Here is a 57671-nt window from a genome sequence, read left to right on the forward strand (position 1 = left end):
AGGGCACCAAAGTAGGCGGTGTCCTTGTGGACGACCATGCTTTCTAACGTGATGCCATTCGCGCCGCGGAAGTTGGATACCCGGACGGTCCCGTCTTCCGTACCGTCCGTCCGCCAGATCTGTCGGTTATCGATGCCACTCTCGGCGGTGAAATAGGTGACATTATCGCCGGTGTGAAAGTCACGTGGCAGGCTACCCCGGGTGTTGTTGCCCAGTACCTCGATGTCCTTTAGTAAGTAGGTGCCCTCCAACGTGCCGTCACTCCGCCAGAGTTCCGTTTCCGCGATGCTGTTTCGAGCCGCGAAGAGCAGGGTGTCCTGCGCGAAACCGAAGGTCCGGTCCGGGTCTTCCAGCAAGCCAGATGCGGGGCCGGTGAATATGTCCGCCACGATGCGGGTGCCGCGGGTAGTGCCGTCCGTCCGGTAAAGTTCCGTTCCGAAGCGTGGGGTCGTGGCGGCGAAGAAGACCTGATCGCCGACTTTAGTAAATCCGTGAGGCTCGCTGCCGTCCTCTCCGGGGACGATATCCGAGAGTAAGCGGGTGCCGGCCGGCGTACCGTCGCTGATCCAAATCTCCGTGCCCGTAGCGTCGTTACTGGCCGGGAAAATGAGCCTGCCGTTGAGGACGACGCCACGCTCTTCGGCGAGCGAACTGGAGCGGCCGGGGTTGATGTCCAGCACCAATTCCGGTGGCAACTGGGCACCGAGGGGAAGGCCCACCAATAGGAGGCCCAAAAACAACTGAAATCTCATTTAACCGGGGGGAATTACTGTAAGACTGGAAGGCCCTAAGGTAAGGCGGCTACGCCTTACTAGCCAAGGTGCACCACCTAGCTAGTTTTTCCGGTGGTTCAGTTGAACTACGTCCTATATATACGACTGTAAACAACGGGTGATGGCAACATCGGCTCTTACTCCCCAATGCCACGTTTGGTGTAACAATTTGTTGGCCGTGTTTCTCTGTTAAAACGAATTGATGGCTATATTTGGTCCGAATTCACCCGAAATCTCCCCTGGTGAACTGAAATTGACCCCGGAGCACCACTTTTTACCACCGGACTCTGCATCTTGGAAAAATCGAAAGTGGTCTTTAAGGGAGAGGTGAGATGATCAAAGGCAATGAAAAATGACAACATATTAGGTATTCGAGCATGAAATAACACCTTCAGAATGGCACGCCGCTGCGCTGCCAGAAATCACGGAAGCATTCTGTGATAAAAATTTGTCTTTTTGTGGTAGAAAGTGGGAAAATGTGGCCCGGTGATGTATTTTTACATCATCGGGTGATTGATGTATTGCCCGCCACTTTTTATGACCACTCCGTACAATTTACTTGGTGAGTATTCAGTGACCCTTGACGCCAAGGGCCGCCTCCGCTTACCCAGTAGTTTGATCAAGGGATTGGGCGATCGGGACACCCTGAAAATGGTCGTCAACCGCGGCCTTACGAACTGTCTGACCATCTACCCGATGGACGTTTGGGACACCGTTCGCAAGCCCATCGATGAGCTCAATTCCTTCGACCGCCGTGCGGACAAACTGAAGCGCCTCTTTTACCGGGGGGCAACGGAGGTTGTGCCAGATTCTGCCGACCGGATCCTGCTGCCTAAGGGCCTGCAGACCATCCTGAAGAAGAACCTGGAGGAAGGTGCGAAGCTCAAGAACCTCGTGCTCATCGGGCTGAATAACAAAATTGAAATATGGGACGAATCCGAGTACGAACGGATGTTGGAGGATGAAGCTGATGAATACGGCTCGCTCTCCGAAGATCTGCTCGGATATTCTTCACGGGAACCACTAGCCTGACATGTCAGACTACCACGTCCCCGTACTGGCCCACGAATGCGTGGAAGCCTTGAATTTACGTCTCGGAGGAGTTTACGTTGATGTAACCTTCGGTGGGGGTGGCCACAGCCGCCTCATCCTCGAACACGCAAAGGACCTCGATCTGAAGCTGTTCGGATTTGACCAGGATGAGGAAGCCCGGGCCAATGCGCTCACCGATGACCGCTTCACCTTCGTAGCGGCCAACTTTCGCCACTTACGTAACCACTTACGCCTGTACGGCATCACCCAAATTGATGGGTTGCTTGCCGACCTGGGGGTTTCCAGCCACCAGTTCAACCAGGCCGACCGTGGGTTCAGTTACCGCTTTGACGCGGATCTGGACATGCGCATGAGCAAGACGGTTGACCGCTCGGCCGCCGACGTAGTGAATAACTACGACGCGGATGACCTGCAGCAGGTCTTTGGTGAATACGGCGAAGTCCGCAACGCCCGCACCCTGGCCCACGCCATCGTGGAAGCCCGGGAGCGCCAGCCGATCGTATCCATTCAGGACTTCCTGAACGTGTGCGATCCGCTAGTTCGTGGCACGCGGCCCCGCTACTTAGCACAAGTTTTTCAAGCATTACGGATAGAAGTCAACGACGAGATCGGCGCACTTACTGATTTATTGGCACAAGCCACCGATTTACTGATACCTGACACAGGCCGACTCGTCGTGATTTCTTACCACTCGCTGGAAGACCGCATCACCAAAAACTTCCTCAAAACCGGTAACGCTAAAGGCGAAATGGTGAAAGACTTTTACGGGAAAATTGACCGACCGTACAAGATCCTCACCAAAAAGCCCCAGTTGCCAAGCGCGGAAGAAATTCAGCGCAACTCCCGCGCCCGTAGCGCTAAACTGCGGGTAGGTCTTAGAGTGGGGGAGTAGCAAGTTGCGAGTAACACACTCGGTACTCGCTACTTGCAACTCGAAACTCGATACTTTTCAAGGTGTGAATTAAACCGAAATGGCAGTTAGAAGAAAAAAACGCGGGAAAAAACTCGAGCTGTCAGCGCTCATTCTGGAGAACCTGGGCTTCCTCGCTTTCCTGGGCTTACTCGCCATCATCTACATCGGTAACGCACACTACGCCGAGTACAACGTCCGTAAGATCCAAACGCTAGAGGCGGACATCAAAGAACAAAACTGGCTGCACCTGACGCTGCAATCCGAGAACATGTATAACGGCCTGCGCTCGGAAGTCGTCGAAACCGTCCGGGAGGACGGCCTGCGGATGCACCGTGGTAAACCGAAAAAACTGGTCGTGAGTAAATAGACCAAGTAACCACGCGCCTCTCCTTTACAACACTCATTTTATACACCCACCTCCGGGCTTCACACACTCGGCACTTTCGCTCCCTTTAGTCATGGCAGTCAATTTTAAAGACGAAGTCCTCGTACGCGTCTACGTCATTTGCGCGATCATCGTTGTACCGGTGGCCCTGCTCTTGTCATTCCGCACGCTGGAGATCGCCGTGTTTAAGCAGGAGAAGTACCAGAAGCTAGGGGAGGCTTACGTACGGGACGTTACCGTGCAGGCCGAGCGGGGTAATATCTACAGCCAGGACGGCAACCTGCTGGCTACTTCCGTCCCCTACTTCAGCCTCCGGTTTGACCCTTTCATGGCCTCGCCCGAGGACTACTACGACAACATCGATAGCCTGGCTTACCTGCTCAGCCTGCACGTGGACAACAGCCATACGGCTGGTGCCTGGCGGGATAGCCTGTTCAATATGCGCGATAGCGTCAACCGCAGCGCTAATCACTACTACCGGTTGGCGGAGAGCGTTAGCTACCGGAAACTGCAGGACATTAAAACCTTCCCCCTCTTCAATAAGGGGAGAATGGGCGGTGGCCTCATCGTTGAGAAAAAGGAATCCCGCAAGCGCCCCTTCGGCTGGTTGGCCCGCCGGACGGTTGGCCGCATCGGCGGTGAAAAAGTAGGCTTGGAGGAAGCCTTCGACAAAGAGCTTTCCGGTAAGAAGGGTAAGGCGAGAATGTTCCGCATCCCCAACGGCGGCGGCTGGTTACCACTGGAGGACCTCACCGTCGTGGAGCCCACCGCGGGCGCTGACGTCCACAGTACCATCAATGTCAACATCCAGGACATTGCCGAGAACGCCCTTTACACCGCCGCGCGTCGCCACCTTCCCGATTGGGGAACCGCGATCGTGATGGACGTCGAAACCGGTGCTATCCGGGCCATGGCCAACCTCGGCCGGGGGGATAAAACGAGCAATAAGTACTACGAGAACTACAATTACGCCATCGCCAAGGCTACTGAGCCCGGGTCCACCTTCAAGTTGGCTACCATGATGGCCTTGCTAGAGGACGATAAGGTGATGCTTGACGACGAGATCGACATCGAAAATGGCGTCAAGACTTTCTACGACAAGAAGGTGACCGACTCCAACAAGAAGAGCCGCAACTGGAACAACATTTCCATTCGCCAGGCCTTCGAGCAGTCTTCCAACGTGGCCATGGCCAAGCTGGCCGACAGTCTTTACCAGGGTAATGAGTTCAGCGCTCGGTTGGCAGACTTCAAACTGACGGAAAAGACGGGACTGGAAATCACCGGTGAGGCGGAGCCCTTCATCGCCGATACGAGCTCAGAATACTGGTCCGGCATCTCCCGCGCCTGGTTGGCTTTTGGGTACGAGAGCCGCATCACGCCGCTGCAGATGCTCAATCTTTTCAACACCGTGGCCAACGACGGGCGTATGATGAAGCCTTACCTCGTGGATGAGATTCGCAGGGAGGGGAAGAGCGTCCAGCGATTCAAGCCTACCGTCATCCAGAAGCAAATCGCTTCCCAGACGACCATTGAGCAACTACGCTCTCTGTTAGAGGGGGTTGTCGACAACGGCACTGCGGCGAAGTTGAAATCCGACCAGTACCGCTTCGCCGGGAAGACGGGTACGAGCCAGCAGAACTACGGCCGCCGGGGGCGCAAGCAGTACCAGGCCAGCTTCGCCGGTTACTTCCCCGCCGAGAACCCGAAGTACAGCGTCATCGTCGTCATTTTCAATCCCAGCCAGGGTGCCTACTACGGTGGCGAAGTAGCCGGGCCGGTCTTCCGCGAGATCGCCGACAACATCTACAACAGTATGATCGAGGTGCACGAGCCCCTCAACCAGGGGCCCCGTCCGGTACTCTACGCCGAGCAAATGCCCGACGGTGATCTTGGCCATACGGATGAACTTGCTACACTCCTCAATTTCGTCAACGTCGATACGGATTCCACGACGGAGACCGAAATGGCTGTAGTTCGGTCCGCCGATGAGCGGGTCTCCCTTGCGGCCGCTGACCCTGCGGCGCAGGCCTTCCCCAACGTGCGGGGCATGCGCTTGCGCGATGCCGTCTACGTCCTCGAAAACGCTGGTTACGTCGTCCATCCCCGGGGCGTCGGGCGCGTCACGAGCCAGCAGTGGCAGCGGGATGCCGCCGGCCGGAAGGGCAAGGACGTCACCTTAATACTCAACTGATTATCAATGCTTTGCCGGTAGTTCTTCGCCGGCGGGCTCACTCAAGACTTTATCCCTTAAACTATTTTTTGCAACCGATTTATCCATGCTGCTCACTCAACTCGTTCATCGCTTACAAGACCTCTCGGCCGTCATCGCCGGCGAGCCGGGTGTAAGTGACCGGGAAGTGAGCAGCGTGGTTTTTGACTCCCGCCAAGTGCAGCCGGGCAGCCTCTTCGTCGCCGTCAAGGGTACGCAGGTGGACGGCCACGACTACATCGGCAAGGCCATCGATCGGGGTGCCATCGCCATTGTGGGCGCTGACGCAGGTGCCATGCAAAAGGGACTTAAAGAACAGAAAGAAACCAAGGACGGTACCTCCAACGAAGTGACCTTCATCACCGTGGAGGACTCCGCCAAAGCGCTCGCGCTCGCCGCCGCCGAATTCTACGGCAACCCCAGCCAGGACCTCACCCTGATTGGAGTGACCGGCACCAACGGCAAGACGACCGTCACCACCTTACTCCACGACCTCTTCACGGATCTGGGTTACAAAGCCGGACTCCTTTCCACCGTTGAGGTACGGATTGGGACGGAGGTCAAGACCGCCACCCACACTACGCCGGACGCCGTGGCCATCAACGCCAACCTCGCCGAGATGCTGGACGCGGGGTGTACTTACGTTTTCATGGAGGTCTCCAGCCACGCCGTTGACCAGCAGCGGACGGTCGGCCTTGCGTTTGACGGAGGGGCGTTCACCAACCTCAGCCACGACCATCTTGATTACCACGAGACCTTCCGGGCCTACCTGGAAGCCAAAAAAGCCTTCTTCGACGGGCTCCCCAAAACCGCTTTCGCCCTCAGTAATGCGGACGATAAGAACGGACCGGTGATGCTCCAGAATACCCGGGCGACCAAACGCTTCTACAGCCTCCGTAAGGTGGTGGATTACCGGGCGCGTCTGCTCACGGATTCTCCGCAGGGGTTGCAACTCGAGTTGGACGGTACTGAAATATTCACCCGTCTACTTGGTCGGTACAACGCTTACAACCTCACTGCCGTATTCGGTATCGCCATGGAGTTGGGGATGAACCGGGAGGAAACCCTCGTCTCCCTTAGCAACCTCACCGCCCCCAATGGCCGGATGGAGAACGTCGTTGATCCCACCGGTCAGGTGACGGCCATCGTTGACTACGCCCATACGCCGGATGCGTTGCAGAATATCCTTGAAACCCTTGCCGCCGTCCGCCAGCCCGGCGCCCAACTCATTTGTGTGGTGGGGGCCGGTGGTGATCGGGATAAGTCCAAACGCCCGGAGATGGCGCGCATCGCGGCCCAACTATCCGATCGGGTGATCCTCACTTCGGATAACCCACGAACGGAATCGGCGGAATCGATCCTGGACGATATGTCCGCTGGACTCATCAGCCCGGCATCCCGCGCCAGCGCCCTGAGAATCACGGACCGCCGGAGTGCCATTCAGACCGCCGTGCAGTTCGCGCGGGCCGGAGACATTGTACTCGTAGCTGGAAAAGGACACGAAACTTACCAGGATATCCAGGGTGTAAAACACCCTTTCGACGATAAGGTAGAACTGACGAACGCTTTAAACCTCCGCCTCCATGCTAGTTAATTTTTGGGAATGGTTGGGGACCGTACTGGGTGATTTCCCGGGGGACAAAGTCTTTCGTTTTCTCTCCGTGCGCGCCGGGGTGGCGATCATCATTTCCCTGGTGATCAGCATGATCTTTGGTGGCAACATCATCCGTATGCTGCGCCGCAAGCAAATGGGCGAAGAAGTGCGGGACCTGGGCCTCGCGGGCCAAAAAGAAAAGGCCGGTACGCCGACGATGGGCGGCATCATCATCCTGTTGGCCATCCTGGTCCCCTGCCTGCTGATGGGTGACCTGAGTAATATTTACCTCGTGGTCATGCTCGTTTCCACGGTGTGGCTGGGCGCCATTGGCTTTGTGGATGATTACCTCAAGCAAAAGCACAAAAATAAAGATGGGCTGGCCGGCAAATTCAAGGTGCTCGGTCAGGTAGGGCTGGGTGTTTTCATCGCCGTCGTTATGCTTTTTAATGACCAGATCGTGGTGCGGATGGACGTTAACGCCGCCGCCGAAATTGGGCTGACCGTAGCCGATCGGGTAGGGGCGGTGGCCTCTTCCACTTTGGATAACGGCGATATCATCAACCGGGCCAATTACCGGACGACGCTGACGAACGTTCCATTTTTTAAGGATGGCGCCTTTGCCTACGGAGACGTAATGAGCTGGGTCAACATCAGCGAAGAACTGGTTTATCTCCTCTTCATCCCCTTCATCATCTTCGTAGTGACTGCCGTATCAAACGCCGCTAATCTCACCGACGGGCTGGACGGTTTGGCGACGGGTGTTTCCGCGATCATCGCCGGGGTCCTGCTCATTTTTGCCTATATCAGTTCCAATGCAATCGCGACGAATTACCTCGGTATTCTCCACCTGCCGGGAACGGAGGAACTGGTGATTTACGCCGGCTGTCTATTTGGTGCTTGCCTCGGTTTCCTCTGGTACAACAGCCACCCGGCGACGGTATTTATGGGGGATACCGGATCACTGGCCCTGGGTGGCGTGATTGCGGCGCTCGCTATTCTGCTACGCAAGGAATTATTGCTGCCTTTGCTCTGCGGCGTTTTTGTGATGGAAAACCTGTCCGTCATCATCCAGGTGAGCTACTTCAAATACACGAAAAAACGCTACGGGGAAGGCCGGCGGATCTTCAAAATGAGCCCCCTGCACCATCACTACCAGAAGTTGGGGATGCCGGAAACGAAGATTGTTAACCGTGCCTGGATCATCGGATTGTTACTGGCCGTTGCTACCATCCTCACGCTAAAACTTCGGTAATACGCCACCTCACTTTTGCAGACTTCACTACTCAACTACGCTAGCCACCTTCAATAAAATGACTTCAACTAAATCCATCATCATCCTCGGCGCCGGAGAATCCGGAGCAAGTGCCGCCCGGTTGGCCAAAGCGCAAGGGTTTGAGGTGTTCGTCTCCGACTACGGCCGGGGCGTGGATCGGTTTGTGGCCGAATTGGAAGAAGCGGGTATTGCCTACGAATTGGGAGGACATTCCGAAGAACGCATCCTGGCAGCGGATGAGGTGATCAAGAGTCCCGGTATTCCGGATACTGCGCCTATCATCGTTGCGTTGCGTAAGCAGGGGACGCCCGTCATTAGCGAAATTGAATTCGCCAGCCGGTATGCCCCCCGCGGCTGTAAGATTGTGGGGATTACGGGTTCCAACGGTAAAACAACGACGACGCTCCTGACTCACCACCTCCTCGCTTTTGCCGGCGTGAAGACGCTAGCCGGTGGAAATTTGGGAGACAGCTTCGCCCGGCTTTTGCTGGACTTCCCCCCGCAGGATGTCTACGTCCTTGAGCTGAGTAGCTTCCAACTGGACGGCATCGTTGCTTTCCGTCCGGACATTGCCGCCGTGCTTAACATCACCCCGGACCACCTCGACCGTTACGAATACGAATTAGAGAAATACGCGAATGCAAAATTGCGCATCGCCCAATCCCAACGGATGGACGATCGGCTATTCGTGCTCGCCGAACCGACCGTGTTAGGTGCTGCCGTACAGCGCGCCAACCCAAGTAGCCAACTGGCTACAATTGGCGCCGGCGATATTACCGAAAAAACAATCAAGGTTGAAGGTTACGGCTTTGACTTGAACGCCGGTCAGCTGCGTGGAAAGCACAATGCGCTCAATGCGTTATTCGCAGTGCGAATTGCTCTAGCGCTCGGCGTCAACGAACAGGAAATTCAACTGGCGCTGAACAGCTTCACCCCGGCCCCCCACCGGATGGAAGTGGTCGCCACTCAGGATGGCCGCACCTGGATCAACGACTCCAAGGCCACCAACGTGGACGCTACTTACTTCGCCCTCGACGCAATGGACGGCCCCACGGTGTGGATTGCCGGTGGTACCGACAAGGGAAATGACTACGATGTACTCACTCCATTAGTGGAAGGAAAGGTACACACCCTTATCTGTATGGGTAAGGATAATACCAAGTTGCTAGAAGTATTTACGGGGGCGATTCCCAATATTCTGGAATGCCACTCCGCCCAGGCGGCGACCGTGTTTGCCGGGCACCGTGCGAATAAAGGGGACCGCGTTTTACTCAGCCCCTGTTGCGCCAGTTTCGACCTATTTAAAAATTATATCGACCGTGGAGATCAGTTCCGGGCGGCCGTCCAAAAATTATACGCATGAATATCTCCGCACGTATTGCTACGGAACTGCGGGGTGACCGCGTGATCTGGGCCCTGGTTGCTCTGTTCAGCATCATTTCCATGGTTGCCGTTTACAGCTCAGTGGCGGACCTTGCCTACGAGGATCGGGCTGGTTCTACGCTTTATTACCTCATCAAACACGGGGTAATTCTGGGTGTTGGCCTAGTTATTATTTACATATGCCACTTGATGGCGTACACGAAGTACAGCCGCTGGGCACCGGGCTTACTAGTGGCAGCGGGGGCATTGCTTTTAATGACCATGTTTTTTGGTTTGGAAATCAATAGCGCCAAGCGTTGGTTGCGCATCCCGCTGGTAGGGCTCACCTTTCAAACCTCGGATTTTGCCAAGCTGGCGTTGATCATTTTTGTTGCCCGATCCATTGGTTCCAAGCAGGATGTGATCAAGGATTTCAAAGAAGCATTCGTACCCATCATTGTACCCGTGGTTGGTATCTGTGCCCTGATTGCCGTTAACGATTTAAGCTCAGCGGCCATGCTTTTCTTCATCTGTTTGCTGATGATGATCGTTGGCCGCGTGGCCCTTCAGTACATTGTGATGCTGGTGTTGACGGGTATTTGCGTATTCAGTTTAATGGTGATGGTGGGTAGTAAATTCCCCACACTCATTCCCCGGGCCGCGACCTGGGAAAGCCGCATAGAACATTTTCTGGACGGTCGCGAGCCTGATCCGCAAGCCATGGAGCAGGTGGATTACGCCACGGTGGCGATGTCAAACGGTGGCCTGTTTGGTGAAGGACCGGGTAACAGTCTGCAGCGGAACTACGTCTTCAGCGCCCACGCGGATTTCATTTACGCCATCATCGTTGAAGAATACGGCGCGCTGGGAGGCATCTTGGTCATCGGCCTTTACGTGATGCTTTTCTTCAGGGTCGTTCGGCTGGTCACCAAAAGTTCCAAAGCCTTCGGGGCGATGGTCGCATTTGGCATTGGGACGGCATTGCTGTTGCAAGCCTTTTTTAATATCGCCGTAAATCTTGATTTGCTCCCGGTCACGGGTCTTCCGTTGCCGATGATTTCTATGGGCGGTACCTCTACTCTTTTCACCTGTATTGCGCTCGGAATTATTCTTTCCGTTTCCAAGTACATCGAATCCGCTACCGCCGATGCTACCTAAGGAAATCAAAAAACCATTGCGGGTGATCGTCAGCGGCGGTGGAACGGGAGGACACATCTTTCCGGCCATTGCCATTGCGGACGAATTGAAAAGACTTGTCCCCCGAGCAGAATTTCTCTTCGTTGGTGCGGAGGGTAAAATGGAAATGGAGAAGGTGCCGAAGGCGGGCTACAAAATTGTGGGCTTACCCATCCGTGGCTTACAACGCCATAACAAATTAGCCAACCTGTCTTTTCCGTTCCGCTTGATTTCTTCTCTGATCAAAAGTAGAAGCACCATTAAAAACTTCAAGCCCGATATCGTAATTGGAACCGGTGGCTACGCCGGTGGGCCAGTGCTATACGCCGCTGCCAAAATGGGTGTGCCCACTTTGATCCAGGAGCCCAATGCATTCGCCGGCCTGGCCAATAAATGGTTGGGTAAGCACGTCGATAAAATCTGCGTCGCTTTCCCCAAAATGGAGAAATACTTTCCCAAAGAAAAGCTGGTAGAAACGGGCAATCCTGTCCGGGAATCCATGCTCGAAAAAGCTGCTGACCTAGCCGCGAAAAAACCGGCTGCCACCAGTCAATTTTCCGTCTTACTGATGGGTGGTTCCGGTGGTGCAAAATCCATGAACGAAGCTTTGCGTGATAATACCGAAGCCATTCGGGCGCGGCCGCAGGTGCAATGGAAATGGCAATGTGGCAAGCATTACTACGAGGATTTTTCCTCCTGCGAAACAGCCCGGCTGGATAACGTAAGTATCTCCGCCTTTATCGATAAAATGGATGACGCTTACGCCACCGCCGACTTGGTGATTGGCCGCGCGGGTTCTACCACCATCGCTGAAATTCAATATCTCGGAAAACCAACCATCCTGGTTCCGAGCCCCTGGGTGGCCGAAGACCACCAAACCATGAACGCCAAAGCATTGACTGAAAATGATGCAGCCGTTCTCGTTGCCGATAAAGATCTGCAGTTAGATCTTATCCCGACCGTTTTTGAATTAGCCGACAATCCTGCGCGTCGGGAGCAACTTTCCAGTAAAGCACGGGAAATGGCGCAGCTTGGTGCCGTCACCCGGATCGCTGAAGAGGCGCTGGCGCTGATCAACTTAAAAACCGCAGAGTCATGATTGCGCTACAGGACATTACTGAAGTTTACTTCATTGGTATCGGTGGTATCGGTATGAGCGCGGTAGCCAGGTACTTTAATGAAAACGACGTGCGCGTTACCGGTTACGACAAAACGGCAACCACCCTTACTTCAGCGTTAGAGGAGGAGGGAATGGCTATCCATTTCGGTGAGGCCAACGTGGGTTTGGTTCCCCAACCGCACCCAGGTTTACTGGTTGTATTTACTCCCGCCATACCCAACGATTTTGCGGAGTTGGAACTGGTACGGAACGGGGATTACATTTTATTAAAGCGCTCGGAGATTCTGGGCATCATCAGCCGGGGAATGGAATGCGTTGCCATTGCCGGTACCCACGGCAAGACTACAACTACCACGATCACTACTCATCTCATGAGTGAGGCGGGGCTTGAACCCAACGCCTTCTTGGGTGGAATCAGCAGAAATTTCAATACCAATTTCATTGGTGGAGATAGCGACTACGTGGTAGTGGAAGCAGATGAGTACGACCGCAGCTTCTTGCAGCTGGACCCATCCGTGGCCGTCATCCTTTCGGCGGACCCCGACCACCTCGATATTTACGGTGACCACGCCACGATGATGGAAGATGGGTTCCGCGCTTTCGCCCGCCGCGTACGGTCGGGTGGCCAATTACTGGTGCGCCACGAAATCGCCGACCAATTTGCCGATATTGACCAGGTTTTGTTCAGCACCTTTGGTATTGGGACGGGTGATTTTTCCGCTCAGAATATTCACGTAAAAAATGGCGCCTTCCACTTCGATCTTCACGAACCGGATGGCCACATCGTACCTGAATTACGGACGGAACTTCCCGGCCGGCACAACGTCGAAAATGCGGTGGCAGCTTGTGCAGTGACCCGACTTTGTGGAGGGGCCGAAGCAGATATCCGCCGGGGGCTCAAAAGCTTCCGGGGAATTGGCCGCCGCTTTGACAAAGTATATGACGACGGTGAATTAATCATCATTGATGATTACGCTCATCACCCTACGGAATTAAATGCCGCAATCGACGCGGCCCGAGAATTATTTCCTGGCAAAAAAATCAGTGGTGTATTTCAACCACATCTATTTTCCCGTACCCAGGATTTTGCTCCCGGTTTTGCGGAGTCTTTAGATCAATTGGATGAGGCCATCCTAATTCCAATCTACCCCGCCCGGGAGCTTCCCATGCCTGGTGTAACGAGCCGCCTCATTTTTGATCGAATGAAAAGCGATAACAAGCGACTGCTGACCGATCGCAAAATGGTCACCTGGGCGAAGGAACTTCGCAGCGGCGTCCTGCTGTTGCTCGGTGCGGGCGATATCCAGGTACTGATTGGCGAGATCACCGAATACCATAAAAATCGAAACAAAAATGGCTAAGCAGAAGCAAAAGCTCCCCCTGCCTTACCGGTTGGTGATGGGCATAAAAAGTTATGGGTGGATATTCATCACCCTGGCCATTGCCGTCATTGCGATGTCGGCCATCGGAACCCGCGAAGCCTCCCACGTACAAACGGTGGCCCCCGTCGTGATGCCATTACCCGATGGTAGTGCGCTCGTCACGCCCGAACAATTATTGGAAAAATTGTCCGCCAGTTTCACCAAACCGTTGAGCGCTCTTTCACTAGCGGACATTGACATCAAGCGGGTAGAAGATGTATTGGAAAACCAGGCTTTCGTCGCCGATGCGGATGCTTTCGTGGATGATGATTTGCAGTTAAATATCATCGTCACCCAACAAGTACCCCTCCTACGGGTCATTGCGGAAAACGGACAGAATTACTACCTGGATGAGAATGGTTTGCGGATGCCACTAAGTGAAAACTACACCGCCCGCGTCCCGGTCGTTACGGGCAACATCGTTTTGTGGTCGGACGACTTTATGGAGGATTCTGATAACCAACTTTACCAATTGGTACAATTTGCCCGCCACATTCGGGCCGATGAATTCCTCAACGCACTCGTCGAACAGGTTTACGTAAACACCGCCGGAGAATGGGTGCTGGCCCCCAAAGTAGGCGACCAAATTATTCACCTCGGCCGCTACCACGAAATGACTACCGTTGAGCGTCTCGAACGCCTGAAAACTTTCTACCGGGAGGGCGTGCCCTACGAAGGATGGCGCAAGTACAAAAGCTTCGATCTACGTTACAACGATCAGGTGGTAGCCCGGAAAAACTAAGCAAGAAAGTGGCGAATTTGAGCTGCTCGTAAGCCCCTCCAATCCACCACAAAAAAATATCACTTTAAATGAAAATTTTGCGTCTAATTAGCCTCTGAAAGTAAATTGTTATGAGTACATTTACAACTAAGCGATGAAGCACTCATTGCATTGGATTTCAGGAGGCAAAATGGCCCCAAATTTTTGATTTTCGACCGCTGAGACGACCCTCTCCAAGTCGAATTATTTTATATTCAGCTAAATAGGTTTAGAATGTCTGATACCACTCAACAACAAATTATTGCTGCGCTAGATATTGGCACCACCAAGGTCTGCGCACTCGTCGGAAAACGCGACGAGCACGGCCAACTGGAAATCCTGGGGACGGGAAAAGTACAGTCCGAAGGCGTCATGCGCGGCGTCGTCAACAACATCGAAAAAACGATTACCGCAATCAAAGATGCGTGTGATTTAGCCCGTCGGTCAAGTGGGGTAGACTTTGATGTCGTCCACGTCGGTATTGCCGGCCAACACATCAAAAGTTTGCAGCACCGCGGTATGCTCGTGCGGGATAACGCCCGGGAGGAGATCAGCCAGCGCGACATTGACCGGCTCATCAGCGACATGCATAAGTTGGTATTGCCCCCCGGTGATAAGATTCTTCACGTGATTCCGCAGGAATACACCGTTGATATGGAGCAAGGCATCGTGGACCCGATCGGTATGTCCGGTAGCCGCCTCGAAGCGAACTTTCACATCATTACGGGCCAGACAATGGCTAGTAATAACATCAACCGTTGCGTGGAGCGCGCTGATCTTGAAATGGCGAGCGTTACCCTCGAACCCATTGCCAGCGCCGCATCCGTACTGTACAAAGACGAAAAGCAAGCGGGCGTTGCCCTCGTAGATATTGGCGGAGGCACCACCGACATCACCATTTACAAGGATGGTATCATTCGCCACACGGCGGTCATTCCATTCGGTGGCAACGTCTTTACCAGTGACATCAAGCAGGGCTGCACCGTCATGTACGATCAGGCAGAAAAACTGAAGATCGTTTACGGCCGTGCCGTCCCCAACGAGGTGCAGGAGAATCGTCTCATCGTAATTCCCGGATTGCGTGGTCGTGATCCCAAAGAAATCAGCGAAAGAAACTTATCCCGCATCATTATGGCGCGGGGAGAAGAGATTTTGGATCACGTACAGTGGGAGATCCGCCGGGCTGGGTTCAATCAGCACGACTTGATCGGAGGCATCGTTTTGACGGGCGGTGGATCCTTACTTAAGGACCTCGATAAGCTTACTGAGATCCAAACCGGAATGTCCGCCCGCCTCGGCACTCCCGTAGAGCACCTGACGCACGGATACCAGGAAAAACTGACCAGCCCTGTTTACGCTACCGGCCTCGGTCTTTTACTCCAGGGATTCAGCGATATTGATGCTGGCCGCATCGAACCAGTCCTATCCCGCCGCAAGGAAAAGGAGGCTGCCGCTAAAGCCGCTGCCGAAGCCGCTGCTCTCCGTGTCCAGGAGGACAACAACATGAAGGAACGCCAGGCAGCTCAGGCAAAATTGTTGGAACTCCAACGCCAGCGCGAAGCCGAAGCTGCTACCAATTCCGGACAGAGTGGCTGGTTGAACAATATGTTCAAAAAGACCAAGGAATGGTTCGAAGCGGAGCCGGACGCCGATCTTTAATCGTCCGCTAATGTCCGGCAGCTGTACGTTTCCTACGTATTCACCTACCGGACATTGCACCCGCGGCAGCGCAAAAACAACTTAATTTATACCATATAAAAATTTGGGTGAGAGAATTGACCATTTCACCCAAGCCCGCAGTAATACTCTCTAGCCAGTTTCAAAAAAGGTGTGAAAACGGTGAGGACCGAGCCCGCGGGCACAAAACCTGAATTATGACTATCGATTTCCCTCAGGGCGAAGCGCCCATCATCAAAGTAATCGGTGTAGGTGGCGGTGGCTCTAACGCCGTGAACCACATGTACGAACAAGGTATCATTGGCGTCGATTTCGCCATCTGTAATACCGACCACCAGGCCCTCGAACAGAGCCCGGTGCCCACCCTCATGCACCTCGGCCCAAACCTGACCGAAGGACGCGGAGCCGGCTCCAAGCCCAACGTTGGCAAGGCCGCCTGCGAAGAGAGCATTGAAGAGGTAAAGAAATACCTGAATAACAATTGCCGGATGCTCTTCGTCACCGCCGGAATGGGTGGTGGTACCGGTACCGGCGCGGCGCCCATCATCGCCAAGACCGCCCGTGAAATGGGCATCCTGACGGTGGGTATCGTAACCCTCCCCTTCACCTTTGAAGGCCGCCGCCGCGCGACCAACGGAATGGAAGGACTGAAAGAATTGAAGGATAACGTCGACACGCTGATTGTCGTCAGCAACGACAAACTACGCCAAATCCACGGCAACCTGAGTCTGAAGGATGCCTTCTCAAAGGCGGATAACATCCTGACGACCGCCGCGAAAGGTATCGCCGAGATCATCACCGTTCCCGGTTACGTAAACGTTGACTTCGAAGACGTCAACACGGTAATGCGCGACAGTGGAGTAGCCATCATGGGCACTGCAATGGCGGAAGGCGACGACCGCGCCCGCCAAGCAGTGGACCAAGCCCTACACAGCCCACTGCTCGAGGATAACGACATCCGTGGTGCTGAGCACATCCTGTTGAACATTACCTCCGGTAAGCGGGAAGTGACGATGGATGAGATCTTTGAGATCACTGAATTCGTCCAGGAAGAAGCTGGCTACGGAACGGACCTTATCTGGGGTAACTGTTTCGACGAAAGCCTCGGTGATAGCTTGAGCGTGACCGTAATTGCTACCGGTTTTGGTGGTCGCAAGACCCTCAGCTCCGCCAGCGGAACTGAGCGCAAAGTGGTGCACCTGGACGATGCTGCAACCGAAGAGCCAGCACAAACTCGGGTAACGTTAGAGGACATCACTAATGAAGCTGACCCCGTCGGCTACACCCGTGATACTAAGACGACTACTTTCGAATTTGAGAACCTGGACGAAGCAAAGGCACGTCTGCGCCCCCGCTCCCGTAACGAAGAACGTAGCTTCACCAGCAGCTTTCTGCGCGACGAGGAAGAAGCGCGCCGTGAAGCCCAACGACGGGAAATGGAAGCTCGCGACGAGGAACGCCGCGCTGCGCTCCGCAACCGGACGGAACTACCCAAGCTGAGCAACCCCAACGTAGTCGTTGAAATGGAAAAGCAGCCTGCTTACCTCCGCCGTAACGTACAGTTGGACGACGTGACCGTTTCTGACGCCACCGAAATGAGCCGCTGGAGCATTGGCGAAGACGAAACCATGCCGCTACGTGGTGGCAACCGGTACTTCCAGGACAACGTGGACTAACGCCACTCCGGTATTAACCTACCGCAAACGTAGTTCGTGAACCAAGGTGTTTGTACGCCATTTGGTTGCCGGGCTATCGTTCAAGACTTATCATCATACGAGAGTTCTGTAAGATTTTTTCACACCTTTTTAGCTTTGATGCGGGCATCGGGGGGTCAATCCCGGTGCTCGCTTTTTCTATGGCCGGCGCGCGGACACCAGTTTCAGAATACGGTGGCCCTACATAATTTCTGGTCGCGTTTCGTAGTTTTGCACGCGTTATACCACTGCTGTCTTTCCAAATAGTCAACTACTTCAAACGAGTCTAATCACGCTGGCGGATTCCTGCCAGCTAAAATCATCGTATGCGGTTTGTTTTCTGTGTGTTGGCTGTATTTTTCTCCATTGGCCTTCAGGCTCAGGGGTTTAGCATTACGACGGAGGTTACGGATGCCACTTGTAGCGCCAACGGCCGGGTGGACATCACCGTGACCGGTGGGAGTGGTTCCTTTCAGTACGATCTGACGGGTGATTGCGGACCTGATTTTCAATCCTTGGACGAGGCCTTCTTTACTTCACTTCCCCCGTGTACCTACCTGCTAAGTGTAACTGATAGAGTATCCAGCATGACTGCGACCGCTACGGTTGTGGTAGGCAGTGCGAATGAGTTGCTTTCGGTAGCCACGGAATTCTCGGGCTGTGATGCGGTCGTATCGATCGAAGGTGGTTTGCCGCCCTACAACGTTTCCTACACTAATGATGGTGCTAACGAAGTTGATACCATGCTTTCCGCGTCACTTACAATTGGTGAGATTGGCGATGCGCGCATCGATGGTACCGTAATTGACGATTGCGGTAACTCCCGCCGGTTTACTCTAGACGGCAGAACTACGGCTGTCAGCCGGATCGGCATTGACCAAGAGGCGGATAGCATCCGCGTGACCTTTCAGGGTGGGGTAGGGCCGTTCACTTACGTCCTCACGAGTACCCTGGGCAGCTTTACAAGCGCCACTGGAAGGTTTCCCTACGAGGAGGTAGGTTGTTCGGCATCCGTTTCAATTCGGGGCGCCTGCCCTAATGCCGAAAGAGTTGAAGACATTACGCTGGAAAGCCGCGTTGGATTGAACTGCGTCAACTACGAGGAGGGCACCGCTACGGTATTTGTGGACCCACCCGGTGTACAGCCCTATACCTTTACCGTGGAGGCGGCGGGGCAGACAATTACCTCTAACTCTACCAGAATAAGCGGCATACCGGCGGGAGCAACCTCACTGATGGTAACGGCCACCGACGGTTGTGGAGAGGAGATACCGGGCGCCGTAAATACTACACCGCTACGCATCATCACACCGGAAGCGTTGGACGCCTGTAACGCGAATGAGCTTTCTATCCTTGCAGGAAGGACTTGCGCGGGGGATAATAAATACCCCATCGAGATCACCTGTGAGAGTTGCCCGGGTAGCCCCTCGCTCAGCCAGACTGAAGACGGGCAGATCCTCACTTTTATGGCGGGTACGGATGTCGGTAACTACGTGATCAGTTTTGAGGATGGTTGCGGCGATCGGCAACGTTGTACCGATTCCATTTTGCTGGAAGTCGTCCCTGCCTGCGACTCCCTCATCGCGAATGTTATCCAACTTTTTACCTGTGAGAACGGCTCCATCAGCCGTTCGCCCATCCAGGATCCATCCTTTGTTTATCAACTCAGGGACGCCACCGGTAGTATCGTTGAGGCAAGTAATACGACGGGGCGGTTCACAAATTTGAGTGACGGTGATTACACCGTGGAAGTAACCGGAGCCTGTTTAACCACAAGCAGTGACGTAACATTAGGAGTAGACCTTCCAATTGATCCAACCATCATTTTGGACCCTACGTACGCAGCTCAAACCAATGGAAGCTGCGGCGTACGCTACGGAGTAGAAGTGGAGCAATCAGAGGGGCCGTACGAACTGGTAAGCCTTGATGATCCATCGCTTCAGTTTTACTTGAATGACTTCGACCAGAGTGCCTGCCCCAACTTCAACGTTCCGCTGTTACTGCCTCCGGGAGATTACCGGCTGGTTTCTCTGAGTCGCTGTGGGGAAAAGCTGTTTACGCTGCCGGACCTCGTGGAAGATCGGATCAACAACATTGACGTCGTCTCTACTTGCCCCGGCGCTACGGAAATAGACGTCGACGCGCTGCTGCGAACGAGCCGGGAATGGCGCGAATACTTTGCCGATTTAGGCTTTCGCAGTCTGATCCGGGGCAACGAGGGGGATTACCTATTCGTCAATGGCCGCCGGTATTTTGGGGGAAGTATTACCAACCTGGCCCCCGGCGAGTACGAAGTGGTGGTTGGGCTAGGGTTCGGCCAAATTGAATGTGGCATCGATACGGCTACGGTGACGATTCCCGCCTACGAGCCCGTCAGCCTGGCCGTCAGTGGCAACTACATCTGCGAGGACGGAGGTGCATCACCTCTGCAAATACAGCCCCAAAATGGTAATGGGCCCTACTCTCTGCGGCGGATAGATTGTGCAAATACTTCCTCGATCATCAGTACTCAGTCATTAGTGGCGGGAGACATTGCCATGGTAGATACCGAAGGCGTAGGCACCTACTGCTTCGTGGTGGAAGACAACTGCGGCATTACCTCCGACTTCCAGGTAGAAGTGCGCAACCTAGCCGATCAGGTGCGGTTCGCGTATGATTGTTCCCCCGCGGTCATTTTACTTGCGGATACACTGGACGGCGTATTTACGTGGCTCGACGCGGAAGGGGCGCCCGTCGGGGTAGGCAACCAAGTTAGCGTTCCGCCAGCGACCGAAGACCGCACCTTCACCCTCGAAGTCCTCACCGATATCTGTACGCTAACCGCCGAAGTAGAAGTGCCAGGCCGGGCCATCCTCCCAGAATTAGCGATTGATGCTAGTGATGACGTCGTACAGTGTGGAGACGATCCGGTAACCGTCACCGCATCGGTGGATGCCAACTCTACGCTACAATGGGAGGGGCAAGCGATCAACGAAGACCAACTCTCGGTGACCGAGCCAGGTAGCTACCGCATTACCGCCACCAACGACTTGGCCTGTGCAGTGACTGACAGCGTCCTGGTGGTCCGGGTAGTAAAACCCAACCCAAGTATTGGCTTTAGCGAACTGGTTTGTCCCGGCACGCCGGCAAGGTTCGGCATCGAAACAACTCCCGGTGAAATGGCTAGCTGGATGCCAACGAATGAGTTGACGGATTCCATCACCGTAACGGAGGAGAATAATTACGTGGTGACCGTTGAGAACGAAGCGGGTTGCATCGGTCAGGATTCTATCCTTTTTGTCCCACCGCTACCCATCGAGTTTAGTGCTACCCCGGACTCCGTAAGCTGCTTCGGCCAGGAAGACGGTGCCCTTATCGTTGACGGGAATGGCGGAACCGGCACGCTCACCTACACGCTCGTAGGTGAAGGCCGCAATCTCGAAGCCCCCGCTCTCGACTTATCCGCCGGAACCTATACGCTGATGGTTCGCGACGAAAATGGCTGTGGACGGGATACTACCATCACAATCGGTACGCCAGATAGTACCGCCTTAGACGTTGGACCAGACGTTTACGCGGTCTTTGGTGACGAGGTATTCCTCAACCTGTTCAACAATCTGGATTCCGTAATCGCCATTTCGCTCTCGCCCCTAATCCTTGACGCGGAACTCACCGACGAAACCATTCGCTTTCGCGGAACGGAGAGCGTCGATTTGCTCGTTACCCTACTCGATACCCGGGGCTGCCCCGCATCGGACTCCGTCCGCATCATCGTGGATCGTCAGCTCAAGTTGTACGCTCCTACGGCCTTCTCCCCGAACGGGGATGGTGTCAACGACCGGTTCACTTTGCAAGGAACGTCCGACGTAGCTACGATCTCCAGCTTGCGCGTCTTTGACCGTTGGGGCTCGCAGGTGTTTTCAGCTACGGATGTGGCGCCTAACGACCTTGGGGCGGGATGGGATGGCAATGGTCCTGACCGCCGACCCCTCAATCCCGCCACATTTGTCTGGCAGGCGGAGGTTGTTTTCTTTGATGGATCCGAGCGGGTATTCAGCGGAGCGGTTAGCTTGTTGCGGTAGCCTTGGCCACCTTCTTTTTGCGGGGTTTACGTGGCCCCTTGCGGCTTCCGTGTTTGGCGAATACCTTTTCGGTGATCTCGCGTCCGCCGGGCTGAAATTTGAGGTCACCAATGATTTTGCGGTAAGCCTTTACACGTTCGGTGCGGTCGACCACTGCCGGCGGGTACTCCCCTAAGCCAACCGTTAGGTCGCGTTTGGCAATTTCTTTGGCCGTGTAATCACGGAGTTCGGGGATCCACCGGTGCACAAATTCGGCGTCGGGGTCGTGGTCGGTAAATTGCTTTTCGGGGCTGTACGTGCGGAGGGTATTAATCCCTACCATGCCAGCCTGCATTTGCAGTTGGGCGAGGTGGATACCGGGTTCGTAATCCGTGTAGAGCTGGGCCATTGGTTTGTCGATCCTCCGGAAGTCCAGGTGGAGCATGTGGGCGGCGGTGCTCGTCAGCATGGCGCGCATTCGGAAATTGATGTAGCCCGTCACGGCCATGCAGCGGATGCAGGCATCGACCATCACGAAACCGGTGCGGCCGGTGATCCAGGCTTGGAAAAGTTCGTCGCTGTTCTCTAGTTGGAGGTCCCAGAAATTGGGGTTGAGTGGCCGGTGCTCCATCTCCACCTCCGTTTCCAGGCGCTGGCTGAAGTGGTCGCGCCAGTGCAGGCGGCTGAGGAAGGAGCGGAGGTTTTTGCGCCACGTCCCCGCATTCTCCAAGTCGCTGTCCTTTAGGGATTCGTAGTAAGTCTGCGTCCGTTGGTAGACGGTCCGCCCGGAGATCGTTCCCCAGGCCAGATGGACACTCAGTCGGCTACAGCGGTAGAAGGCGGTATTGGGGCTGGACATCCCCTTAGAGTAGTCCAGCGCTCGCTCCCGGTGAAAACTTCGGAGGGTGGTCTCCGCGCTCTGTTCCGATACCGGTTGCACGTACTGACGTTGCACCTGCGACAGCGCAAAATTGAAGTGCTCGGGTACGAGTGGCCCGTCGTGCGCATCCCCAAACAGTTCAACTTTGGGCATCCATTTATCAACTGGTAAGGTCTGAGTTAATTTTTGCGTCTTGACGGGCGCCGGAAGGGCAAGTAATAATTTGTACTCATCCAGAATTTTCACGTTTTGAAGATCTGGAATTGGGAGCAGTTCACCACGGTAGAATTGCTCCCAGTCCTTATGCCGCTTATCCCGATCTACGGGGCCGCGTAAGACGCCCGTTTGCTGGTGTTCCTCCCAAGTGACGCCCCTTTCTTGGCACCATTTACTGACGGCCTTATCGCGATCATAGGTCCGATTATTGCCCGTTTCGAAGTGGCTGACGAGGGCCGTAAACGGCTTGGCTGCGTAGAGTAGATCGAGCGTTTCAATAACTTCCCGATGGCTAAAACCCAACTGCGCTTCACCATTTTGGCGCTCACGCAGGTGCCGGGTTAAGCCGTTAAACGCGTCGCACTGGGCGTGGACGTGGAAGACACTCGTTTCGGCCGCCACCAACGCGGAGGGTTCAAGAATGAAGAGGGGAGTGACCGTGTCGTAGCCAGAAATGGCCGCGGTAAGTGCAGGATTATCCGCCAGGCGGAAGTCGCGTTTGAGCCAGTAAATTGCGTGAGTTGCCATGCTATTGAAAGCGCGGCCAGCCGCCGGGTGTTCTGTTTTGGCGTGACAGGGCGGCGTCAACAGGACGTTGCCGTCACTTTAATGCCAGAGCTATTCGATCTAACTTTTTTCCGCCATCAAGGCACCGTAGGTTACCTCCAAGTTGACACCCCGTAACCGCTCCCCAAACTTCCATTCCCGAGCGCCGGGGATGGTTTCCGTTTTGGCCTTTAGGTCTTCGAGTGAGGTACCTTTTTTGATCTCTTTGCGTACGTAGTTCCGTAATTTCTTCAGGTAGTTTTCGAAGGCCTTGATGTCGGAAGCCGTTCCGAAAACGGGGTAGCCATCCGCTGCGTGGCCGAAGATGTAGATGGTGTTGCGATCGTAATGCGTACGGATCTTTTTCATGACCACCGGCCAGTTCAGAATATCGCCGCCGGCGCCCGGATCGATGTAGGGGAAGCGGCGGTTAAACAGCAGGTCGCCCAGGTGAGCCACGTTGGCATTCTCAAAGTGGACGACCGCATCCCCCCCAGTGTGGGCTGCCCCGAAGTGGCGCAAGGAAACGGTCTCCTTACCGTCGGGCAGGTTGGTGGACCAGCTTTCGCCGAAGGTCGTTTTGGGAAGCGGCAGCTCGGCTTTTTCGTCCTTTTTAGCGAGGTTCTCGATTAGATTCTGTTTGGCGCGTTCGTGGGCCACGTACTGGGTGGCGAGGGGTGCGATCACGCCGTTTCCGCCGGTATGGTCACCGTGGTGATGGGTATTGGCGAGGAGCGAAAACTGCGTGAGCCGCCCCTGCTCGCGGAGGGTTTCGAGGAGGGCCGTAGCCTGATCCGGGAACTGGGTGTCCACCACCACGCCGCCTTCGGGTTGGCCGCCCGGTAGGTAGAGGCCGATGGTGCCCCCACGATTGGTGTAGTAGCCAACGTTCCCGCGGATAAGTTGGTAATCACCCGCCAGTTCCGGACGAAAGGTATTGGCGAACAACTCCAGGCCGGAGGTGGCCAGGGCGGCGGTAGCGAGGCTGGTTTTTAGAAAATTTCGACGGTGCATGGGGTGGGTTATTGGTAGGGTAAAGTTACGCCTCGCCACTCTGCTGTCCTCGTTCAAAAGCGATGACGTCGGCCAGCGACTGTTCGTGGAACTTAACACTGAGGCCGTCGGGGAGGCGTAACCGAAGGTCGGGATTGATGGATTTATTGAGCCCTTTCCGGTCGATGTACGTAGCAGGAAACCCAAGGTGATCGGTCAGACGCCATTCGAAATCAGCGAGGGGAGTATCGATTACAAACTCCACGTGCTCGTACCCGGAAGGGTAGGCGCTACCTGGTTTGGGGGCGGGCAATTCCAGGACCTCGATTGAGCGCCCGCGAAAGGTAATGGGATCCGAAAGCCGAAAGACGGCAATCGGTCGGCCGCCGATTTGACTCTCCGTCAGCAACTCATTCTCTAATAGCAATGCGTCGCGTAACGCAACGTATTCCTCCCAATCACCGACGCGATAACAGAGGTGGTCGAGCTCGAATCCGTCGAATTGTCCGGGTACTTTTTCGAGGGCAGCGAACAGTTGGGTGAGGAAATTTTGCGGGTCGGGGAGGGACATATTGGGCGGGGCGTTCATCTTTACGGCAAATCTACACCGTATGTCCCAACGCAAATCCATCGCCATCTTTTGTGGTTCCTCTTCCGGAAGTGACCCCGCCTACGTCGCCGCCGCTCACGAGATGGGGCGGGCCATCGCCGAGCGGGGCTACCGGTTGGTGTACGGCGCCGGCTCCGTCGGCCTTATGGGCGAAGTCGCCGACGAAGTGCTACGGCAGGGTGGGGAAGTGCTGGGTGTGATCCCCCAATTCCTCGTCGATATGGAAGTCGGCCACGATGGTCTGACGGAACTCATCGTCACCGAAACCATGCACGAACGCAAACTCGCCATGGCCGAGGCCGCCGACGGTTTCATCGCCATGCCCGGCGGGGTAGGGACGCTCGAAGAGATCATCGAGGTACTCACCTGGACGCAGCTGGGCGTCCACGATAAACAGTGCGGCCTGTACGACGTGAAGGGCTACTACGACCACCTTGTCCGCTTCCTCGAACACGCCGTAGACCAGCGTTTTCTCAAGGCCAGTCAGGCCGCCTTACTCCACCGGGGCGCTGACGCAGGTGCGTTGCTGGAGACGGTTTTAGAGAGTGGTGGGGTTGTTTATGAGGGGAAGTGGGTTGGGTAGCAATAAATATTATTTTTATTTAGAGGATATGTATTGAATAGCGTAATTTGACAAAGCCAGCCGATTGCTTAACACGATGCTCCATAAGATGCATAAGCCAGCGGAAAACTCAACTATCACCTACCTAAAACCCTCACTAATGATGAACAGATTACAGTCTTTTGTTTCCGCTTTTTGCCTCTCTCTCCTTTTACCTTTTGGCGCAATTGGCCAAAGTTGTGGGGCTACGCCACTTACTACCAGCTTTGAAACATCTTTCGTTCGCGCTCTATATTCAACTGGTGGTGATATGTGGTACACCGGATTGGAGGAAGCTTATTTTGTAACTGACCCTTCCAGTCGTCGAAACTTCGCGATCATGTTCGCTGGCGGCCTTTGGTTGGGGGCGAAAGACCCCGGTGGCAACCTAAAAGTTTCTGCCCAGACGTACGGTAGAAATAGTTTTGATTTTGACTACCGACCTGGACCATTGAACGTAGACGGAACTGAATTTGAAAACTGTGAGGATTGGGTTTTGCCATTCAAAATTACCCGAGAGGAGATATTGGAATATCAGAATCGGCTTAATTTGCCCGAGCCTCTTGCTCCAGAAATGATCGTAGATAATATTCTAGGTTGGCCGGGCCAGGGTAATCCATACTTCTTTGGTATTCACGGCCATAATCTACCGGATACTCCCAATGGATTAGCACCCTTCCACGATGAGGATCTTGACGGAATTTATGACCCAACGCGGGGTGATTATCCTCTATTCTGTGGGGATCTGGCCAGCTGGTCCGTCTTTCATGATGCGGTACCCAATCAAGATAGTAACTCACCCGCTAGTTTAGAAATGGAGATTCATCAGCTGGTGTACGCCACTAATTTTTCTGGAAGCCCTCTTAATACTACCACATTTCATGAGTACACCTTCATTAATCGTGGCCAGGAAGACTTAATTGATCTACACGTTGGGCAGTGGATGGATTTCGACTTAGGCTGCCCGAGCAATGATCGTTTTAATTCAGTGCCTGAGAATAATCTGTTTTACTATTACAATGATTCTGCAATCGAAACGCAGCAATGTTTTCAGATAGGTTCTACAACTACTGGCACAACCAGACCAGTGACGATTGTGCAAATCCTAGATGGTCTAAAAGCTTATAATTCGGATTCTTCGGAAGTTGTGAACCGAGGTATGTCCAGTATTTCAGGGTACGGTAATGAAGGTTTCTCTACAACGCCAGTAGGTGCTGGACCTGCGCGTAATCCTACCCAGTATTACAACTTACTCACCGGAAAGTGGTCCGGAGGTGAACCGATCACGAGGGGAGGGCTAGGTTTTCAAACGGAAGGGGATACGACTCGGTTTGCCTACGATGGAGGGCTGGACGCCAATGGCGTTCCGTGGCGCAATTGTAATCAACCAGATGGGAATATTACTATTGATCCTCGCGTAGTGATGAGTAGCGGTCCGGTAATCATGTCCCCGGGTACTTCAAACTCTCTCACGATTGCCGTGACTACAACGTTCAGAAATAACTATGATGGAGAGTGCCCAGACGAAGGACCTATCGTTCGATTAGCAGGAGTGGTGAAAAGAGTTTTTGATGAATTTTGCGCAAGTTCTATCTCTACGAGCGCCGACCCCCAACCCGCCACAGTCCTCCAACTATCCGTATACCCAAACCCTACCCACGGGCGAATTAATTTCGATCTACCGGTGGGCAGCTCCATCCAGTCCCTGCAATTATTCAATGCTGCCGGGCAACGCGTCGCAACGATGCAAGGGAACGGGCCAACGTTGAGTTACGATACTAAGGCGAATGGCTTGCCGGCGGGGCTGTATCATTACCTGGTAAGGACTGGAGATGGGCGGTCTGGTAGTGGACGGGTGGTTGTTCGGTAGGGGGGTAGTTAGGATCTAGGCGAGAGCCGCATTGACTGCTTTGAATTGGTCTCCTTGCTTTATGGATGCCAAAACTCATCCTTTCCAGTTCCCTTATTGGAGAGGGCTTGAGTTAGTCTAAGGGCTCCGGAAGTAACGCTTCTTCTACCCGCCCTAAGCTGCAAATAAGCAAAAAGGACACCAGGGGTTTATAAACATAGGCTGTCCGTAGCATTACTCTCCGGATTTCTGGGGTACTGCCGCTAATCTGGCAAGATAAACCTTCCCCTAACCGTGCGCTCAAAAGTGTTGGGCCTTTGACCTAGGGGTATCGAACAGAAAGCTATTTCAGTGCCGCCCTCTACTCTGCTTACGTAGACGTCCTGAAATTCTCGTGTATTGAAGAAATTGGTCCCTACCACGGTAACGGTAACAAATTTACCACGTGGGTCGTCACGCAGGAGAAAGTCATCGTCGGTGGTCTGGAAAATCCCATTGGTTGGCTTTCGGGGGAATTCGAATGTCATATAATTTCTATCACAGTTGGCAGTAATGACATACAGTTCGCCATTCCTATCGAGAGCCCCAGTTACTGAAGGAGCGTTTCCGTTGCAATCAAAGGGGCTAAAATTGCTTCTTATAGAGTTATTAGCCAACGTACAGGGCAGCTCGAAGACAGGGGAGATGAGGTTAAAGGCAATTTCTTCGCTGGTGCCATAAAGCTCATCCGTAGCTACGATGATTCGTAGGAAATTGTCTCCGTCATCAGGGCCAGTGAAAAGTACACGGTTTTCTCCCGTCGCGGGGAGAATAATTTGTCGGAAGGTGGAGTAAGACTGAGTGGGTTTGCGATACTCAACGGTTATAATTTGCACCTCTTCCGACGTGCCAGGATCATACGTGAGTAAGACGCCGTCATCCGTATTTTCAACGGAAGTAATGGTTGGGACGGGTGGAGCGTAGCCATCCGAAAAGTAGCCGCAACTGGAAATAAGAAGAAGGGCAAAAAGAACGGATAGGGTAGTGTAAAAGGATTTCATGGGGAAAGGGGCTTAAAATAGGTAAGTGAAACCGAGGCCAGTGTTCCAGAAGGCAAAAGTGGATAGTCCGTATGTATACCCATAGGTGCGTACCACGTTGGCGTAAAAGGTGTATTTCCCGTCTGACAAATATTCTAAACCACCGCCTATACCGGCTGAAGCACCCATATCACCGCCCGTTAAACTTTCATCTGCCCCAGCGCTAAGGACATTTTCTGCGAAGTAGCCAATCTTACCTTGTAACTCCACGATCCCATAGGGTCTGAAAACGCTTTTACGCCATGGCCGAACCAAAGCTTGGCCACCCATGACCACGTAACCAGCAAATTCGTTGATCTCCCGCGTACCAACAAATATGTCATTGTCATTAGTATTGGTTAGAGGATCCCTGCCAACGTAGTACCCAATATTGACCGTGTCTTCTTGCGGAATGAAGTATTCAACGCCCACAAAACCGCGGCGTTGGAAAAGTTGATCCGTATCTCCGAAGGATCGCGTCAGGCGGAGGCTCGGGCTGGCATTGAAGCGGTACCCTAAGTTGCCCGTGGGTTTATTGATGCCGAGTTCTAACCCCCACTCATTCTGACCTTCGGCGGATGAGGACAGGCCAATGAGAAGCCCGAAGGCTAGAAAAAAATTAACAAAGTACCGCATGGTATAGCGAATTATATGTTGGGTGTTATTGAAGCTCGATTCGGTGAATAGCCGCCTTGTTCTTCCCAATAAAATTGTACGTGTAAATCCGTGATTTGTCCTCACTAAGTGTAGCGGTCAATGGGTAAATCATGTTGCGCTGCCCGCCTTTTTCACCATAAACGAGGTGTTCGCGCGGTGTACCGTCCGGTGTGATGGTAACTAAGCGGCCGCAGGTGACGCTCATAGGATGAGCTTTATAAGGTTCTTTAGAAAATCGGTTGCGGTTTTTTGGGGTGTCAACAAAGGAAAGGTAAAGAGCTCCATCGACGGCTGACACCTTAACCGTGTTCAAGCCTAACGACCAGGGCGCGTAGGTTGCGTGCATTGGGATCGTTTGAATATAGTTTACTTCGCCATCGGGTAATACGTGGGCTGCGGTAATATTTTTAGCGGTGTAAATATTATAAATTCTATTGCCGGACGTTACTTCTTGCGAATATCTCTGCAGGCCGAGGATAAACATGCTGCCATCGGGTTCGTGGATGAGATGATTTGGTCTAAGCCAATCCGTAAGGTCTTCTAAATCATCAGCGTTACCATCCCCTCCATTAGATTTTTTTAATCCGTAGCCGCTTTCGGATAATGCAAAGGGAATAATTATCTCCTTCGTTTTTTCAGTTGTTGCCAGGTCAAAGTCCATGACGTAATAACCAAGCGAAGTATTGGGTCCGTAGGCTCCATATATTGTCAGGGTGTTTTTTTCATCATTTACACTCCATATGCCACTTCGTTTATCCCCCCGGTCTAATTTATATGGAGTTCGACTCGGAGTAGAGCCATCCTTATAGATTTGGTAAATCACCTCGATGCCTTTCGGATTTTTGTTGCGTGCTGTCTTTTCTGCTTCTTCCTTCAGGTACATTACGATGGTGCCATCGTTTTTGAGTATTTCTACGCCAAGCCTTAGTTCGCCACTGGGGCTTACGGGGAGGTCTGGTTCAAGAGTGGTGGTTACCTTGAGATCGTTGTCAAAATGCTCAATGATGACTTTTCCGTTTTCATTTTTTTTCTCTGGATCATAGATGGTCTGAACGGCGAGTAATGATTCATTATCCGATGTCAATACTTTCCAAGTACCATTTGCTTTACCCTTTAATCCGGGTAATTTTGACATCAGTTTCAGCTTGCCTTTTGGTTTAAGGCTAACCGTATCGTATTCTTGGCCAAAGAGGTATGCAGTTTTGTCTTTCTTGTTGAAGAAGTAGCTGAATATGTAGAGACCGCCATTGAAAATTTTCGTATTGTGATAGGACATCGGTTTGCCCTCGTACTCAAACGTTATTGGAACAGAGGTGCCATCTCCAGTTTTATCATCGTATTTTATGAGCGTGTAACCTTTACCAACTTTTTTATTGTTTAGATTAACGGTGACGATAAACCGCGCATCTCCAAGTTCTAAAGTATTAGTTCTCGGATAACTAATTCCTTGCACTTCAAATGGCGCACTTCGCTTTGAGGTTAGCCTTTCAGCCTGCCCAAAAGATGAAGAGACTGTTGTCAACAGGATTAGCATGGTTAAAAAGAAGCGCATAAACGATAGGAGTTTAATGAAGTTATGGTTGTTTGGCAAAGGTTAAAATTTAAGATCCTTGCGCACTAAAATTCGTACCCGGCGCGGACCAACACCAGGCCTGCGACATTAAAGGGCTCATCGTCTTGAGTGAGCCTTGCGTATTCGATCTTAAATTCATCGCTGTGGATTACAAAGGCGGACGCAATTTCCCCCTCCAAAAAAGCACGGCCCCCTAGCGGTAGCCGGTAACCGTAGCTTAAGGAGAACGTGGATACGTTTAAGCCATCCCGACCAAATGCATCAAAGCTTTGGTTGATGTAACTGATAGTGTTAAAAGTGCCTCGGTTCCCCTGCTTGTGGTACCATCGGGCATCAATTTGGAAGGTAAATCCGCCGTCAGTCTCCCATGGGTAAAGGTCCTCATCCTCGAAGCCAAATACAAGCTGGTCCAATATATTCGGTTGATAATCTCCAATCCTCGGTCCAACCAATAGGGCTATCGAGCCGAGCCCGCCTACGTAGTATTCAAAGCCCACCAAAGCTTCACCGGTGTAGATACTGGTAAGGTCCACTTTAGCGGCACCAAACGCATTGGCTACGGTGCCATCGTCAAAAACATCGTCAAAGTCGTCCTGAGCGGAAAGGGTAGGGTTGGCGCTAAGCAATAGAGCAAGCAGGGCAAAAAGCCCGGCGTAACGTAGTTTCATTTTGGGGTAGGGGTTTATTTCGCGGTAAATGTAACACTTCTTTCACGGGGTGGCAGTTGATGTGGTACCACGTAAAGAAGAGTGGTGCATTTCGCATTTTGCTGGTCTAAGATTCAATAACCAGCTGAAAATAGCTTGTTGAAATTTAGTCGCCCAGAGTACTTGACAAATAATCCAAGTCACAATTGCCTCTATCCTCGATATCTTGAGATCACCCGTTATATCAAAACACCCATTAATTAAATGCACCCCCAAAAACTCCTCCTCCTCCCCCTAACCGCACTCTGTCTCTACCTCGCACCCGCGGCAGCGCAAAATTGTGAGCCTGGAACGACGAGTAACGATTCCCTGAAAAATAACCATCTGGAAATTACCGTAGGGCAAGCCGGGGAACTCTTCCCAACCGGCGAAAACGGTGGCTTTATCGTAAACCCTACGGCGGAAAACACCGTGCCCTACAACGTCATGAGCCGGGCGGGGCTCTGGATCGGGGCGCGGGACGCCGCTGGAGCATTACAAGTCTCGTCGGTAACCTACGGGCCATTCAACGATAACCGGAATTTCCAGCCAGGACCGGTGTACGATGACCCCACCCAGACCGCCGCAAATTGTGGCTTTTGGAATCGCCACTTTAAAGTGTCCCAGGATGAAATCACGGCCGTGCGCCGGTCCTTTTTGGCCGGGACGCTGCGACGCGAGGACGTCCCCACGAACATCCTCGGCTGGCCCGCTACCGAAAATCCGTACTTCGAAGAAACCTGGGGCGCCTCCCTGCCCGACGCAACGACCGGAATGGCGCCCTTCTATGATGAAGATCTGGACGGCATCTACGACCCCCTCGCCGGCGACTACCCGGATTTCTGCGGTGGCCAGGCCCTCTACAGCGTCTTCAACGACATGACGCTGCGCACGGGAAATGATACTCCACCGCTGGGAATTGAGGTCCACCAACTCGTACGGATCACTGAGGGGCGGGACGATATTTTCGCGCAAACCGTACTGGTCGATTACTTGATTGTCAACAAGTCCCTGGAAACTAAACTTGACCTCCACGCCGGGCTCTGGATCGATCCCGACCTCGGCTGTTTTAATAACGACCTGGCCAGCACCCTGCCCGCCGAAAACCTCCTCTACGTCTACAACGATTCCCCCGACGAAGGCACCAGCTGCCCCAGCGGCCTCACCCCCACGGGCGTAGATGCCCCGGCGCTGGTGGTAAAAATGCTTAGCGGATTCATCACGCCCGTTTTTGATGACGACGGTTTCCTCATTGGCGAAGAAGACCTTCAACTAACCTCACTCGCGGGCTACATCAGCGCCGCTTTCGGCAGCCCGCCGCCGGGAATGCTCCTCCTCAACACGCCGGAACGACAGTACAATGTCCTGCGCGGCAGCTGGCCCGACGGCTCATCCATCGGCCGCAGTGGCAACGGGTTCGATAACCAGGGCGCCCCCACCAGCTACCTGTACGACGGTGGCGACACCCCCGCGGGAACCCCCTGGAAAGGCTGCGCCCCCAACGATTTTTTCCTCGACCACCGTTACCTCGCAGCTTCAGGGCCCACATTCGTGGAGCCCGGCGGCGTAAAAACCCTCTCCTTCGCCCTGGCGGTAACGAAAGGGGTAGAATACGCGAATGATTGCCCCGTGGAGGATCAAATCTTGGAGGTCTCCTCCGCCCTCGAAGGAATCGGAGAAGCCTTCCGTACCTGCGAACTCCCCGTCAGCACCAACACCGACGTCGTTTTGGCCAATACCAAACTCCGCGTCTTCCCCAACCCAACCCGCAACCGCCTCAACTTCGAACTCCCCCAAGACGAGAAAATAAAACGCCTCACCCTCTACACCGCCACCGGCCAACGACTAGTGACAAATGCACCCAGCGAAAACTTCCTAAGTATCGACCTCTCCACCCACCAACTCCCCGCCGGCCTCCTCATCTACCACCTCCAAACGGAAGGCGGCGAAGTAAAAACCGGCAAGGTGGTACTGCTATGAGGCGGTATTTGACACAAACGATCACGGTAGTGATCATCATGATAGCCCGGGATCAGTATTGACCGTAGGTCAAGACAGATCCCGGGCTAAGATCCCACGTCTTCCGGGCCAAGATCCCACGTCTAAAATCCAAAATCCAACCTCTAAAATCCCTCAATTCTCCACCCCATAAACCACCGGCGAGTCCGTCTCATAAAAGAAGAAGCTCCAAATATCTGCTTGCTCTTCAATCGTTTTCGAGATCGGCTTTCCGGCACCGTGGCCAGCATCTACGGCAACGCGAATTAGTACGGGATTGTCACCCGCGTGCGAAGCCTGCAACTTGGCGGCGTACTTAAAGGAGTGGGCGGGAACCACCCGGTCGTCGTGGTCCGCCGTCGTAACCATCGTGGAGGGGTACTTCGTGCCGGGCTCCAGGTTGTGAAGCGGAGAATAGCCCTTGAGGTATTCAAACATCTCGGGGTCGTCGGATTCGCTGCTGCCGTATTCGGGGATCCAGCCCTTGCCCACCGTGAATTTGTGGTACCGCAGCATGTCCATTACGCCCACCGCGGGGAAGGCGACGGCGAACAGATCGGGCCGTTGGGTCATGGCCGCACCCACCAGTAAGCCACCGTTGGAGCCACCGGCGATGCCTAATTTCTCCTTCCGTGTATAGTTTTCGGCGATCAGGTATTCACCGGCCGCGATGAAGTCGTCAAACACGTTCTGCTTGTTCTTCAGCATGCCACCCTGGTGCCAGGCTTCGCCGTATTCGCCGCCGCCGCGAAGGTTGGCCATCGCGTAAACCGCGCCGTTCTCAAGCATCGGGATGCGGAAGGTACTGAAGGATGGCGTCAGGCTGATGTTGAAACCACCGTAACCGTAGAGGTAAGTGGGGTTGTTGCCGTCCAGCTCCAGCCCTTTTTTGTGGACGATGAACATCGTCACCGGCGTGCCGTCCTTCGATTTGTAGGTGACCTGTTTCTCCACGAAATCCGCCGGATCGTAAGCTAGGGCGGGCTCGAAAAAGGGGCGGCTCTCGCCCGTCTCTACGTCGTATTCGAAAATGGTGTAGGGGTAGGTGAAACTGGTGAAGCCGTAGTACAACTTCTTCTCGTCTTTCTCCCCGCTGAAGCCGCCGGCGCTACCGAGGCCAGGTAGATCAATGGCTTTGCGGTTGCCACCGTCGAAGTCCATTTGGTAGTAGCGGTCCGTAGCTTTTTCGAGGTAGTTGGCGAAAAGTTGCCCGCCGCCGGTGCTCACGCTGGCGAGGAGGTTTTCGGTTTCGGGTAGGACGTCCGTCCACTTACTCGGGTCGTTCTCGTCGAGGTTCAGTTTAATCAGGCGGTAGTTTGGCGCGTCGATGTCGGTCCGTACCCAAAAGTCTTTACCCTCAGTGTGCACCACGCTGCTCTTGTTCGAGGTGCCGCCGAACAGCAGGGTTGGTTTGCCGGTCGGGACGTTCTTCCCATCCAGTTCAAAATAGTAAACCGAGTAGCCGTCCGTACCCGGGCTGGAGTAGAGAAGGAAGTAATCTTCCTCTTCCGTCGTGCCACCGGAATTGTAGTACGTGGGGTTCTCTCAGTCTTCGTAAACCAGTTTATCCGCGCTCTGCGGCGTGCCCAGTTTGTGGTAGTAGACGGAGTGGTTCAGGTTGTTGCCCTTCAGCGCTTCGCCTTCCTTCGGGGCGGGGTAGCGGCTGTAGAAAAAGCCGTCGCCGTACCACCCGGCGCTGGTGAATTTCACCCACTCCAGCTTGTCTTCCAGGTCGGTGTTCGTGGCCATTTCGCGCACGTAGATCGTCCCCCAGTCGGAGCCGGCTTCGCTGCGGCGGTACGCCATGTACTTGTTGTCCTTACTCGCGCCCAGGAGTCCAATGGCGGTCGTCCCCTCGTCGTTCAGCGTATTGGGGTCGATGAACACTTTTTCCTCCCCGGCCTCGCCTTCTTTGTAGTAGTAGACGGATTGGTTTTGCAGGCCGTCGTTCTTCGAGAAGATGTAATAGTCGCCCACTTTATTCGGCGCGCCGATCCGCGGGTAGTTGATCAGTTCTTCCATCCGCTCGGCGAAATCCTTGCGGAAGGGGATGTTCTCGAGGTAGCCAAACGTCGATTCGTTCTGGCTGGTCACCCAGGCTTTGGTGTCCTCGGCATTATCGTCTTCTAGCCAGCGGTATTCGTCGGTCACTTCCGTGCCGTGGTAGGTATCCACGTGGTCCACGGTCTTCGTTTCGGGGTAGGTGACGGCGATTTTGGGGTAGTTGGCGTCTTTGGTCATCAGGTCGTTTTGGGCGCTGTCGCAGGTGCAAAGGAAGAGGGCGAGCAGGGCGAAGGGAATAACGTGTTTCATCGTGGCGAGTTTTACGGGAAGGGGAGTTCGTGACGTAAGGTAGGAAGTAATCCGGAGGAAAGAACGCGTGAAGTAGCCGAGCGTTGGGTCCGCGGATTGGCCTAGTGTAGCTTGATAACTAGCTTTGCAAAATGTTGAAAATTACGTTCGCCATTTTGCTGGCCACCGTCTTACTAACCTGCGGGCAAACCGTTGAGGAATCCCAAAACCAGGAAGCCGAAGTCGAAGCCTATTCGACCGATACCCTCGAGCACATCCTGGAGATCGGTGGCTACGACGTCGCCCACCTGGAACTGTACGACGACGGCCTCTTCGATTTACCCCTCCAAAAAATGGGCCCCTCCCACGTAGCCTGGCTGGCCGCCCTGCGGTGCGATACCTTCCTGTTGCGGAAAACCCTCGAAGACGGAGCCAACCCGAACCTCCACATGGAAGGTTACTGGACCGTCGAAGAAGCCGCCATGTGCGACAACGGCGTCGACCTCATCCGCATCCTCGAAGCCCACGACGTTACGATCTACCGGGACCTCTCCGAAACCGAAGACGTCGAAAACGAACCCCTCGTTAACATCGCCCTCGTATCCGGCAACCTGGAAGTTGCGGATTACCTCCTCCGCAACGGCAGCACCCTCGACGAACGCGACCAACGCTACGGCCTCGGTTGTTCCGCCGCCCAGACCGCCAGGGATAGCGCAACGCTGGCCTTTCTCATCGAGCGCGGAGTCGACTACACGGAGCTCTGCAATTTCGACCGAAGTTTGCTCCACAACGCGGTGCAACACGGGGCCCACAATTTTGTGGACTACCTGCTCAAGAACAAGCTGATCGATCCTGACATTAGGGATGAGGACGGCGACACCGCTTACGACTACGCCGTCTACCAGGAAGACCAGGAAATGATGGACTTGCTGGAGACATATCTGCTGACGAACTAGCACTTTTGCCAGACTGGGTCAGCCGCTCATTCAACTCATCTACCTACGCGACGATAATTGTATGAAGCCTTACTTGCACTGTTGCCTTTACCTCGGTTTACTCCTGCTCCTTACCACCTGTACGGAAGAACAACCGCCCGCTCCGCTGGACCGGGTTGGACTGGACGATACCACTTCAGCCGAACCTTACGCTGCTTTGGAAGTCACTACCAACGGAGTGGAGGGGATCCTGATCAAGGTAGGGCGCGCTACAAAGGGTAGACCGGGGTACCAAATCGAGAATTTCGTTGAGTCCCGGTCGCGCGGTGCAGACTTCGCCACCGACCGAACCATCACTTCAGCTGAGCTGGATTTGATTGCCGCTCACCTCGATACCGTGCTTACTCAGCTAACTTCCCACGGCGAAATACCTCTCAGGACGTTTCTTGTCGTCAGCGCCGAATACGAACAGGCGGGTTTAGGAGAAACACTGCGAAGGGACCTGCAGACTCGCTACCCCAAACTCACCGTACAAACCCTGACCCCCGCGTTGGAAACCAAGGCCAACTACCTGTCCATGCTTGGCCGTACGGATGTACCCATCAACGATTTCGCTCTGGTGGACATTGGGTCCAACCACTCTATCTTCTCTACCTACGGCTATCCGGCTGATACCGAGGTGTCCGTGACCAGCTTGCCCTACGGAACGCGGTCCACTTACCGCATCGTCGACCCCTTGGGCGACCTGACTATCAACCGAGCAAGCCAGCGCACCCGCATCGAACGGCTGGTGCGAGATAGTGTGGACATCAAGGTGAAATCCATCCTCCGGCAGCCTGCCTTTACCCAACGGGAAAAGGTAATGCTGATGGGTGGTTTTGTCTACAAGATCATTCGGGTACTGGATATCCCCCTTACTGGACGGCCCATTGACTTTAGCCGTGGCAGCGACGCAGAGCTACCCGCTAAGTTTCGTGCCCTGCTCGAAGTCTCCGCACCCGAACTGAAAAGAGGACCCAACTACAGCCGGGAAGAAATGTTTGCCGCACTCGTCCTGCTGGAATCGATTATGGATGAGTACAACGACGGGCAATCCACCTACTTCTTCGAGCGCAAGACCTGGCTCCCGGGGCTCATCCTCCACAATGTGCTGGAGGGAACGGGTAGCCAGGAGCCGGTGGCCCAGGAAAACCCCGCCGCTACGGATTTGAACTAGTACTGGGGCAACGATATTGAAGTGGTGAATCAAAGCCAACTTACCATCAAGCGTACCCTCCCCGCTCTCCTCGCCATTGTTGTCGGTCTATTCACGATCGCGGGTATTGCCTACTTCTTCAACAATATCGTTGGTGATCGCTACGCCAGCACCGGTGACCGCGCGCCAGACGCCACTCAGGAGTACCTGATCGACGCCGACACGGCCAACGAGATTGATGACCTCTTCGCCATCGTAGGTGCCATTGCGCAGGACGATCGGGGTGAGACGGGCCCGGTACTCGCCGGCATTACCGCCGCCCAGTTCCACACTTCCCCGCTGGCGAGTGCAACCTCGGCCGACGAAAGCCAGGCCCTCAACGAGCGCATTGTTCGCCTAATGGGCAGGCCGGCCCTTCGAACGCTGGTGGGCAGCAACCGCCCCCTGGCCGATGCCAAAACACCTAATCGCTCCCCGGCGGCCACTTTCATTTTGGAGCGGGCCTCCCTGGCTTCCAAGCAAAACAAACTGCAGATCTTTGTCCTAGGCCCCTGCACCAACGTGGCGAGTGCACTGTTGCTCAATCCCAAAATCGCCGAAGTCATCCACGTCCGTTACCTCGGCTTTTGGTACAATGCTGAAACAGGAGTTTACGATAAGAAAGAATTCAACACGGGAAATGACTCCATCGCACTGAACCTCCTCCTTAATAACCCCAAACTGGAGTTCACGGTAATGACGGCCACCACCAGCGAAGCCCTGCAAATGAGCCGTGCCGATCTGAACGAACGCCTTCCCCAGGGACACCCCGTCACGAAAATGCTCCAACGGCGGTGGGATACCTTCGACCGCTGGTGGACGGACGAGGACGCCAACAAACAACACTGGACCATGTGGGACGTCGCCAGCCTCGAAGCCTGGTTCGAACCTGACCTAGCAACCTTATCTGAATTACCAGCCCCGGCTGATAATCTCGATCGAAACATCAAGGTGTACACCGCCATCGACTCCGCCGCCATGCTGGACCGCTACTTCAGCGTCGTCTCCGATTATCTCGAGACGGTAGAGTAGGGGACTGCCCACAACCGCCACGTGCTACCTTTGCGGAAAATTAACGACCCATGGCACAGCCGAAAGTAAAGAAGCGCTCCACCATCACCCTCGAAGTAGGATTGGACGAAACGAAGACCCCGATTGAACTCCGCTGGAAGGCCAGCGACAACCCCGGCCCCAGTGAGCGGTGTAAGGGGATGCTCGTCTCCCTCTTCAATGAGCAGAACAAGGAAACGATGAAGATCGACCTATGGACCAAAGAGATGCAGGTCGTGGAGATGGACCGCTTTATGTACCAGACCCTGCGCGGTTTGGCGGATACTTACTTTAAGGCCACGGGCAACAAGGAGCTGGCCAATCAGATGCAGCAGTTCACCTATTTCTTTGGCCAGGCAACCGGTGCTATCCCGAAGGAACCGACTAAATAATTTGTCATTTCTCCGGCCTGCAATCGTGCGCATGGATTAAATTTTTCGGCCAAACGATTGCATTTCTTGCGGCAATTCGGATTTATCCTGTTAGTGCCTACCTTGTCCATCATCATTGAAAAGAGAAGGAGAATCGGTCTCCTGCATCACACGTTGCCCCACCAAGCAGCTTAAATAGTCGATACATATTATGCCCACTTATTTTGACAACATCCCCACCATCAAGTTTGAGGGTGCTAAAAGCGATAACCCCCTAGCCTTCAAGTACTACGATAAGACCAAAGTCGTCGCGGGAAAGACGATGGCCGAGCACTTCAAATTCGCCATGGCCTGGTGGCACACCCTCCGTAATACCGGTGGCGACCCCTTCGGCCCCGGCACCGCCAACTACCCGTGGTTGGGTGACGCGGACCCCGTCCAGGAAGCCAAGAACGCCGCGGATGCCGGCTTCGAGATCATGGAAAAACTGGGCCTCGACTACTTCTGCTTCCACGACGTGGACCTGCTTGACGAAGCCGGTGCTGATCTGGAAACCTACGGCAAACGCCTCGATGAAGTCACCGACTACATCAAGGAAAAGATGGAGGCTACCGGCAAGAAAGTCCTCTGGGGGACGGCCAACCTCTTCAGCAACCCCCGCTACATGAACGGCGCGAGCACCAACCCCGACTTCAACGTCGTGGCCTACGCCGGCGCCCAACTCAAAAACGCCATCGATGCCACGTTGAAGCTCGACGGTGAGAACTACGTTTTCTGGGGTGGCCGCGAAGGCTACATGAGCCTGCTAAACACGGACATGGGCCGGGAAGTCGATCACCTTGCTCAGTTCCTGACGATGGCCCGCGACTACGCCCGGAGCAAAGGATTCGAAGGAACCTTCTTCATCGAGCCCAAGCCATTTGAGCCCAGCAAGCACCAGTACGATTTCGATTCCGCTACCGTGGCCGGATTCCTCCGGAAGTACAACCTGATGGACGACTTCAAACTCAACATTGAGGTCAACCACGCTACGCTTGCGCAGCACACCTTCCAGCACGAATTGGCCGTCGCGGTCGCCGATGGCCTCTTGGGCAGCATCGACGCTAACCGTGGTGACTACCAAAATGGGTGGGACACCGACCAGTTCCCCACCAACGTCCCGGAACTCACCGAAGCGATGCTCGTCATCCTTGAAGGTGGTGGCCTCCAGGGTGGTGGCGTCAACTTCGACGCAAAGACGCGCCGTAACTCTACCGATCTGGAAGACATCTTCCACGCCCACATCGGTGGAATGGACGCCTTTGCCCGCGCCCTCATCGCCGCGGACGAGATCCTGACCGAAAGCAAGTACAAAGCCATGCGCAGCGAGCGCTACGGTTCCTTCGACGGTGGTAACGGCGCCAAATTCGAAAAGGGGGAGATGAGCCTCGAAGAACTTGCCTCCCTCGGCCAGGCCCAGGGTGAGCCCGCTATGACGAGCGGTAAGCAGGAACTCTACGAGAACATCCTTACGCAATTCAGCTAAGCGCAACTTCGTTCCGCTATACCTGAAACGAGGTGGTTAGGGAAAATTAGCGCGATGTTTTTTTCGTGTCTACCTAGGCAGAAAATTTAAGCATAGCCATAGCTACGGTTCAATTTTCTAACGACGGTAGACGCGGAAAGGACAAGCGATAAATTCCCAAACCACTTTGATTCAGGTATAAATAAAAAGCAGCCCCCGTCTACATCGAGGCGGGGGCTGCTTTCGTTATGGGGAATTGCCAGTAGGGATGGGCCATCCCCTTTTGTGTGATGGGCTGCGAATACCCTAAGGCAGTGCTCAGTACCGCCAGCAGAGAATCCTACGAACCTTCCCTCCCTGGCCGATAGGGATGATCTTGACGGTTTTGACCTTAGCCTTCCCCAACTGCTGCTTCGCGGCGTGGAGGTAGCCCTTCTTACTGACGAGGGTGGTGAACCAACCCACTTGCTTGCGAAACTGCCCGCTTTCAATGATCATCCGCCGGAGGAAGGCGGGTTCGCCGCCGGGCGTCCACAACTCGTTGGGGTTGCCGCCGAAGTTGTAGCCGGTGGCTTCGTCTTCGCCCAGTTTTTCCCACTTGGTTTTGGCGGCGGAGGTGGCGCCCTGCTCGTCGGCAAAGAAGGGCGGGTTGCAGAGGGTGGCGGCGAAATAGTCATCCGCTCTCACTACATCCCGAAAGATTTGCTGCCGTTGCGGCTGCTTGCGGAGCTCGATCTTCCGCTGGAGCTTGGGGTTGAATTTTACGATGGCCCCGGCTACTTTGAGGGACTGGTCTTCAATGTCCGTACCGACAAAATTCCAGTTATACTCCTTGACGCCGAGGATGGGGTAGATGAGTGAGGCGCCCGTTCCGACGTCCAATATTGTCGGTTGTGACGAGTGGGGTCCTTGCTTTTTAGCCGGTCCCTTTTGCTTGTCCTTACTTGGCACCTGCGGCAGCGCCCCCTCAGTGAGTAAGTCGTTGATGGCGTGGATGTAATCGAGGCGGCCGGGGACGCCGGGGCAGAGGCTGCCGGGTGGGAGATCCCAAAACTTAAGGCCGTAGTCGCGCAAAAGCAGGGCCCGGTTGAGGTGGCGTACGGCATCCGGGTGGGCGAAATCAAGGCTGACGTGGCCAGCGGGAGTGGTGACGAAGAAGTTTTTCAATTCCGGCACGATGCGGGCGAGGGCGGGGAAGTCGTGTTTGCCCTGGTAGCGGTTTTTGGGGTGCATGGGTGCAAAGGTCGTGACTATGTAGCCAAAGCAAACATCGCCGGGGTGCACGGGTTACCGCAGGTATGGAAGAAACCATTTTCGGATCGAGCGAAAGCATTGTTTATCAGGCGGCGGATTGGATCAAACTCGTGGTGGAGGTGCTGGGCGTGGCCATTATCGCGTGGGGCGTCGTGTTTAGTTTGCTCTGCTACGGTAGGCAGCTTTTTGGCTCCGCGGATGGTGATTATATCCCGCTCCGCTTATCCCTGGCGCGGTACCTCGTGGTGGCGCTGGAGTTCCAGTTGGCGGCGGATATTTTGGGAACCGCAATAGCTCCGGATTGGAATGCGATCGGCAAACTGGCCGCCATTGCCGTTATCCGGACGGTCCTCAATCACTTCCTGATGCTCGAAATGGAAAAGGAAATTGAGATGCAGGAAAAGGGAGTGAAGGATAAACTCAACGACCGTGATAGCGACGTAGATGCGGTGGTCTCAGTGGAGTGAGGTTTGTTTATTCTTCTTCCAATAGTTGCTGATTGATTCGTTTTTTCGTCTTGGCCCCGAGTGTGCGTAAGCGTTCCGCCCGGCCAATTAGAGTGCTGCCGTACTTCCCACCCGTGCTCAGTTTCTTGAGGGCACCCTGGTAAGTGACTTGTGCGCGATCAAGCTGCTTGCCCACCTTTTGCAGTTCTTCGGTGAAGGAGACGAAGCCATCGTACAACAAGCCGCTTTGCTTGGCAATTTCGAGCACGTTCTTCTTCTGGCTGTCCTGCTTCCAAATGAAGTTGACGGTACGGAGCGTAGCCAGCAGGGTAGCGGGGGTGACGATGATGACGTTGCGCTCGAGCGCTTCCAAAAAGATGCCTTGATCAGTTTGCAGCGCCAGTCCGTAGGCGGGTTCGATGGGGACGAACAACAGCAAGTAATCCGGCGAATTGATCTGATAAAGGCTCGTGTAATTCTTACTCGCCAGATCGAGCACGTGCTGGCGTAGGCTGCGTAGGTGGGAGAGGGCGTGAATACGCCGGTCTTCCGGAGAGCCGTGTTCGGCGGCGCAGTACCGGTCGTAAGCGGTCAGACTCACCTTGGAATCGATGACGAGGTGCTTCGCCTCCGGTAAATTAATGATGAAGTCGGGGCGTTTAATCTGCTCGTTATCATCACGGTAACTGGTCTGAGCGTCAAAGTGAATACCAGCCTGGAGGCCACTGGCTTCCAGTAGGGTTTGCAGTTGCCATTCCCCCCAGTCCCCCTGGGTTTTACTGTTGCCGCGCAGCGCTCCGGCCAAGTTGTTGGCTTCGGAACTGATCTGCGCGTTGAGGTCCCGCAGGTGTTTGATCTCCTGCCGTAGCGTGACGCGGTCCTTAGTTTCTTCGAGGAAACGCCGTTCCACCTGGTGCTCAAAACCCTGAATCCGCTCCCGCAGGGGGCTGAGGATATTCTTGAGTTGATCTGCATTCTGGTTGGCGAAGCGGACGGATTTTTCTTGCAGCAAACGCTCCGCCGTCCGTTCAAATTCCGCCAGCCCTTCCCGCTGGATGCGTTGCATTTCGGCTTTCCCTTGGTCCAGTCGCTCACTAAGTTGTTGGAGTTCGGACTTGGCTACGGCGAGGTCCGCCGTCAGGGTACGCTCGATGTTTTGGTGCTCGCGGATGGTGTCCCGGTACTGATCCACTTCACTACTCACTTGCTCGTGGATTTCCCGGCGAACGAAGGATTGCGCCACCTCATCGGCCGGAATCATCCGCCCTGCGGCCCGCGATTGACCATACAGGTAGCCGAGCAGTGCCCCAACGATCAGGCAAAGGATGATAAGTAACAATAGGGTAGTGCTGGTGAGCAAAAGCGCTGAGTTAAGTAGACGACAAATATAACTTTATTGTTGGATTGTGCGGGAATTTGAAACGAAAGGTTTTGGAGGGGCTGGATTAACCCTGTTGAAAGCTTGCTGATCAAGGAGCTTTGTCGCGTCCATATCGTTATCTGTTACCGTAGTCTTAAGAAAAACTATCGCGTACATCTACCTTATTATCTTAGCGTTCTGAGATCGTTAGGTCAGTTTTACCCCACCGAATGAAAAATCTTGTTGCTGCGTTTTTATTAACCGTGCTGCTTTTGCAGGCACAACCCGTCCACGCCGGTACCTGGGTGGAAAACGTCGTTGACTGGTTCACTGAACTGTTTTCCGTCGGTGATCCCTCCGCTCAAACGGACGCAGTAGCCAACGTGGATTCCCTCCGCGCCACGCCCCTCGGTGTTTTGCTGAATGAGGTCACCCGCCACGATACGCTGGCCATCGAAAAGAACTGGCCGTACCCTACGGTTGACGCCGCAGCCGACCTGGATCGCCACGTCAGTACCCTCCGCAACACGATACTGCTGACTGACCCCGCGGACAAACTTCCCCTTCGGAATGCCGCCGTCCGCGTCGTCTACCCCGAAGAGCAGCGACCCGGCTTCTTCCTGGATATGCTTACCCGTTTCGTGGACGTACAGGAGGTCGTCTATTCCTCCCTGCTCCCCGAGACCCTTCCCGTCAGCGATCCGTTGCCGACCGTCCTGGTGGTGACGGAGCCTAGTGGCCGGAAGCGAGCCAAGTGGTACCAATCACTGGCTACCACGGCTGCGCAGGACATTACCCTACTCCACTTCGGCGACCTGAAAAAGATTGCTGGAGTGCCAGCGGCCTGGTCGGTGATCACCACACCTTTCCAAACGAAGGAGAGTGAAGCCATCCTCGCCCAGGCCCTGGTCGGCGCTGAAACGCTGGACGCCCGCGTTACGGAAAACACCTTACTTTATCCCGTAGGAACGGGCTACCGATTGAGTGCCGACCGCCCCGGTTTTAGCCTGCCGGAGCAACTCGGTATCGACCGCGCGGCATTGGAGAACGTCGATTACCAAATCAACCGCGGCATCCGTTACCGGGCGATGCCAGGCGCGCAGTTGCTGGTTATGAAAAACGGTCGGGTCGTCTACGAAAAAGCGTACGGCCACCATACCTACCGCAAACAGGCCGTGACGAACGGTGACCTTTACGATCTCGCCTCCATCACGAAGGCCGCCGCGACGAGCCTCGCCGTCATGAGCCTCTACGATGAAGAGTTGATCGAACTGAATAAGAAGGTCCGTGATTACCTGCCGGAATACAAAAAGAGTCTGGTCGGTCGCTACACCATCGAGCAATTGCTCACCCACCAGACGGGCTTGCAGTCCAACCTGCCCGTCAACGAATTCATGACGCGCGACCTGGTGGCTGACGACCGGTCGTTCGCCAACAATCTCCCCCTCGGTCCCGACCGTTGGCTGGATAGCCGCTTACCTAACTGGGTGGCCGAAACCGTCGGCGGCAAACTGGACCGCACGGCCAAACCAGCCTACGTCTACAGCGACGTCAACTACTACCTCCTGCAGCGCGTCGTGGAAGCCATCACCCGTACGCCGCTGGACATTTACGTCACGGAGCGGTTTTACGAGCCGATGGGTCTGGGCCGCCTGGCCTATAATCCCCACGCTTCTTTCCCGGCGGAACGGCTCGTCCCCACCATCACCGAACCCTGGATGCGCGGTGGTCTGCTGCGCGGTTTCGTGCACGACGAAGGCGCTGCCCTGCTCGGCGGCGTATCCGGCCACGCTGGTCTCTTCGGCAATGCCCACGATCTGGGTCAGCTGTTCCAGCTCCTGAATAATGGCGGTACCTACGCCGGTAAGGAGCTGCTCAGTGCGGAGACCGTCGCCACCTTCACCGATCACAACCGCTTCAACTACCGGGCGCTGGGTTTCGACCGCCTCGCCGGCCGTTTCTCCAACGCCCATGGGATTGGAGCCGGAACGAATACCGTCGGCCACCTCGGCTACACCGGCACCTCCGTTTGGGCGGACCCGGAAAATGACCTCGTTTTCGTTCTGCTCACCAACCGCGTCAACCCGGACCCGAAGAATGAGAAGTTCCTCAAAATGGATATCCGCAGCAAGGTGACGTCGCGGGTTTACCGGGCATTGGGGACTTGGGAGTTGGATAGTTGATTATTCAGCTTTCGGAATTTCTATCGCTATCACCACTTCATTTTTGCTGCGAATCTGTTTTCACCCAGTTGCCTGAGCTTACCTTCGTAAGCCAAACTGGTACCCCATGAAAACCTCCGTCGCCAACAAATACGACATCACCTTCGGCCCCCTCACCGCCGAACACTTTGACTGGCTGCACGCGCGGAACTACGCCGGTTGGGTTGTCCTTGTCGACACCAATACGCGGGAGCATTGCCTGCCGCTGATCGAAGAATACCTTGATCACGATAATCTAGTCTTCATCGAATGCGAGCCGGGGGAAACCAACAAAAACCTCGACACCTGCCAGGACATCTGGACCAATATGTTCGAAGGTGGGGTAGGGCGCCGTTGGTGCGCCATCTGCCTCGGCGGCGGGGTGCTGGAAGACATGAGCGGCTTCGCGGCCAGCACCTTTAAACGGGGCATCGACTTTCTGCAAATCCCAACCACCTTGCTTTCCCAGGTCGACTCTTCCGTCGGCGGAAAGCTGGGGGTGGATTTCTACGAGCTCAAGAACAGTATCGGTCTCTTCGCAGACCCGATCGCGGTGTGGATCGACCCCACTTTCCTCAAAACCCTCCCGCCACGGGAGGTGCGTTCCGGTTACGCCGAGATCATCAAGCACGCGCTCATCGCCGACGCGGAGCAGTGGTCGCAACTTCAGCAAATCACCGACCTCAGCTTGGTGGATTGGACCCAAATCATCCCCCAATCCGTCAACATCAAGCGGGAGATCGTGCTCGAGGATCCGTTCGAGCGCGGGCGCCGCAAGGCCCTCAACTTCGGCCACACGATCGGCCACGCCATCGAGTCCTTCTTCCTCGAGACCGACCAACGCCTCTTCCACGGGGAGGCCATCGCCGCCGGCATGATCATGGAAGCCAAGCTGGCCACCAGTTTTAGCCGGCTTTCCGCCACGGATTATGGCGCCATCGAAACCTATTTCCTCCGCATTTACGGGCACCAATCCATCCCCGAATCCGCTTTCCCGGAACTGCTCGGCCTCATGCGCCAGGACAAGAAAAACGAGGACGCGCGCATCAACTTCACCCTCCTCGAGGCGCCGGGCAAGGCCGTCATCAACAAGACCGTGCCGGAGGCCGACATCCTCGCAGTCCTGCGCTACTACAATAGTCTGGGGTAGCAATTCAGTACGATCAGATGGCGCTGCCGCAGGTGCCAAGAAAAGAGTGGGGGAGCCCGCTAACTAATAGACTAAGCCTGGATAAAAGTCCAGTTAATAAAGTCATGTATCAATAACAACACTAATAGGTTTACACTGCTATCATGAAATGCCTATCACGTCTCCCCTCTCTTTTGGAGAGGGGCTGGGGGAGAGGAATACTCGACCTCACATATAGTAGTGTACTAAAAGGTGGTTAAGGAAAGTCAAAATTCAATGGCCCGATCATCCAGATGGGAAGTACGGTGTTAGTTGGAAGGTTCGTCGCTTACTGCGCCGGGCCGTAACTTCGCCCCTGGTAAAACCTTAACTTATGAGAGCTGCCCTGTACTTGCTTTTTACCCTGGCCGCCGTTTGGTCCTCCGCCGTGTCCGCCCAGGATTCCCACCGGATCACCGTCACCATTGACGGCTACGAAGAGGAGATCATCTCGTTGGCCAACAACGTCCTCGATAAGCAGTACATCGTCGATACGGCCTACCGCAACGACGCCGGGAACTACGTTTTCGAAAGCGACACCGCCGCCCTCCCCGGTGGCATCTACCTCGTCGTGATGGCGCCGGATAACAACTACTTCCAGGTACTGATCAATAACGACGACCAGGAGTTTTCCCTCAAGACCAGTATCGATGACCTCAGCGACGTCAAAGTGAAGGGGAGCAAGGACAACGAACTCTTCTTCAGCTACCTCGAGTACCTCGATGGGCAGCAGGAAAAGGGGGCAACCGCTCAGCAGGTCCTGGCTGATTCCTCCGCCACCGAAGCCCAGAAAAAGGTGGCCAGCGATGCGCTCACCGCCCTCGACGAAGAAGTGAAAGCCTACCAGGAAGCGCTGATCGAGAAAAACCCGACCACCTTCACGGCCAAGATCGTGAAGACTAATCTCTCCTTTCCTCCACCGGACTTCCCTGAGTTGGCGGACGAAGAGGAACGCCGCGAAGCCCAGTTCCGCTGGCTTCAGGCCCATTACCTGGACCCACTCGATCTACGCGACGATCGCTTGCTCCGTACCCCCTTCCTCATCCAACGGATTGAGTACTTCGTGGACCGCCTCCACGTCCAGCACCCCGACAGTGTTAGTGCAGCTATCGACCAGGTCCTGGCCCGGATGGACCCCCAGAGTGAGTTGTACAAGTACTACGTCGTTCACTTCACCAACCGCGCGGCTTCCAGCAAGATTGTGGGGCGGGATGCGGTGTACGTCCACATGGTGGATAAATACTACGCCAGCGGGAAGGCCTACTGGGCGGACCCGGATCAACTCAAATCAATGCTGGAGAACGTTGAGAAACTCCGCCCCATCCTGATAGGTGAGCAGGCACCCGACCTGAAGATGAAGACCCGGGACGGTCAGGACGTCACCCTTTACGGAACGGACGCCAAGTACACCATCCTTTACTTCTGGGCTTTCGATTGTGGCCACTGCAAAAAGTCCACTCCTGTCATCAAGGATTTCTACGCCAAGTGGAAGCCTCGGGGCGTCGAGATCTTTTCCATCTGCACGAAGCAAAGCAAGATCGAAAAGTGTTGGGAGTACATCGACGAGAAGGAGATCGGCGACTGGATGCACGTCACCGATAAGTACCTCCGCTTCTACAAGAACTACGATATCAAATCGACCCCCACCATCTTCGTGCTCGACGAGAATAAGAAGATCATCTCCAAAAAGATCGGTGCCGAGCAGTTGGATACCCTCCTGGAAATGTTTGAGCGCCAGGATACCAACGAAGAGGAACGGGGCGATAAGTAAGCCGATCTAAACAGCAACTATGGAACCCTCCCAAACGGGCCTCAACGTCTTTACCCCGCAGATGGGAGACGTCTATACGATGATGGCCGTTTGTGGCCTGGCTTTCGTGACCCTGGTCTTCCTGGCCTTTCGACTCAATAAGATCGATAATCCGGACCCCCGGAAAAAAGTGTTGCTGCCCATGCTCGCCTACTTTATGGCCCTGCTCGCGCTGATGGGTTTCCTCGGCTCTTTCTGGTCGGTCTTCAAGTACCCGACGGTGGAGATCACCCAGCAAAATTTCCTGGTGGGCGATGAGACCTATCCGATACCACGTAGCCACGAAGTCAGGATTGAATCCTACGCCGGGACCGGTCTCAATAACAGTTCCCGCGTCCTCTTAATCCAGACGAAGGACCGCCGTACCTGGGCCTTCCCCGATGATCGTTACCCCATCACGGATATGCTACGCTTACTTAAGCGGGACCAATAATTTCCGGTAGTAACCTCCGCTAGAGGTTGACCCCGGCACGATAGATAACGGACTCCCGCAAAGCTCGCAGGGTGATCTTTTCGCCGGCGCCTACGAAGAGGGTACGGTGGTGCTCGTCCAACGTAAAGGATCCATTCAGCTCCTGGGCTTCCCCCGTCATTAGGAGTAGCATACAGGGGCCCTGGGTGGCGTCCACGGTTACTTGCCCACCTGCGTGCACCTGCGACAGCGCCAAAGCGAAATCGGGAGCTGGGGTGGGGTAGACGGACCAGTCGTCACCCCCTGATTCCGGTAACAAAATGGCCGGCTCGACGGGATGGGTAAGCGTGTGTTTGAGTAACTCCGGCACGTCGATGTGCTTCGGCGTGAGGCCACCGCGGAGTACGTTGTCGGAGTTGGCCATGAGTTCCAGACAGGTGCCGCGGAGGTAGGCGTGGGGGATGCCGGCGTCTTGAAAAATGCCTTCACCGGGCTTGAGGTGGACGATGTTCATCCAGTAAATGCTGAAGATCCCGCGATCGTGGTTACCGTTTTTGGTGTAGGTGCGGAAGGCTTCTGCGGCCCAGTAGTTCGGGGAAGAAAGATCGCCTGGTGCTTCTTCTTGTAACGTGCCGAAGAGCGGTTGCAACCAATTATTGATCTGAACTTGGTCTGCTGCCATCACGTGGCGGTATAGCTGCTCGATCCCGCCCTGTTGTAGCTCGCCAGCCAAGGCGTCCCACCCGGGAATAGTATTAAGTGTCTTTAGAATAGCAGCCTCACTACAGAAGCCGTGGAGCAGGTAAAAGTGGCTGATGGCTACGCCTAATTCTGGTTTGTGGTTGTCGTCGCGGTAATTACGGTTGGGTGCGTCGCGAGGAATTTCCCCCGCCGCTTCTTCGGCTGCAAAACCTTCCTCCGCGCCCTCCTTGTCGGGGTGCACCTGAATGGACAGCATTTCAGCAACGTCGAGAATTTTGAATAGATACGGCAACTGATTAGCAAATTGACTGGCGACTTGCTGCCCAAGTAAATCCGCCGGACTCATCGAAATAACCGTTGCGAGGTTCTTCCCGGAAGGGAGTGTTGCCGGTCCCTTAGCGTGCGTCCCCAGCCAGTACTCCGCCCAGGGTTGGCTAATCGCACCCTCTTGCTGTAGGAACTTGGGAATAAATTCCTCGCCGCCCCAGGCGTAGTGTTGAACCGTTCCGGTGATGGGGAAAACTGCCATTTAAGAGTGCGCTTAGCGGTGGTTGTTGCCAAACTAGCAATCTAACATGACTAAAGTTTAATGGCCCAGTAATTATAGTTTTTATGCAGGCAATTTGTTGTCCTCCACAACGATAAACTACCCGGCGCCAGAGGTTAAGGTATGTTCTACTTTACCTACCTTAGCGCCCCCATTAAATCGAAATGTATGCCCTACCTATTTACTTCGGAGTCCGTATCGGAAGGCCACCCCGACAAAGTCGCGGATCAAATCAGCGACAATCTCGTCGACCACTTTTTAGCCTTTGATCCTAACTCTAAAGTAGCCTGCGAAACGTTGGTAACTACCGGGCAGGTCGTGCTTGCTGGGGAAGTAAAATCAACCACCTATCTCGACGTACAGCAACTTGCGCGCGATGTCATCGAGCGGATCGGGTACACCAAGAGTGAGTACATGTTTGAAGCCAATAGCTGTGGTGTGCTGTCGGCCATCCACGAGCAGAGCCCCGACATCAACCAGGGGGTGGACCGCGCTAGCGCCGAAGAGCAGGGCGCCGGCGATCAGGGCATGATGTTCGGCTATGCAACCGACGAGACGGATAACTACATGCCGCTTGCGCTGGACCTAAGCCACAAGATCCTTCAGGAGCTCGCCGCCATCCGCAAAGCCGGTAAGAAGATGAAGTACCTGCGCCCGGACTCCAAGAGCCAGGTAACCATTGAGTACGACGATAAGCACCAACCAATCCGGATCGACTCCATCGTGGTATCAACCCAACACGATGATTTCGATAAGGACGAAAAGATGCTCGCACAAATCAAGGAAGACGTCATCAACATCGTCATCCCCAAAGTGAAGCGGGCCCAGAAGAAATCTATCCAGAAACTCTTCACTAAGGACATCACCTACCACGTCAACCCCACTGGCAAATTCGTGATCGGTGGCCCCCACGGCGATACCGGTCTGACCGGCCGTAAGATCATCGTCGATACCTACGGCGGTAAGGGTGCCCACGGCGGTGGCGCCTTCAGCGGTAAGGATCCGAGCAAAGTGGACCGGTCCGCCGCCTACGCGACCCGCCACATCGCCAAGAACCTCGTAGCTGCCGGTGTGGCCAGCGAAGTGTTGGTGCAGGTGAGTTACGCCATTGGCGTTGCCGAGCCTACCAATATCTACGTCAATACCTACGGTTCGGCTAAAGTGAAACTCACCGACGCACAGATCGCCGACAAGGTGATGGAGGTCTTCGACATGCGCCCCTACGCCATCGAAAAGCGCCTCAAACTGCGGAAGCCGATCTACTCCGATTCCGCTGCCTACGGGCACATGGGCCGGACGCCGGAAAAGAAGACCCTCACCTTTAAGGACGGCTCGGGTACCACTAAAACCATTAAGGTGGAGACCTTCACCTGGGAAAAGCTGGACTACGTAAAGCGTGTGCAGAAAGCTTTTAAGATCAAGGCGTAAGTCTGCTTTCCTGCCAAATAGAAAAGCCCCTTCCGAGTAAATCGGAAGGGGCTTTTTTATTAATCGTTACCAAGGCGTAGTTGGGCCGTTTAAAGCTTAATAAAGTTCCGCGTCACTGCTTGTCCGTCCGCGCGTAAACGAATGGCATATTCACCGGCGGCCAGCGCTGAGAGGTTGAACTTCCGGACGTCTCCCTTATAGTGGCGTATCTCACGGCATTCCATATTGAAGACAGTCACATCGGAGAAGGTAGGTAAGTCGTCACCCGAGATGGTGACGGGTCCACTGCGGTAGGGGTTGGGAAAGATATTGACTCGCGCGCCCCAATCAGGTTCAGCGGCTGTAGGCGTAAAGATGCCAGAGGGGGCCTCCGTGTAAGTCAGACGCCCGGGGATCGTATCAAAAGGTTGCGGCTGGAAAGTATCCTGATCACCAAATTCCGGTGCATTCATGCCCCTAAAGTAGATGGGGGAGTCCCCTTCTTTTTTGTCCTCCCGGCTAAAGCACAATTCCAGCATCACAGCGCCGGGTGCAACGGTAAAGCCGCGTGCCGTCTCGGATACAAATGAGACATTGAAGCTGGCCGGATCGGTAGAGGAGATCATTGCGTCGTTACCCACGAAATTGAAGGGGTTGTCGCCCAGCCGGGCTTCGGCGAAATCAAGCGCATCGCCGTCCCAACTCAGCGAGAATTGCATGGCGGCGATGTTATCCGGAAAGGAATCCGCGATGACGGGAATACAGACGATCGGGTCAGCGGTGATGATTTCAACCGTCGGGATGCGAATCGTGATGTCCGCTTGGGCGGACAACGAGGTACTCAGGCCACAAAAGACCAAAAGAGGTAAAAAATACTTGTTCATAGTGTTGTTGTGACTAAGGCTGTCCGCAACTCTGGACGAAATTTTAGGCTTAAGGTCACCCAAAGGTAAGCAACCGCTTTCATCACCAGGATGAAAGCGGTTGCTGCGAATCAATTCAGAAATGACTTACCAACGGATCACTTGCTCCGTTCCCGTCCGCACGCCATCGGTAAACCGCAGTTGGTAGCTGCCAGCGTTCAGGTAGATATCGAGGGTAGTGGCGCCGTGGCGCAGGGTGCCTTCCCAAATCTGGCGGCCGCTTACGTCGTAAAGGGTAGCCTCCAACTGTAGGGGCAGGTTGTTGCTGAGGGTGATCGCCCCCCGCCCGGGGTTGGGAAAAATGCTGACGCTACCCGTAGGTAGTTGTGGCCTTTCCGTACTGGTCAGCAATTGCGCGCAGTCCAGCGTCATATCGCTGTCTTCAGTCAGATTCATGCGGGTGGTCACTTCCTGGTCGCCACACATCAGGGTGATGGTGTACTCCCCCTTGAAGCCCCGGAGATCGGCCTGGCCGGACCCGTTGGTCGTTACCGTTTCGTCCGTCCACCAGTCGTTAAAGACGAGGTCGGTAAAGACCTTGTGGGTGGGGCGTTTTTCCCAGTTGGCGTAGTAGAGGTTAGCGCCCCGGTTCTGCCAGGTATCGACGTCCCACCAGTTCCAGAACATGAAAGCGTCCATACTCGGGTGGCTAAATGTCATCGTGAGGTAGTCCCGTAGGTAAGCTTTAGCCAGGGAGGTGTCCGTTGGCGTCCGCATATCAAATTCCGTGATCTTTTGGTCGAGTTGGAAACGGTTGTAGAAGTCATCGTAGATGTCCTCCACTTCGTAAATGCTATTGGGGCTACCACCGATGTGGGCCTGGAAGCCGATACCGGTGATGGGTGCGTCGGCGTCCACGATCTCCTGTACGAAGGATTGATACTGGTCGTAGATCAGGCTGCCAATTTCATTCTTGGCGCTGATGGTTACGTAGTCATTCAGGACCAGTTCTGCCTCCAGGGCGAGCTCCCGGGCGCGCTTAAATACCTCGGCGTAGATCTCGCGGCCAGTCTCGTAACCGGGGGTGCCCTTCAGAGCGCCTTCCAGGCTGCGGTTGGTATTGATCTCGTTGATGACATCCCAGTCTGTGACGGGCACGTCGAAGTTTTCGGTCTCCAGCATTTTGACCAGGTGGTTTTCGATCTGAGCCTTGAGGTAGTCCGGGTCGCCGGCGTTGTTCTCCATGCGGAAGGGCATATTGTCCCAGCCCGGCCACAGCAATACGTGGCCGCGCATGTGGATGTTACGGTCGGCGAGGTAGCTCACGGTGCGGCGCATCTGGGAGTTGGTGGTCACCCACTGTTGTTCCCAACCCGGCCATTTGAAGTCATTCTCAAAAACGATCGCGTTGAAACCATGCCCTTTCCCGTCCAGGTCAAAGAGGTTGCGGACGAACGTCTGAGAGTAACGCTGGCCACCGGGGAAGCGCGAGCCAGCTACGGCCGTACCGAACTTGAACTCGTGGTTCTGCATATTCACGGCCACGTCGGCGTTGCTGAGGGGCGAGCCATCTACGTCCAGCACGGTCAGGTTGAGGTCGGCTTTGCGGATGTTCTCGATCCGCTGAGCGGCTTCGGCGCGCCAGGGGGCGTCGGCTTCAAAACCTCCGTATTCGCTGACGTTCAGGTTTTCGGGAAGCAATTCCAGGGGAACATCCTGGCCGTAGTTGATCACGGCGAGGCCACCAATTTGCACGTTCTGAGCGCGGTAACCTACGTGGAGGCCGAAAACCAGGTTTTCTTTCGGATAGGTGCTCTGGGCGTCGATCCGGATGAAGTAGCGGCGCCAGGTTTCGTCTAGATCAATGGGGATTTCAAATTCCTTGCGGAAGTCCGTAGACCGCTCAATGAAGAGGTTGGCCCTGGCCGTCGCGTCGTTCGTTGCGTTGGGTTTAGCGCGAAGGTAGATCACGTAAAGCACCTTATCCCCCTGCTGAATGGGTTCCTGGTTCACCACATTCCACCCGGCCTCGTAGGCAAAGGGAAAGGAGCGGCTTACCCGCAGGTTGATCAGTTCCGAAAACTCCTGCCCGGTCACGGGTTCCGAGGTGCGGGCCAAATTGTAGGCACCCGATCTGCGGCGGTAATCATCCTCGTTATCGTAATAAGGATAGGTCGCGTCGGGCAACGTGAACTGGACGCTCAGGAAGTCAACTAAACCGGTCAGGTACTCATCCGGCTGGGCCGAAAGCGAGGCGGTGCTCAGGAGGAATAGGGCGAGTAAGATCTTCTGCATGGATCGAGATAATTTAGAAACAAAGGTAAGTCCGCTGCCAGCCTTCCCGCTCATTTTGCGGTCACGGTTTCTGACGCAAAGCGGACTCGCGGACCTTTTCCAAGTATTCAGGTTCGACGCCCGTCTAAAATCGAAAATCTAAAATCCAACGTCTGGAAGATGGCGCTGCCGCAGGTGCAAAGAAATTGGGGCCTAAAGGATCGGGCTTATCCGTGCGGACAATACTTTTACGCGAATGATCCGACCCATGTTCAAGTACACTTCCCCGCTTTTGCCGATCCTCGCCGTATTAATCCTTTCCCTCGTCGGTTGCAAAACGGACGATCAGGTTGGGGACGTCAGCTCGGGGACCAGTACCCAGGTTGCACCACCTACTCCCACAGCACCTGCGGCAGCGCCCATTCCGTATACCTTCGAACCGGGTATCCGCTTTGGCCGGATGGATTACTTCACCCGCCCCGAAGACCTGAATTTTCTCTACCCAAATAAGCTGATCAAGGCCAAGATTCACGTCGGTGAGGGGCAGTTTGTGGACGGATACCGCGTGCAGAGCGGACGGGAAACTGAATTTGAAGTGCTGCTGCCCAGTGAGGAAATGGGGCTGCCGACGATGTCCATCAAGGTTTTTCGGAAGGGCGGGCCGTGGAAATTCGCCGGCACCAACGTAGGTGTAGGCACACCCCTCGACGCGCTGATTGAAGCTAATGGCGACCACTTCGAATTCTCCGGTTGGGGCTGGGATTACGGTGGCGCCATCACGAATTGGAAGGGCGGAAACCTAACGGGATTACGTGGCTCGCTAATGTTCGAGCAGGAGATCCTGGAGCTGGATACCATCCCGGAAACGCTCTACGGAGACCATACCGTGAGTACGGCAGATGACCGCCTGTTCGGACTGGGCGTGCACCTGGAGGAGATCCAATTCACCTTCGATGACCCCGCTACCATCAAAGGAAGCCTGCTGAAAACCAAGGACAATAGCATCGTGCCCGGCGTCCGCCTGGGGGATATTTACGGAGGCACCACCGTTGCCGAATTCAAGGAAAAATTTGCCGGCGAATACGAAGTAGCCGACTTCGACGAACCCGGCGGTCTGGTACTAAAAGGCTACCGCGTCTACCCAAATACCGCCAACGAATTCCTGATCGCCTTCCCTGAGGAGAACCCCTACGAAGCAAAGGAACTCCGCATCCAACTGGAGCGCGCGGATAGCAACTGGAAGGTAGCGGGCACGAACGTGGGCGTCGGCAGCACCCTCGCCGAAGTGCAACTAGCCAACGGCAAACCCTTCGAACTGATGAGCTACAACTGGGAAAACGCCGGCGAAGTGATGGACTGGGACGGCGGCCACCTCAAAGGCACCTTCCTCTTCATCGGCGATGCCTTAACTGCAGACGGCAAGCGATTGGAGTACAATGAGGAAATGCAGATCCTAAGTAATGATAGGAAACTACGGGAGTTGATGCCGGTGGTTAGTAAGATTGACCTATACCTGGCGGAGTGAGGACTTGGTGCTTTGGTATTTTGGTGCTTTGGTCCAAAGCACCAAAATACCAAAGCACCACCACGAAGTAGCAGCGTAGCTAAAGCACCCCTAACTAAATAAGAAAGCCCCCGACGACACATTGTCACCGAGGGCTTTCTATTTCTGTAATCCAGCGCTTTACGCCAGCACCGACTTCACCACGTCAGCCGCATCCTGCAGCGTAATGGCGGACTTCACGTTCAGTCCAGATTCGTCGATCATCTTCTTAGCTTCCACGGCATTGGTACCCTGGAGACGCACGATGATGGGAACCTTGATGTCACCAATGTTTTGGTAGGCATCGATGACACCCTGAGCGACGCGATCACAGCGGACGATGCCGCCGAAGATGTTGATGAGGATGGCTTCCACCTTGTCATCGCGCAGGATCATGCGGAAGGCTTTCTCCACGCGTTCGGCGTCGGCCGTACCCCCTACGTCGAGGAAGTTGGCGGGCTCGCCACCGGAGAGCTTGATGATGTCCATCGTCGCCATCGCGAGGCCGGCACCGTTAACCATGCAGCCGACGTTGCCGTCGAGGTTAACGTAGTTGAGGCCGTATTCGCCGGCTTCCACTTCGGTGGGGTCTTCTTCGGTCTTGTCGCGCATGGCGGCAATGTCCTTGTGGCGGTAAAGCGCGTTGGCGTCGACGCTGAACTTACAGTCGACGGCGATGATCTCGTCGTTGGCGTTGTGCAGGGTAGGGTTGATCTCGATCAAAGCGGAGTCCGCACCGAGATAGGCGGCGTAGAGCTTGTAGATGAACTTGGTCATGTTCTTGAACGCCTGGCCGGAGAGACCAAGGTTGAAGGCTACTTCCCGGGCGTTGAAACCCTGGAGACCGAGTTCTGGATCGATGTAGGTCTTGTGAACGAGCTCGGGCGTTTCTTCCGCAACGGCCTCGATGTCCATACCACCCTTGACGGAGTGGATGATGACGTTTTGCTTGCGGGCACGGTCCATGAGGATGGATACGTAGTATTCCTTACAGGCGTCAAAGTCGGGAGCGTATGCGTCTTCGGCGACGAGGATCTTGTTGACTTGCTTGCCTTCGCCGTCCATTCCACCGGGGGTCTGGGGCGTTTTGAGCTGCATGCCTAAGATGTTGGAGATGTGCTCCTTGGCCTCGTTGCGGTTCTTGGCCAGTTTTACTCCACCGCCCTTACCGCGGCCAC

At 54.7% G+C, this 57671-nt stretch carries 43 protein-coding genes and 1 pseudogene (2 of these 44 cut by a window edge); 29 read left to right on the forward strand and 15 right to left on the reverse strand.

Going from position 1 to position 57671, the window contains the following annotated elements:
- Positions 1 to 752 carry the 5' end (the start) of a hypothetical protein gene (locus A3850_RS11825; protein WP_068216744.1) on the reverse strand. The gene continues 1360 nt to the left of window position 1, outside the view, so 752 of the gene's 2112 nt are visible here — the first part of the coding sequence; its start codon is at positions 750 to 752; its stop codon lies off the left edge, out of view.
- Positions 753 to 1310: 558 nt separating this feature from the next.
- Here A3850_RS11825 and mraZ point away from each other — a divergent pair.
- The 14 genes from mraZ (at position 1311) to A3850_RS11895 (ending at position 21474) form a co-directional block, all read left to right on the forward strand.
- Positions 1311 to 1805: a division/cell wall cluster transcriptional repressor MraZ gene (gene mraZ / locus A3850_RS11830; protein WP_068216745.1), complete on the forward strand. Its 495-nt coding sequence runs from the start codon at positions 1311 to 1313 to the stop codon at positions 1803 to 1805.
- A 1-nt stretch (position 1806) separates the two neighbouring features.
- Positions 1807 to 2718, forward strand: coding sequence for a 16S rRNA (cytosine(1402)-N(4))-methyltransferase RsmH (rsmH, locus tag A3850_RS11835; RefSeq protein ID WP_068216747.1), 912 nt, complete (start codon positions 1807 to 1809; stop codon positions 2716 to 2718).
- A gap of 79 nt (positions 2719 to 2797) precedes the next feature.
- Positions 2798 to 3106: an FtsL-like putative cell division protein gene (locus A3850_RS11840; RefSeq protein ID WP_068216749.1), complete on the forward strand. Its 309-nt coding sequence runs from the start codon at positions 2798 to 2800 to the stop codon at positions 3104 to 3106.
- Between the two features lie 91 nt (positions 3107 to 3197).
- Positions 3198 to 5315, forward strand: a complete 2118-nt coding sequence (locus A3850_RS11845) for a penicillin-binding transpeptidase domain-containing protein (protein ID WP_068216751.1) — start codon at positions 3198 to 3200, stop codon at positions 5313 to 5315.
- An 85-nt stretch (positions 5316 to 5400) separates the two neighbouring features.
- Positions 5401 to 6927, forward strand: a complete 1527-nt coding sequence (locus A3850_RS11850; RefSeq protein ID WP_068216753.1) for a UDP-N-acetylmuramoyl-L-alanyl-D-glutamate--2,6-diaminopimelate ligase — start codon at positions 5401 to 5403, stop codon at positions 6925 to 6927.
- Entirely contained in the window at positions 6917 to 8182 is a 1266-nt protein-coding gene (gene mraY / locus A3850_RS11855) for a phospho-N-acetylmuramoyl-pentapeptide-transferase (protein WP_068216755.1), read from the forward strand. The genes A3850_RS11850 and mraY overlap by 11 nt, the downstream gene beginning before the upstream one ends.
- A 58-nt stretch (positions 8183 to 8240) precedes the next feature.
- On the forward strand, positions 8241 to 9566 hold the full coding sequence (gene murD / locus A3850_RS11860; RefSeq protein ID WP_068216757.1) for a UDP-N-acetylmuramoyl-L-alanine--D-glutamate ligase: 1326 nt from the start codon (positions 8241 to 8243) through the stop codon (positions 9564 to 9566).
- On the forward strand, positions 9563 to 10723 hold the full coding sequence (locus A3850_RS11865) for an FtsW/RodA/SpoVE family cell cycle protein (protein ID WP_068216759.1): 1161 nt from the start codon (positions 9563 to 9565) through the stop codon (positions 10721 to 10723). The genes murD and A3850_RS11865 overlap by 4 nt, the downstream gene beginning before the upstream one ends.
- Positions 10659 to 11840, forward strand: a complete 1182-nt coding sequence (murG, locus tag A3850_RS11870; protein WP_231915315.1) for an undecaprenyldiphospho-muramoylpentapeptide beta-N-acetylglucosaminyltransferase — start codon at positions 10659 to 10661, stop codon at positions 11838 to 11840. The genes A3850_RS11865 and murG overlap by 65 nt, the downstream gene beginning before the upstream one ends.
- Positions 11837 to 13222, forward strand: coding sequence for a UDP-N-acetylmuramate--L-alanine ligase (gene murC / locus A3850_RS11875; RefSeq protein ID WP_231915316.1), 1386 nt, complete (start codon positions 11837 to 11839; stop codon positions 13220 to 13222). Before murG ends, murC begins: the two co-directional genes overlap by 4 nt.
- Positions 13215 to 14024, forward strand: coding sequence for a cell division protein FtsQ/DivIB (locus A3850_RS11880; protein ID WP_068216761.1), 810 nt, complete (start codon positions 13215 to 13217; stop codon positions 14022 to 14024). The genes murC and A3850_RS11880 overlap by 8 nt, the downstream gene beginning before the upstream one ends.
- Positions 14025 to 14276: 252 nt before the next feature.
- Complete coding sequence (ftsA, locus tag A3850_RS11885) at positions 14277 to 15701, forward strand: cell division protein FtsA (protein ID WP_068216763.1); 1425 nt, start codon at positions 14277 to 14279, stop codon at positions 15699 to 15701.
- Positions 15702 to 15916: 215 nt separating this feature from the next.
- Positions 15917 to 17395, forward strand: a complete 1479-nt coding sequence (gene ftsZ / locus A3850_RS11890; protein WP_068216765.1) for a cell division protein FtsZ — start codon at positions 15917 to 15919, stop codon at positions 17393 to 17395.
- A gap of 344 nt (positions 17396 to 17739) precedes the next feature.
- Positions 17740 to 21474, forward strand: coding sequence for a gliding motility-associated C-terminal domain-containing protein (locus A3850_RS11895; protein ID WP_082921776.1), 3735 nt, complete (start codon positions 17740 to 17742; stop codon positions 21472 to 21474).
- On the opposite strand, the gene A3850_RS11900 is transcribed toward A3850_RS11895, so the two are convergent.
- From A3850_RS11900 to A3850_RS11910, 3 genes are all read right to left on the reverse strand, one after another.
- Positions 21458 to 23077 (reverse strand): cryptochrome/deoxyribodipyrimidine photo-lyase family protein, encoded by a 1620-nt coding sequence (locus A3850_RS11900; RefSeq protein WP_068216769.1) that lies wholly within the window; start codon positions 23075 to 23077, stop codon positions 21458 to 21460. The genes A3850_RS11895 and A3850_RS11900 overlap by 17 nt on opposite strands.
- A 99-nt stretch (positions 23078 to 23176) precedes the next feature.
- The gene (locus tag A3850_RS11905) at positions 23177 to 24109 is read right to left on the reverse strand and encodes an MBL fold metallo-hydrolase (RefSeq protein WP_068216770.1); all 933 of its coding nucleotides are present in this window, start codon (positions 24107 to 24109) and stop codon (positions 23177 to 23179) included.
- 25 nt (positions 24110 to 24134) lie between these two features.
- Positions 24135 to 24677, reverse strand: a complete 543-nt coding sequence (locus tag A3850_RS11910; RefSeq protein ID WP_068216773.1) for a VOC family protein — start codon at positions 24675 to 24677, stop codon at positions 24135 to 24137.
- A 22-nt stretch (positions 24678 to 24699) separates the two neighbouring features.
- Between A3850_RS11910 and A3850_RS11915 the strand changes: the two genes are divergently transcribed.
- Together A3850_RS11915 and A3850_RS11920 are read left to right on the forward strand one after the other, a co-directional pair.
- Positions 24700 to 25281 carry a TIGR00730 family Rossman fold protein gene (locus A3850_RS11915; RefSeq protein ID WP_068216775.1) on the forward strand — a complete coding sequence of 194 codons (582 nt, stop codon included), beginning with the start codon at positions 24700 to 24702 and terminating at the stop codon, positions 25279 to 25281.
- Between the two features lie 139 nt (positions 25282 to 25420).
- Positions 25421 to 27169: a T9SS type A sorting domain-containing protein gene (locus A3850_RS11920; RefSeq protein ID WP_197494043.1), complete on the forward strand. Its 1749-nt coding sequence runs from the start codon at positions 25421 to 25423 to the stop codon at positions 27167 to 27169.
- 242 nt (positions 27170 to 27411) lie between these two features.
- Here A3850_RS11920 and A3850_RS11925 read toward each other — a convergent pair whose 3' ends face one another.
- From A3850_RS11925 to A3850_RS11940, 4 genes are all read right to left on the reverse strand, one after another.
- Positions 27412 to 28188, reverse strand: a complete 777-nt coding sequence (locus tag A3850_RS11925) for a hypothetical protein (protein WP_068216779.1) — start codon at positions 28186 to 28188, stop codon at positions 27412 to 27414.
- Between the two features lie 12 nt (positions 28189 to 28200).
- The gene (locus A3850_RS11930) at positions 28201 to 28842 is read right to left on the reverse strand and encodes a hypothetical protein (protein ID WP_068216781.1); all 642 of its coding nucleotides are present in this window, start codon (positions 28840 to 28842) and stop codon (positions 28201 to 28203) included.
- 25 nt (positions 28843 to 28867) lie between these two features.
- The gene (locus tag A3850_RS11935) at positions 28868 to 30415 is read right to left on the reverse strand and encodes a hypothetical protein (protein WP_068216783.1); all 1548 of its coding nucleotides are present in this window, start codon (positions 30413 to 30415) and stop codon (positions 28868 to 28870) included.
- Between the two features lie 65 nt (positions 30416 to 30480).
- Complete coding sequence (locus tag A3850_RS11940; protein ID WP_068216785.1) at positions 30481 to 31104, reverse strand: hypothetical protein; 624 nt, start codon at positions 31102 to 31104, stop codon at positions 30481 to 30483.
- A gap of 243 nt (positions 31105 to 31347) precedes the next feature.
- Between A3850_RS11940 and A3850_RS11945 the strand changes: the two genes are divergently transcribed.
- The gene (locus A3850_RS11945; RefSeq protein ID WP_068216786.1) at positions 31348 to 33102 is read left to right on the forward strand and encodes a T9SS type A sorting domain-containing protein; all 1755 of its coding nucleotides are present in this window, start codon (positions 31348 to 31350) and stop codon (positions 33100 to 33102) included.
- Positions 33103 to 33255: 153 nt separating this feature from the next.
- On the opposite strand, the pseudogene A3850_RS20600 reads toward A3850_RS11945, so the two are convergent.
- Positions 33256 to 35433 (reverse strand): annotated as a pseudogene (locus A3850_RS20600) (prolyl oligopeptidase family protein).
- A 131-nt stretch (positions 35434 to 35564) separates the two neighbouring features.
- On the opposite strand from A3850_RS20600, the gene A3850_RS11955 reads away from it, so the two are divergent.
- From A3850_RS11955 to xylA, 5 genes are all read left to right on the forward strand, one after another.
- Positions 35565 to 36368, forward strand: coding sequence for an ankyrin repeat domain-containing protein (locus tag A3850_RS11955; RefSeq protein WP_068216788.1), 804 nt, complete (start codon positions 35565 to 35567; stop codon positions 36366 to 36368).
- Between the two features lie 61 nt (positions 36369 to 36429).
- Positions 36430 to 37563, forward strand: a complete 1134-nt coding sequence (locus tag A3850_RS11960; protein ID WP_068216790.1) for a hypothetical protein — start codon at positions 36430 to 36432, stop codon at positions 37561 to 37563.
- A 24-nt stretch (positions 37564 to 37587) separates the two neighbouring features.
- Entirely contained in the window at positions 37588 to 38613 is a 1026-nt protein-coding gene (locus A3850_RS11965) for a nucleoside hydrolase (protein ID WP_068216792.1), read from the forward strand.
- A 50-nt stretch (positions 38614 to 38663) separates the two neighbouring features.
- Positions 38664 to 39023 carry a gliding motility protein GldC gene (locus A3850_RS11970; RefSeq protein WP_068216794.1) on the forward strand — a complete coding sequence of 120 codons (360 nt, stop codon included), beginning with the start codon at positions 38664 to 38666 and terminating at the stop codon, positions 39021 to 39023.
- Between the two features lie 190 nt (positions 39024 to 39213).
- Positions 39214 to 40527 carry a xylose isomerase gene (xylA, locus tag A3850_RS11975; RefSeq protein ID WP_068216796.1) on the forward strand — a complete coding sequence of 438 codons (1314 nt, stop codon included), beginning with the start codon at positions 39214 to 39216 and terminating at the stop codon, positions 40525 to 40527.
- 297 nt (positions 40528 to 40824) lie between these two features.
- Here xylA and rlmF read toward each other — a convergent pair whose 3' ends face one another.
- Positions 40825 to 41739, reverse strand: coding sequence for a 23S rRNA (adenine(1618)-N(6))-methyltransferase RlmF (gene rlmF, locus A3850_RS11980; RefSeq protein WP_068216798.1), 915 nt, complete (start codon positions 41737 to 41739; stop codon positions 40825 to 40827).
- Between the two features lie 65 nt (positions 41740 to 41804).
- Here rlmF and A3850_RS11985 point away from each other — a divergent pair, with 65 nt between their 5' ends.
- Entirely contained in the window at positions 41805 to 42227 is a 423-nt protein-coding gene (locus A3850_RS11985) for a DUF1622 domain-containing protein (RefSeq protein WP_068216800.1), read from the forward strand.
- 7 nt (positions 42228 to 42234) lie between these two features.
- On the opposite strand, the gene A3850_RS11990 is transcribed toward A3850_RS11985, so the two are convergent.
- Complete coding sequence (locus A3850_RS11990; protein WP_068216802.1) at positions 42235 to 43566, reverse strand: DNA recombination protein RmuC; 1332 nt, start codon at positions 43564 to 43566, stop codon at positions 42235 to 42237.
- A gap of 230 nt (positions 43567 to 43796) precedes the next feature.
- On the opposite strand from A3850_RS11990, the gene A3850_RS11995 reads away from it, so the two are divergent.
- The 4 genes from A3850_RS11995 (at position 43797) to A3850_RS12010 (ending at position 49178) form a co-directional block, all read left to right on the forward strand.
- Positions 43797 to 45749 (forward strand): serine hydrolase, encoded by a 1953-nt coding sequence (locus A3850_RS11995; protein ID WP_082921779.1) that lies wholly within the window; start codon positions 43797 to 43799, stop codon positions 45747 to 45749.
- Positions 45750 to 45855: 106 nt separating this feature from the next.
- Entirely contained in the window at positions 45856 to 46917 is a 1062-nt protein-coding gene (gene aroB / locus A3850_RS12000; RefSeq protein ID WP_082921780.1) for a 3-dehydroquinate synthase, read from the forward strand.
- A gap of 352 nt (positions 46918 to 47269) precedes the next feature.
- Positions 47270 to 48706 (forward strand): TlpA disulfide reductase family protein, encoded by a 1437-nt coding sequence (locus tag A3850_RS12005; protein WP_068216806.1) that lies wholly within the window; start codon positions 47270 to 47272, stop codon positions 48704 to 48706.
- Positions 48707 to 48725: 19 nt separating this feature from the next.
- Positions 48726 to 49178 carry a hypothetical protein gene (locus tag A3850_RS12010; RefSeq protein ID WP_068216808.1) on the forward strand — a complete coding sequence of 151 codons (453 nt, stop codon included), beginning with the start codon at positions 48726 to 48728 and terminating at the stop codon, positions 49176 to 49178.
- 19 nt (positions 49179 to 49197) lie between these two features.
- On the opposite strand, the gene manA is transcribed toward A3850_RS12010, so the two are convergent.
- The gene (gene manA / locus A3850_RS12015) at positions 49198 to 50388 is read right to left on the reverse strand and encodes a mannose-6-phosphate isomerase, class I (protein WP_068216809.1); all 1191 of its coding nucleotides are present in this window, start codon (positions 50386 to 50388) and stop codon (positions 49198 to 49200) included.
- Positions 50389 to 50574: 186 nt separating this feature from the next.
- Here manA and metK point away from each other — a divergent pair, with 186 nt between their 5' ends.
- Positions 50575 to 51834: a methionine adenosyltransferase gene (metK, locus tag A3850_RS12020; protein ID WP_068216811.1), complete on the forward strand. Its 1260-nt coding sequence runs from the start codon at positions 50575 to 50577 to the stop codon at positions 51832 to 51834.
- An 89-nt stretch (positions 51835 to 51923) separates the two neighbouring features.
- Here the strand turns inward: metK and A3850_RS12025 are convergent, their stop codons facing one another.
- Positions 51924 to 52697 (reverse strand): hypothetical protein, encoded by a 774-nt coding sequence (locus A3850_RS12025; RefSeq protein WP_157501097.1) that lies wholly within the window; start codon positions 52695 to 52697, stop codon positions 51924 to 51926.
- Between the two features lie 126 nt (positions 52698 to 52823).
- Positions 52824 to 54971 (reverse strand): endo-1,4-beta-xylanase, encoded by a 2148-nt coding sequence (locus A3850_RS12030; RefSeq protein WP_068216815.1) that lies wholly within the window; start codon positions 54969 to 54971, stop codon positions 52824 to 52826.
- A gap of 235 nt (positions 54972 to 55206) precedes the next feature.
- On the opposite strand from A3850_RS12030, the gene A3850_RS12035 reads away from it, so the two are divergent.
- Positions 55207 to 56475 carry a hypothetical protein gene (locus tag A3850_RS12035; RefSeq protein WP_157501099.1) on the forward strand — a complete coding sequence of 423 codons (1269 nt, stop codon included), beginning with the start codon at positions 55207 to 55209 and terminating at the stop codon, positions 56473 to 56475.
- A 159-nt stretch (positions 56476 to 56634) separates the two neighbouring features.
- Here the strand turns inward: A3850_RS12035 and sucC are convergent, their stop codons facing one another.
- A protein-coding gene (gene sucC / locus A3850_RS12040; protein WP_068216821.1) for an ADP-forming succinate--CoA ligase subunit beta crosses the window boundary here: on the reverse strand, positions 56635 to 57671 show its 3' portion. Its footprint extends 166 nt past the window's final position; 1037 of the gene's 1203 nt are visible here — the last part of the coding sequence; its start codon lies beyond the right edge, outside the window — the gene reads right to left on this strand; its stop codon occupies positions 56635 to 56637.

Source organism: Lewinella sp. 4G2 (assembly GCF_001625015.1).
Taxonomy (GTDB): Bacteria; Bacteroidota; Bacteroidia; order Chitinophagales; family Saprospiraceae; genus Neolewinella.

What these genes read in the sequence shown, in the direction of transcription:
- mraZ (WP_068216745.1), top strand. Translation starts at nt 1,311, where the DNA reads ATGACCACTCCGTACAATTTACTTGGTGAGTATTCAGTGACCCTTGAC.
- rsmH (WP_068216747.1), top strand. Translation starts at nt 1,807, where the DNA reads ATGTCAGACTACCACGTCCCCGTACTGGCCCACGAATGCGTGGAAGCC.
- A3850_RS11840 (WP_068216749.1), top strand. Translation starts at nt 2,798, where the DNA reads ATGGCAGTTAGAAGAAAAAAACGCGGGAAAAAACTCGAGCTGTCAGCG.
- A3850_RS11845 (WP_068216751.1), top strand. Translation starts at nt 3,198, where the DNA reads ATGGCAGTCAATTTTAAAGACGAAGTCCTCGTACGCGTCTACGTCATT.
- A3850_RS11850 (WP_068216753.1), top strand. Translation starts at nt 5,401, where the DNA reads ATGCTGCTCACTCAACTCGTTCATCGCTTACAAGACCTCTCGGCCGTC.
- mraY (WP_068216755.1), top strand. Translation starts at nt 6,917, where the DNA reads ATGCTAGTTAATTTTTGGGAATGGTTGGGGACCGTACTGGGTGATTTC.
- murD (WP_068216757.1), top strand. Translation starts at nt 8,241, where the DNA reads ATGACTTCAACTAAATCCATCATCATCCTCGGCGCCGGAGAATCCGGA.
- A3850_RS11865 (WP_068216759.1), top strand. Translation starts at nt 9,563, where the DNA reads ATGAATATCTCCGCACGTATTGCTACGGAACTGCGGGGTGACCGCGTG.
- murC (WP_231915316.1), top strand. Translation starts at nt 11,837, where the DNA reads ATGATTGCGCTACAGGACATTACTGAAGTTTACTTCATTGGTATCGGT.
- A3850_RS11880 (WP_068216761.1), top strand. Translation starts at nt 13,215, where the DNA reads ATGGCTAAGCAGAAGCAAAAGCTCCCCCTGCCTTACCGGTTGGTGATG.
- ftsA (WP_068216763.1), top strand. Translation starts at nt 14,277, where the DNA reads ATGTCTGATACCACTCAACAACAAATTATTGCTGCGCTAGATATTGGC.
- ftsZ (WP_068216765.1), top strand. Translation starts at nt 15,917, where the DNA reads ATGACTATCGATTTCCCTCAGGGCGAAGCGCCCATCATCAAAGTAATC.
- A3850_RS11895 (WP_082921776.1), top strand. Translation starts at nt 17,740, where the DNA reads ATGCGGTTTGTTTTCTGTGTGTTGGCTGTATTTTTCTCCATTGGCCTT.
- A3850_RS11900 (WP_068216769.1), bottom strand. Translation starts at nt 23,077, where the DNA reads ATGGCAACTCACGCAATTTACTGGCTCAAACGCGACTTCCGCCTGGCG.
- A3850_RS11905 (WP_068216770.1), bottom strand. Translation starts at nt 24,109, where the DNA reads ATGCACCGTCGAAATTTTCTAAAAACCAGCCTCGCTACCGCCGCCCTG.
- A3850_RS11910 (WP_068216773.1), bottom strand. Translation starts at nt 24,677, where the DNA reads ATGAACGCCCCGCCCAATATGTCCCTCCCCGACCCGCAAAATTTCCTC.
- A3850_RS11915 (WP_068216775.1), top strand. Translation starts at nt 24,700, where the DNA reads ATGTCCCAACGCAAATCCATCGCCATCTTTTGTGGTTCCTCTTCCGGA.
- A3850_RS11920 (WP_197494043.1), top strand. Translation starts at nt 25,421, where the DNA reads ATGATGAACAGATTACAGTCTTTTGTTTCCGCTTTTTGCCTCTCTCTC.
- A3850_RS11925 (WP_068216779.1), bottom strand. Translation starts at nt 28,188, where the DNA reads ATGAAATCCTTTTACACTACCCTATCCGTTCTTTTTGCCCTTCTTCTT.
- A3850_RS11930 (WP_068216781.1), bottom strand. Translation starts at nt 28,842, where the DNA reads ATGCGGTACTTTGTTAATTTTTTTCTAGCCTTCGGGCTTCTCATTGGC.
- A3850_RS11935 (WP_068216783.1), bottom strand. Translation starts at nt 30,415, where the DNA reads ATGCGCTTCTTTTTAACCATGCTAATCCTGTTGACAACAGTCTCTTCA.
- A3850_RS11940 (WP_068216785.1), bottom strand. Translation starts at nt 31,104, where the DNA reads ATGAAACTACGTTACGCCGGGCTTTTTGCCCTGCTTGCTCTATTGCTT.
- A3850_RS11945 (WP_068216786.1), top strand. Translation starts at nt 31,348, where the DNA reads ATGCACCCCCAAAAACTCCTCCTCCTCCCCCTAACCGCACTCTGTCTC.
- A3850_RS11955 (WP_068216788.1), top strand. Translation starts at nt 35,565, where the DNA reads ATGTTGAAAATTACGTTCGCCATTTTGCTGGCCACCGTCTTACTAACC.
- A3850_RS11960 (WP_068216790.1), top strand. Translation starts at nt 36,430, where the DNA reads ATGAAGCCTTACTTGCACTGTTGCCTTTACCTCGGTTTACTCCTGCTC.
- A3850_RS11970 (WP_068216794.1), top strand. Translation starts at nt 38,664, where the DNA reads ATGGCACAGCCGAAAGTAAAGAAGCGCTCCACCATCACCCTCGAAGTA.
- xylA (WP_068216796.1), top strand. Translation starts at nt 39,214, where the DNA reads ATGCCCACTTATTTTGACAACATCCCCACCATCAAGTTTGAGGGTGCT.
- rlmF (WP_068216798.1), bottom strand. Translation starts at nt 41,739, where the DNA reads ATGCACCCCAAAAACCGCTACCAGGGCAAACACGACTTCCCCGCCCTC.
- A3850_RS11985 (WP_068216800.1), top strand. Translation starts at nt 41,805, where the DNA reads ATGGAAGAAACCATTTTCGGATCGAGCGAAAGCATTGTTTATCAGGCG.
- A3850_RS11995 (WP_082921779.1), top strand. Translation starts at nt 43,797, where the DNA reads ATGAAAAATCTTGTTGCTGCGTTTTTATTAACCGTGCTGCTTTTGCAG.
- aroB (WP_082921780.1), top strand. Translation starts at nt 45,856, where the DNA reads ATGAAAACCTCCGTCGCCAACAAATACGACATCACCTTCGGCCCCCTC.
- A3850_RS12005 (WP_068216806.1), top strand. Translation starts at nt 47,270, where the DNA reads ATGAGAGCTGCCCTGTACTTGCTTTTTACCCTGGCCGCCGTTTGGTCC.
- A3850_RS12010 (WP_068216808.1), top strand. Translation starts at nt 48,726, where the DNA reads ATGGAACCCTCCCAAACGGGCCTCAACGTCTTTACCCCGCAGATGGGA.
- manA (WP_068216809.1), bottom strand. Translation starts at nt 50,388, where the DNA reads ATGGCAGTTTTCCCCATCACCGGAACGGTTCAACACTACGCCTGGGGC.
- metK (WP_068216811.1), top strand. Translation starts at nt 50,575, where the DNA reads ATGCCCTACCTATTTACTTCGGAGTCCGTATCGGAAGGCCACCCCGAC.
- A3850_RS12025 (WP_157501097.1), bottom strand. Translation starts at nt 52,697, where the DNA reads ATGAACAAGTATTTTTTACCTCTTTTGGTCTTTTGTGGCCTGAGTACC.
- A3850_RS12030 (WP_068216815.1), bottom strand. Translation starts at nt 54,971, where the DNA reads ATGCAGAAGATCTTACTCGCCCTATTCCTCCTGAGCACCGCCTCGCTT.
- A3850_RS12035 (WP_157501099.1), top strand. Translation starts at nt 55,207, where the DNA reads ATGATCCGACCCATGTTCAAGTACACTTCCCCGCTTTTGCCGATCCTC.